The organism is Citrobacter sp. RHBSTW-00671 (genome assembly GCF_014103415.1).
Taxonomy (GTDB): Bacteria; Pseudomonadota; Gammaproteobacteria; order Enterobacterales; family Enterobacteriaceae; genus Citrobacter.
In genome coordinates this window covers 1-53,832 of record NZ_JABXPR010000006.1, presented here as the reverse complement: position 1 = coordinate 53,832, position 53,832 = coordinate 1, and the positions used below count along the sequence as shown (strand labels likewise).

Annotated in this window: 71 protein-coding genes and 4 pseudogenes (1 of these 75 only partly in view); 18 read left to right on the top strand and 57 right to left on the bottom strand. The window is 52.3% G+C overall.

Going from position 1 to position 53,832, the window contains the following annotated elements:
• The 7 genes in view from HV261_RS27875 to mobA are tightly spaced (at most 24 nt apart) and all read right to left on the bottom strand, a layout consistent with a single transcriptional unit that may run on beyond the window.
• A protein-coding gene (locus tag HV261_RS27875) for an LPD7 domain-containing protein (RefSeq protein WP_277205677.1) crosses the window boundary here: on the bottom strand, positions 1-1,358 show its 5' end (the start). 1,948 nt of this gene lie to the left of the window's left edge; only the first 1,358 of its 3,306 coding nucleotides appear in the window; the start codon lies at positions 1,356-1,358; its stop codon lies beyond the left edge, outside the window.
• Positions 1,359-1,382: 24 nt separating this feature from the next.
• Entirely contained in the window at positions 1,383-1,643 is a 261-nt protein-coding gene (gene icmT, locus HV261_RS27020) for an IcmT/TraK family protein (RefSeq protein ID WP_004187310.1), read from the bottom strand.
• Positions 1,633-2,796, bottom strand: a complete 1,164-nt coding sequence (traJ, locus tag HV261_RS27015; protein ID WP_004206926.1) for a plasmid transfer ATPase TraJ — start codon at positions 2,794-2,796, stop codon at positions 1,633-1,635. Before traJ ends, icmT begins: the two co-directional genes overlap by 11 nt.
• A 10-nt stretch (positions 2,797-2,806) precedes the next feature.
• The gene (locus tag HV261_RS27010; RefSeq protein WP_004187315.1) at positions 2,807-3,586 is read right to left on the bottom strand and encodes a type IV secretory system conjugative DNA transfer family protein; all 780 of its coding nucleotides are present in this window, start codon (positions 3,584-3,586) and stop codon (positions 2,807-2,809) included.
• The gene (locus HV261_RS27005) at positions 3,583-4,083 is read right to left on the bottom strand and encodes a DotD/TraH family lipoprotein (RefSeq protein WP_004206925.1); all 501 of its coding nucleotides are present in this window, start codon (positions 4,081-4,083) and stop codon (positions 3,583-3,585) included. The genes HV261_RS27010 and HV261_RS27005 overlap by 4 nt, the downstream gene beginning before the upstream one ends.
• A 13-nt stretch (positions 4,084-4,096) precedes the next feature.
• Positions 4,097-6,076, bottom strand: coding sequence for a TraI/MobA(P) family conjugative relaxase (gene traI, locus HV261_RS27000; protein WP_004206924.1), 1,980 nt, complete (start codon positions 6,074-6,076; stop codon positions 4,097-4,099).
• Complete coding sequence (gene mobA / locus HV261_RS26995) at positions 6,063-6,380, bottom strand: plasmid mobilization protein MobA (RefSeq protein WP_004206923.1); 318 nt, start codon at positions 6,378-6,380, stop codon at positions 6,063-6,065. The genes traI and mobA overlap by 14 nt, the downstream gene beginning before the upstream one ends.
• Before the next feature lie 245 nt (positions 6,381-6,625).
• On the opposite strand from mobA, the gene HV261_RS26990 reads away from it, so the two are divergent.
• The gene (locus HV261_RS26990) at positions 6,626-7,021 is read left to right on the top strand and encodes a hypothetical protein (RefSeq protein WP_019725163.1); all 396 of its coding nucleotides are present in this window, start codon (positions 6,626-6,628) and stop codon (positions 7,019-7,021) included.
• Between the two features lie 501 nt (positions 7,022-7,522).
• Here HV261_RS26990 and HV261_RS26985 read toward each other — a convergent pair.
• The 25 genes from HV261_RS26985 to HV261_RS26865 form a co-directional block, all read right to left on the bottom strand.
• Positions 7,523-8,059, bottom strand: a complete 537-nt coding sequence (locus tag HV261_RS26985) for a hypothetical protein (RefSeq protein ID WP_004187332.1) — start codon at positions 8,057-8,059, stop codon at positions 7,523-7,525.
• Positions 8,060-8,191: 132 nt separating this feature from the next.
• Positions 8,192-8,503, bottom strand: coding sequence for a DUF5983 family protein (locus HV261_RS26980; protein WP_004187333.1), 312 nt, complete (start codon positions 8,501-8,503; stop codon positions 8,192-8,194).
• 55 nt (positions 8,504-8,558) lie between these two features.
• The gene (locus HV261_RS26975; protein ID WP_004187334.1) at positions 8,559-8,993 is read right to left on the bottom strand and encodes a single-stranded DNA-binding protein; all 435 of its coding nucleotides are present in this window, start codon (positions 8,991-8,993) and stop codon (positions 8,559-8,561) included.
• 71 nt (positions 8,994-9,064) lie between these two features.
• Entirely contained in the window at positions 9,065-9,286 is a 222-nt protein-coding gene (locus HV261_RS26970) for a hypothetical protein (protein ID WP_004187336.1), read from the bottom strand.
• 154 nt (positions 9,287-9,440) lie between these two features.
• Positions 9,441-9,725: a hypothetical protein gene (locus tag HV261_RS26965; protein ID WP_004187337.1), complete on the bottom strand. Its 285-nt coding sequence runs from the start codon at positions 9,723-9,725 to the stop codon at positions 9,441-9,443.
• Positions 9,726-9,768: 43 nt separating this feature from the next.
• Positions 9,769-10,209, bottom strand: a complete 441-nt coding sequence (locus tag HV261_RS26960) for an antirestriction protein (protein WP_004187338.1) — start codon at positions 10,207-10,209, stop codon at positions 9,769-9,771.
• Between the two features lie 200 nt (positions 10,210-10,409).
• On the bottom strand, positions 10,410-10,715 hold the full coding sequence (locus HV261_RS26955) for a hypothetical protein (RefSeq protein ID WP_004187339.1): 306 nt from the start codon (positions 10,713-10,715) through the stop codon (positions 10,410-10,412).
• Positions 10,716-10,776: 61 nt separating this feature from the next.
• Positions 10,777-11,187: a DUF1380 family protein gene (locus tag HV261_RS26950; protein ID WP_004187342.1), complete on the bottom strand. Its 411-nt coding sequence runs from the start codon at positions 11,185-11,187 to the stop codon at positions 10,777-10,779.
• 84 nt (positions 11,188-11,271) lie between these two features.
• Positions 11,272-11,508 (bottom strand): hypothetical protein, encoded by a 237-nt coding sequence (locus tag HV261_RS26945; protein ID WP_011154457.1) that lies wholly within the window; start codon positions 11,506-11,508, stop codon positions 11,272-11,274.
• Between the two features lie 297 nt (positions 11,509-11,805).
• Positions 11,806-12,036, bottom strand: coding sequence for an Hha/YmoA family nucleoid-associated regulatory protein (locus HV261_RS26940; RefSeq protein WP_004187345.1), 231 nt, complete (start codon positions 12,034-12,036; stop codon positions 11,806-11,808).
• Between the two features lie 97 nt (positions 12,037-12,133).
• Entirely contained in the window at positions 12,134-12,472 is a 339-nt protein-coding gene (locus HV261_RS26935; RefSeq protein WP_004187354.1) for a hypothetical protein, read from the bottom strand.
• Positions 12,473-12,661: 189 nt separating this feature from the next.
• The gene (locus HV261_RS26930) at positions 12,662-13,522 is read right to left on the bottom strand and encodes a DUF4942 domain-containing protein (protein WP_004206911.1); all 861 of its coding nucleotides are present in this window, start codon (positions 13,520-13,522) and stop codon (positions 12,662-12,664) included.
• Between the two features lie 72 nt (positions 13,523-13,594).
• Complete coding sequence (locus HV261_RS26925) at positions 13,595-13,774, bottom strand: hypothetical protein (protein ID WP_004187364.1); 180 nt, start codon at positions 13,772-13,774, stop codon at positions 13,595-13,597.
• 118 nt (positions 13,775-13,892) lie between these two features.
• Positions 13,893-14,303, bottom strand: coding sequence for a hypothetical protein (locus HV261_RS26920; protein ID WP_004206907.1), 411 nt, complete (start codon positions 14,301-14,303; stop codon positions 13,893-13,895).
• Between the two features lie 28 nt (positions 14,304-14,331).
• A complete protein-coding gene (locus HV261_RS26915) occupies positions 14,332-14,811 on the bottom strand; it encodes a helix-turn-helix domain-containing protein (RefSeq protein ID WP_004187375.1) in 480 nt (159 codons plus the stop codon).
• Positions 14,804-15,310 carry a hypothetical protein gene (locus HV261_RS27870; RefSeq protein ID WP_004187377.1) on the bottom strand — a complete coding sequence of 169 codons (507 nt, stop codon included), beginning with the start codon at positions 15,308-15,310 and terminating at the stop codon, positions 14,804-14,806. The genes HV261_RS26915 and HV261_RS27870 overlap by 8 nt, the downstream gene beginning before the upstream one ends.
• Positions 15,311-15,427: 117 nt before the next feature.
• Positions 15,428-15,991, bottom strand: a complete 564-nt coding sequence (locus HV261_RS26905) for a phospholipase D family nuclease (protein ID WP_004187378.1) — start codon at positions 15,989-15,991, stop codon at positions 15,428-15,430.
• Positions 15,992-16,000: 9 nt separating this feature from the next.
• A complete protein-coding gene (locus HV261_RS26900) occupies positions 16,001-16,444 on the bottom strand; it encodes a plasmid partitioning/stability family protein (protein WP_004187380.1) in 444 nt (147 codons plus the stop codon).
• 2 nt (positions 16,445-16,446) lie between these two features.
• Positions 16,447-17,421 carry a plasmid segregation protein ParM gene (parM, locus tag HV261_RS26895; RefSeq protein ID WP_004187382.1) on the bottom strand — a complete coding sequence of 325 codons (975 nt, stop codon included), beginning with the start codon at positions 17,419-17,421 and terminating at the stop codon, positions 16,447-16,449.
• A gap of 240 nt (positions 17,422-17,661) precedes the next feature.
• A complete protein-coding gene (locus tag HV261_RS26890) occupies positions 17,662-18,402 on the bottom strand; it encodes a tyrosine-type recombinase/integrase (RefSeq protein WP_004187383.1) in 741 nt (246 codons plus the stop codon).
• Positions 18,403-18,420: 18 nt separating this feature from the next.
• On the bottom strand, positions 18,421-18,624 hold the full coding sequence (locus tag HV261_RS26885) for a hypothetical protein (RefSeq protein WP_223216382.1): 204 nt from the start codon (positions 18,622-18,624) through the stop codon (positions 18,421-18,423).
• A gap of 41 nt (positions 18,625-18,665) precedes the next feature.
• Complete coding sequence (locus HV261_RS26880; RefSeq protein WP_004187390.1) at positions 18,666-19,151, bottom strand: hypothetical protein; 486 nt, start codon at positions 19,149-19,151, stop codon at positions 18,666-18,668.
• A complete protein-coding gene (locus HV261_RS26875) occupies positions 19,148-19,735 on the bottom strand; it encodes a restriction endonuclease (protein WP_004187392.1) in 588 nt (195 codons plus the stop codon). The genes HV261_RS26880 and HV261_RS26875 overlap by 4 nt, the downstream gene beginning before the upstream one ends.
• On the bottom strand, positions 19,728-19,976 hold the full coding sequence (locus tag HV261_RS26870) for a helix-turn-helix domain-containing protein (protein WP_004187394.1): 249 nt from the start codon (positions 19,974-19,976) through the stop codon (positions 19,728-19,730). The genes HV261_RS26875 and HV261_RS26870 overlap by 8 nt, the downstream gene beginning before the upstream one ends.
• The gene (locus HV261_RS26865) at positions 19,973-20,434 is read right to left on the bottom strand and encodes a hypothetical protein (RefSeq protein ID WP_117094272.1); all 462 of its coding nucleotides are present in this window, start codon (positions 20,432-20,434) and stop codon (positions 19,973-19,975) included. The genes HV261_RS26870 and HV261_RS26865 overlap by 4 nt, the downstream gene beginning before the upstream one ends.
• Before the next feature lie 140 nt (positions 20,435-20,574).
• On the opposite strand from HV261_RS26865, the gene HV261_RS26860 reads away from it, so the two are divergent.
• A complete protein-coding gene (locus HV261_RS26860; protein ID WP_004187400.1) occupies positions 20,575-21,120 on the top strand; it encodes a hypothetical protein in 546 nt (181 codons plus the stop codon).
• Positions 21,121-21,425: 305 nt separating this feature from the next.
• Here the strand turns inward: HV261_RS26860 and HV261_RS26855 are convergent, their stop codons facing one another.
• Genes HV261_RS26855 through HV261_RS26845 form a run of 3 tightly spaced genes read right to left on the bottom strand, consistent with a single transcriptional unit; the run spans position 21,426 to position 22,537 of the window.
• Positions 21,426-22,010 carry a hypothetical protein gene (locus HV261_RS26855; protein WP_004187403.1) on the bottom strand — a complete coding sequence of 195 codons (585 nt, stop codon included), beginning with the start codon at positions 22,008-22,010 and terminating at the stop codon, positions 21,426-21,428.
• The gene (locus HV261_RS26850) at positions 22,010-22,189 is read right to left on the bottom strand and encodes a hypothetical protein (protein ID WP_122019363.1); all 180 of its coding nucleotides are present in this window, start codon (positions 22,187-22,189) and stop codon (positions 22,010-22,012) included. The genes HV261_RS26855 and HV261_RS26850 overlap by 1 nt, the downstream gene beginning before the upstream one ends.
• Positions 22,190-22,192: 3 nt before the next feature.
• Positions 22,193-22,537, bottom strand: a complete 345-nt coding sequence (locus HV261_RS26845; protein WP_004187406.1) for a hypothetical protein — start codon at positions 22,535-22,537, stop codon at positions 22,193-22,195.
• A gap of 526 nt (positions 22,538-23,063) precedes the next feature.
• Here HV261_RS26845 and HV261_RS26840 point away from each other — a divergent pair.
• Genes HV261_RS26840 through HV261_RS26820 form a run of 5 tightly spaced genes read left to right on the top strand, consistent with a single transcriptional unit; the run spans position 23,064 to position 25,783 of the window.
• Positions 23,064-24,338, top strand: coding sequence for a type II toxin-antitoxin system RelB/DinJ family antitoxin (locus tag HV261_RS26840; protein ID WP_047731887.1), 1,275 nt, complete (start codon positions 23,064-23,066; stop codon positions 24,336-24,338).
• 17 nt (positions 24,339-24,355) lie between these two features.
• Entirely contained in the window at positions 24,356-24,628 is a 273-nt protein-coding gene (locus HV261_RS26835; protein WP_021526647.1) for a helix-turn-helix domain-containing protein, read from the top strand.
• Entirely contained in the window at positions 24,625-25,308 is a 684-nt protein-coding gene (locus HV261_RS26830) for a hypothetical protein (RefSeq protein WP_004206893.1), read from the top strand. Before HV261_RS26835 ends, HV261_RS26830 begins: the two co-directional genes overlap by 4 nt.
• A gap of 44 nt (positions 25,309-25,352) precedes the next feature.
• Positions 25,353-25,571, top strand: a complete 219-nt coding sequence (locus HV261_RS26825; protein ID WP_004187411.1) for a hypothetical protein — start codon at positions 25,353-25,355, stop codon at positions 25,569-25,571.
• A gap of 2 nt (positions 25,572-25,573) precedes the next feature.
• A complete protein-coding gene (locus tag HV261_RS26820) occupies positions 25,574-25,783 on the top strand; it encodes a DUF7706 family protein (RefSeq protein WP_004187413.1) in 210 nt (69 codons plus the stop codon).
• 122 nt (positions 25,784-25,905) lie between these two features.
• Here the strand turns inward: HV261_RS26820 and HV261_RS26815 are convergent, their stop codons facing one another.
• The 6 genes and pseudogenes from HV261_RS26815 to HV261_RS26790 all read right to left on the bottom strand — a co-directional run bounded on the left by HV261_RS26815 (position 25,906) and on the right by HV261_RS26790 (position 29,394).
• Positions 25,906-27,171, bottom strand: coding sequence for a translesion error-prone DNA polymerase V subunit UmuC (locus HV261_RS26815; protein ID WP_024190314.1), 1,266 nt, complete (start codon positions 27,169-27,171; stop codon positions 25,906-25,908).
• Complete coding sequence (locus tag HV261_RS26810; RefSeq protein WP_004187425.1) at positions 27,159-27,593, bottom strand: LexA family protein; 435 nt, start codon at positions 27,591-27,593, stop codon at positions 27,159-27,161. The genes HV261_RS26815 and HV261_RS26810 overlap by 13 nt, the downstream gene beginning before the upstream one ends.
• Before the next feature lie 92 nt (positions 27,594-27,685).
• Positions 27,686-28,018 carry a type II toxin-antitoxin system toxin endoribonuclease PemK-mt gene (gene pemK-mt, locus HV261_RS26805; RefSeq protein WP_004187427.1) on the bottom strand — a complete coding sequence of 111 codons (333 nt, stop codon included), beginning with the start codon at positions 28,016-28,018 and terminating at the stop codon, positions 27,686-27,688.
• A gap of 1 nt (position 28,019) precedes the next feature.
• Positions 28,020-28,277 carry a type II toxin-antitoxin system antitoxin PemI gene (gene pemI, locus HV261_RS26800; protein WP_004187429.1) on the bottom strand — a complete coding sequence of 86 codons (258 nt, stop codon included), beginning with the start codon at positions 28,275-28,277 and terminating at the stop codon, positions 28,020-28,022.
• Between the two features lie 91 nt (positions 28,278-28,368).
• Positions 28,369-28,755 (bottom strand): annotated as a pseudogene (locus tag HV261_RS26795) (CPBP family intramembrane glutamic endopeptidase); the annotation flags it as partial.
• 33 nt (positions 28,756-28,788) lie between these two features.
• Positions 28,789-29,394 (bottom strand): recombinase family protein, encoded by a 606-nt coding sequence (locus HV261_RS26790; RefSeq protein WP_000509966.1) that lies wholly within the window; start codon positions 29,392-29,394, stop codon positions 28,789-28,791.
• Between the two features lie 94 nt (positions 29,395-29,488).
• Here HV261_RS26790 and HV261_RS26785 point away from each other — a divergent pair, with 94 nt between their 5' ends.
• The gene (locus HV261_RS26785) at positions 29,489-32,386 is read left to right on the top strand and encodes a Tn3-like element Tn5403 family transposase (protein ID WP_023307208.1); all 2,898 of its coding nucleotides are present in this window, start codon (positions 29,489-29,491) and stop codon (positions 32,384-32,386) included.
• A 234-nt stretch (positions 32,387-32,620) separates the two neighbouring features.
• Here the strand turns inward: HV261_RS26785 and HV261_RS26780 are convergent, their stop codons facing one another.
• The 11 genes from HV261_RS26780 to HV261_RS26730 form a co-directional block, all read right to left on the bottom strand.
• Positions 32,621-32,944 (bottom strand): hypothetical protein, encoded by a 324-nt coding sequence (locus HV261_RS26780; protein ID WP_326929185.1) that lies wholly within the window; start codon positions 32,942-32,944, stop codon positions 32,621-32,623.
• Positions 32,945-33,065: 121 nt separating this feature from the next.
• Positions 33,066-33,680, bottom strand: coding sequence for an ATP-binding cassette domain-containing protein (locus HV261_RS26775; protein ID WP_016239123.1), 615 nt, complete (start codon positions 33,678-33,680; stop codon positions 33,066-33,068).
• The gene (locus HV261_RS26770; RefSeq protein ID WP_016239122.1) at positions 33,680-34,444 is read right to left on the bottom strand and encodes an ATP-binding cassette domain-containing protein; all 765 of its coding nucleotides are present in this window, start codon (positions 34,442-34,444) and stop codon (positions 33,680-33,682) included. Before HV261_RS26770 ends, HV261_RS26775 begins: the two co-directional genes overlap by 1 nt.
• A complete protein-coding gene (locus HV261_RS26765; RefSeq protein ID WP_021565144.1) occupies positions 34,437-35,249 on the bottom strand; it encodes an alpha-D-ribose 1-methylphosphonate 5-phosphate C-P-lyase PhnJ in 813 nt (270 codons plus the stop codon). The genes HV261_RS26770 and HV261_RS26765 overlap by 8 nt, the downstream gene beginning before the upstream one ends.
• Entirely contained in the window at positions 35,246-36,259 is a 1,014-nt protein-coding gene (locus HV261_RS26760; protein WP_202039889.1) for a carbon-phosphorus lyase complex subunit PhnI, read from the bottom strand. The genes HV261_RS26765 and HV261_RS26760 overlap by 4 nt, the downstream gene beginning before the upstream one ends.
• On the bottom strand, positions 36,259-36,816 hold the full coding sequence (phnH, locus tag HV261_RS26755; RefSeq protein ID WP_016239119.1) for a phosphonate C-P lyase system protein PhnH: 558 nt from the start codon (positions 36,814-36,816) through the stop codon (positions 36,259-36,261). The genes HV261_RS26760 and phnH overlap by 1 nt, the downstream gene beginning before the upstream one ends.
• Positions 36,817-36,820: 4 nt before the next feature.
• The gene (gene phnG, locus HV261_RS26750) at positions 36,821-37,246 is read right to left on the bottom strand and encodes a phosphonate C-P lyase system protein PhnG (RefSeq protein WP_021565143.1); all 426 of its coding nucleotides are present in this window, start codon (positions 37,244-37,246) and stop codon (positions 36,821-36,823) included.
• 12 nt (positions 37,247-37,258) lie between these two features.
• Complete coding sequence (locus tag HV261_RS26745) at positions 37,259-37,774, bottom strand: hypothetical protein (RefSeq protein WP_019282989.1); 516 nt, start codon at positions 37,772-37,774, stop codon at positions 37,259-37,261.
• Positions 37,767-38,591, bottom strand: a complete 825-nt coding sequence (locus HV261_RS26740; protein WP_016239116.1) for an ABC transporter ATP-binding protein — start codon at positions 38,589-38,591, stop codon at positions 37,767-37,769. Before HV261_RS26740 ends, HV261_RS26745 begins: the two co-directional genes overlap by 8 nt.
• Before the next feature lie 2 nt (positions 38,592-38,593).
• On the bottom strand, positions 38,594-39,613 hold the full coding sequence (locus HV261_RS26735; RefSeq protein ID WP_019282988.1) for a FecCD family ABC transporter permease: 1,020 nt from the start codon (positions 39,611-39,613) through the stop codon (positions 38,594-38,596).
• Positions 39,614-39,648: 35 nt separating this feature from the next.
• Positions 39,649-40,743, bottom strand: coding sequence for an ABC transporter substrate-binding protein (locus tag HV261_RS26730; RefSeq protein ID WP_099065564.1), 1,095 nt, complete (start codon positions 40,741-40,743; stop codon positions 39,649-39,651).
• A gap of 85 nt (positions 40,744-40,828) precedes the next feature.
• On the opposite strand from HV261_RS26730, the gene HV261_RS26725 reads away from it, so the two are divergent.
• Positions 40,829-41,734: a LysR family transcriptional regulator gene (locus HV261_RS26725; protein ID WP_086961197.1), complete on the top strand. Its 906-nt coding sequence runs from the start codon at positions 40,829-40,831 to the stop codon at positions 41,732-41,734.
• Between the two features lie 294 nt (positions 41,735-42,028).
• Positions 42,029-42,265: pseudogene (locus tag HV261_RS26720) on the top strand (IS1 family transposase); the annotation flags it as partial.
• Positions 42,266-42,481: 216 nt separating this feature from the next.
• Here HV261_RS26720 and HV261_RS26715 read toward each other — a convergent pair.
• Positions 42,482-42,850, bottom strand: coding sequence for a hypothetical protein (locus HV261_RS26715; protein ID WP_063942106.1), 369 nt, complete (start codon positions 42,848-42,850; stop codon positions 42,482-42,484).
• Between the two features lie 316 nt (positions 42,851-43,166).
• Here HV261_RS26715 and HV261_RS26710 point away from each other — a divergent pair, with 316 nt between their 5' ends.
• Positions 43,167-43,892, top strand: a complete 726-nt coding sequence (locus HV261_RS26710) for a carbonic anhydrase (RefSeq protein ID WP_023234134.1) — start codon at positions 43,167-43,169, stop codon at positions 43,890-43,892.
• Between the two features lie 279 nt (positions 43,893-44,171).
• Here the strand turns inward: HV261_RS26710 and HV261_RS26705 are convergent.
• Positions 44,172-44,561 (bottom strand): annotated as a pseudogene (locus HV261_RS26705) (DDE-type integrase/transposase/recombinase); the annotation flags it as partial.
• 62 nt (positions 44,562-44,623) lie between these two features.
• Here HV261_RS26705 and HV261_RS26700 point away from each other — a divergent pair.
• Positions 44,624-45,328: an IS6-like element IS26 family transposase gene (locus HV261_RS26700; protein WP_001067855.1), complete on the top strand. Its 705-nt coding sequence runs from the start codon at positions 44,624-44,626 to the stop codon at positions 45,326-45,328.
• A 53-nt stretch (positions 45,329-45,381) separates the two neighbouring features.
• Positions 45,382-45,768, top strand: a pseudogene (locus HV261_RS26695) (recombinase family protein); the annotation flags it as partial.
• Here HV261_RS26695 and HV261_RS26690 read toward each other — a convergent pair.
• Positions 45,765-46,073 (bottom strand): histidine phosphatase family protein, encoded by a 309-nt coding sequence (locus tag HV261_RS26690; protein WP_202039888.1) that lies wholly within the window; start codon positions 46,071-46,073, stop codon positions 45,765-45,767. The pseudogene HV261_RS26695 and the gene HV261_RS26690 overlap by 4 nt on opposite strands.
• A gap of 112 nt (positions 46,074-46,185) precedes the next feature.
• Between HV261_RS26690 and HV261_RS26685 the strand changes: the two genes are divergently transcribed.
• The 5 genes from HV261_RS26685 to HV261_RS26665 all read left to right on the top strand — a co-directional run bounded on the left by HV261_RS26685 (position 46,186) and on the right by HV261_RS26665 (position 51,404).
• On the top strand, positions 46,186-46,536 hold the full coding sequence (locus tag HV261_RS26685) for a DUF1496 domain-containing protein (RefSeq protein WP_021526648.1): 351 nt from the start codon (positions 46,186-46,188) through the stop codon (positions 46,534-46,536).
• Positions 46,537-46,640: 104 nt separating this feature from the next.
• Positions 46,641-47,036: a lytic transglycosylase domain-containing protein gene (locus HV261_RS26680; RefSeq protein ID WP_004187436.1), complete on the top strand. Its 396-nt coding sequence runs from the start codon at positions 46,641-46,643 to the stop codon at positions 47,034-47,036.
• A complete protein-coding gene (locus tag HV261_RS26675; RefSeq protein ID WP_015059988.1) occupies positions 47,036-48,343 on the top strand; it encodes a secretion/conjugation apparatus DotM-related subunit in 1,308 nt (435 codons plus the stop codon). The genes HV261_RS26680 and HV261_RS26675 overlap by 1 nt, the downstream gene beginning before the upstream one ends.
• 10 nt (positions 48,344-48,353) lie before the next feature.
• Complete coding sequence (locus HV261_RS26670) at positions 48,354-49,304, top strand: DsbC family protein (protein WP_004206886.1); 951 nt, start codon at positions 48,354-48,356, stop codon at positions 49,302-49,304.
• A gap of 12 nt (positions 49,305-49,316) precedes the next feature.
• On the top strand, positions 49,317-51,404 hold the full coding sequence (locus HV261_RS26665) for a P-loop NTPase family protein (RefSeq protein WP_004206885.1): 2,088 nt from the start codon (positions 49,317-49,319) through the stop codon (positions 51,402-51,404).
• A 50-nt stretch (positions 51,405-51,454) separates the two neighbouring features.
• Here the strand turns inward: HV261_RS26665 and dqlB are convergent, their stop codons facing one another.
• Entirely contained in the window at positions 51,455-51,550 is a 96-nt protein-coding gene (gene dqlB, locus HV261_RS27865; protein WP_004206884.1) for a DinQ-like type I toxin DqlB, read from the bottom strand.
• A gap of 1,226 nt (positions 51,551-52,776) precedes the next feature.
• A complete protein-coding gene (gene repA / locus HV261_RS26660) occupies positions 52,777-53,832 on the bottom strand; it encodes a plasmid replication initiator RepA (RefSeq protein ID WP_021526650.1) in 1,056 nt (351 codons plus the stop codon).

Below are 53,832 nucleotides of genomic sequence, written 5' to 3'. Positions count from 1 at the left end.
GCTGCGGGAGCGCTGGCCACCGGCGCGGCTTCCTCCGGTTCGGCAGCTGCAGGGGCGCTGGCCACCGGCGCGGCTTCCACCGGTTCAGCAGCTGCAGGGGCGCTGGCCACCGGCGCGGCATTTTCAGGGGCTGCAACGGCAGCGCTGTCAGTCGAGCTGTGATTAACGTCAGTAATGTTCGGGTTATCAGTCGGCATAGTGTCTACCCTGTTTATTTGATTAATGGCTCCTTCTACCTGCAATCTGACTTGCTCCAGCCCTTCAGAGACATGCAAATCGTTGTAGTCTGTAAGCCCTTCTTTCGGGTTGCTAAAGGCAGGGACCAGAACATGGCCGGCAGTCAGCTCTGCAGCTTCTGTCGCTTTTTCTAGTCCAACGTTCTCGTCTTTATAAATGTCATTGTCAGCAAGGAAGTAATGAGTGCTGTTTGGAAAGGCGTCTTTCAGGCGGCCAGCAACTTCCACCATGTTGCCGGCATTAACCGTCATGATCACAGGCTGATTGATGGCTTCGCTGATACTGGCTGCTGTCGCATATCCCTCGGCATAAAGCAGGTTGTCACCATCCTTCAGTTGGCCACCCACAACGAAAAAACTCCCCCATGCCTGGCCGTCTTTTTCAAGGTGTTTACTACCGTCGGACCAGATGCGCTCAAGGGTCCTGAACTCGCCATCAGCATTAAACAGGGGGATCACAACGTTGCCCCGCTCATCAGCTTTAAGGCCGTTAGCGGCAATGACCTGTTTGTTTTTCAGGTATGCCAGATCTCCCGTGGCATCCGGAAGCCGGTTATATTCTTCCATCAACCGGTTAGCGGTCTGATCAAACTTATCCGCTTGCGCTGCAGCTCTTTGTTCACGCCTTGCCGCAGCATCAGCACGGAGCATGGCCATTTGTTCAGGGTTAGGGGCTGCGCCGGTAGATACCCATTTCTGAATTTCACCACCGTTCTTATAGTCCCTGTACCACCCTGCAGGCCGGCCATCCAGGAAAGCGGCATACACCCCCTTTCTTGAACCAGCTTTACCGTCCACTGTATCGACATAATGCTTCTGGCCATCGAACTCTATGGGGTCTTTGATAATGGCACCGCGCTCTTCAAGCCACGCCGTAAATTCATCTTCAATGGCCTGAATATCCAGGGGCGGTTCTTCGATCACCTTATTGGGGTCAAAAATCCACTCTTTCAGCCGGCTCAGGTTGGCCCCCGGCTGTGCATACCACACCTTTTCTTCCTTCACGTAGTCCAGAGCATTACTGCCATCAGCCAGTTTGCCGGCCGCACGTATTGCACGTTGGAGATCGTCAAAGGGAATACTCAGACGGGTTCTTTCAGTTGCAATTTCAGGTTTCGCCATACTGTCTACCCCTGTAGTTATGTGTTATCGCTGAGAGCGCCGGTACCACCACGGCCGCCCGGTAAGTTTTTTCCCGCGGATAACCCGGAGAATGACCTGGTACAGCACCGGTAACGTGTAGCCCATCATGGCCAGCAGAAAGTAAAAGAGAACCACACAGGTGCAGATAACAAAGGTTTTTACTGACGGGAACGGAAACCAGATGAAGTACACAAGAAACGAGATAACAGGCACACCAAAAACCGTCAGTGGCCGGCCGGCATAACGCCATTTGTTAATGTCCATACTTGCCCTCTTTTAACGCCAGATAGTCCATATATCCTGCGACCTCGATGACTTCCGCTTCGTCGATCAAACCTTCCTGGTGCATTACCCAGGCGTTCTGAATCAGACTGCGGTTTTCAGCGATCAACAGGTCGTCGATGTAGCGGCCCCACTTGCTGTAATCAACGTCATAGAGTTTGCGGCGCAGGCTGTTATCAATGACGAGATATTCACGGACAGCCTTGCGCCGGCCATCTTTTGTTTTAAGCAAGCGTTGCACGATGATGTACGAAAGGATACTCAGCAGGTCAAAGGCGGCAGCTTCACGCATTTCCGGCGGATAGTTCTGCAATGATCGGGAAATGGCCTCTCCGACCGTTTTGACGTGCAGTGTTCCGAGACAAAAATGGCCTGATTTACCTGCCAGCACAGCAGCTTCAAATGACAGGCGGTTAAGGAGCTCACCAACCCCCATAATCTTCGGAGAACGACGTAACCCGGAGAGAGTGATAAAATTGTGGAAGGAATCTATATCACGCCCAATCTGTGACTGTGCCGGCGCCGGCGCAATCCAGTCTCTACTTCCCAGGCGATATTCGATGGGATCTTCAACCGTGATGATTTTCCGGTCCTGGTACGTTTCACCGCAATACTGGAAGATGCTGGCCATCAGGGTTGACTTACCCGATCCCGTTTCACCGCAAATCAGTCCGAGGCCGGAAGCCGGCAACAGAGAATTAAACAGCTCAGGCTCAATGCCCATTTGTTTAAGCTGAGGAATAAACTCATTCAGAACACGGAGTGTCAGAGACATTGCCGCTTCTGTTTTATAAATATCGGCCTGAGTGAAGTTCGCACGGAACCGGCGCGTTTCGCCGCGGCCGAGTCCAATCGTGCCCGCTTCATCACCTCGTAGCTGGATAGCGGTATTAACAACCGCAGCGCTTTTCAGTATCCCTTTGATCTCCTGCCCGAACACCTTATCAACGGTGCGTTCCAGCTCCAGGGTGTCGATTGGGTAATCTGTCATGGGCAGCTGGCGCCCATGACGTTCTACCCAGATCTTATCCCCACCCTGCAACAAGATATCGGACACTTCATTGTTAGAGCAGTGTACGAGAAAACGTTCCAGCGTCTGTGGCGTCAGCGTTGGACCAAAATTGAATGCTTCCATCTACTGCCCCTCAACGTATGGTCGGTTTCCAGCTGCGTTTGTTGATGTCAAACTCAGCTTGCTGCTTCATACGTTTCGTTTTATCACCCAGCATGAGACGGTTTTTATCCCCTGTAACTGTTTGCTGCTGCTGTGTGATAACTGGAGCCTTTATCATGCCCTGCTGCAGTAGCGTGCTGTAGCGCAACATGCCGGTGTAATCCCGTGTGAGGCGATTGAAATTAGCAGTGAATATCTCATCAGCTTTTTGGCGGCCGTCAGACCAGCCCAGCGCGACAGCCTTTTTCCAGATATCACGTTGTTTGCCGTCTTTCGGCATCGCCGCCGGTTCAGGCAATTCGATCCGCTGCGCCATCAATCCGGTCAGAAGATAGCTTTTCCAGGTCGGTGGGTTACTGACAAAGCGTGCCGGCACAACAATGTCGTAGGCACGGTTGGCCGTTCGGATTTGCTCATTGGTAATGTGTGCAACGTCTTTAGCTTCAGCAATGACCGGTGGCAGGTAGCCTTCAGAAGAGATCAGCGGCTGGAACGAATACATGTAATCAAGGTTGCTGCGCTGATTTTCCAGCGCGGCGCGAATTTCTTTAGCGCGTTCTGCCTTACCGCCGCGAAATCCTATGGTGTGCGCTGCGTCGTTTAGCATACTGCCAGTAACATCGGCCTCATCGTCACTTTGGCTTGGCGGGTCCATGTAGTAATCCAGGCCTTTAACATCGGAGTCGTCCGCGCGTGCAACGTTCGCAGCAAGCAGCGGTAACGTCAAAAGCACGATCAGTTTAAGTTTCATGGGCGGGTCCCTCTGAGGAATGAACCTTTCTTCGATGGTGTGAGGTAAAGCAGCTGCAGTTCACCGGGTTTCTGGTTGATGGTGGCACGGTACTGCGTTTGTTGTCGGATCAGGGTCAGCAACTGTTCAAACGTAACCTTCGAACCACCAACATCGATATTGAGTGGAAGCGGTAACTTGATCCCCTGACTGGTGAATTGAAGGCCACGCTGTTTAGCCAGTTGCTCCAGTAATTCGTAAGCATCACCCTGCCAGCTCACACGAACATACTGACTGTTTGCATTGATAATGGTAGGGAATTTGTAACGGGTCCTGTTAATGGCTCCAGCCTGGTAAAGCTCATCCTGTGCGAGTTTTATCTTAATGGCTTGCTCACGCAATTCCTGATCTACCAGCTGCTGTGCAGAGATTTGTTTTTCCTTTTCGCTTTGAGAGGCACAACCGGCAAGAGCTAACAAAGAAACGGCCGCGAGGACCGTTTGCATTTTGATTTTCATTTCTTACTCCATTTTACTTCGGATTGAATTTGTCGTCGCTTTCACTTCTTAATTGCATTTCATTTTTACTATTATTTTGCTCACGAATCAAACGATGTTTCTCGTTTTGAGCATACGCCTGCTGAGCGGCATCTGTGAAGGTAATGCCCTGCGCGACAGGGTGATTGTGGTTCACAGCTGCATCGACGATACGATTACAGCACAGTTCCTTAAACTCGCCGTCACCATCAACACGAACAGATTTGGCTTTACCAGCAATCGTTAATGCAATTGCAAGGTCAGCCGTTTTCTCTTTGTCGATTCCATTACTTTCTGTCAGCACAATGTGACCACGATCAGCCGCTACTGGTTTACCGTCGCGCTCAAAGATAACAGTACCGTCTTTCAAAAGCCGTGGCTTGACACCATGACGTGCTGAGGCCATTACGGCCACATCATCACGATCATGACTGGTGATGGCGTTAAAGGTACGGTTGAACCCGATCTGCTCAACCAGCTGCTGTTTATACTTCTCCTTCTTCCTGGAGGAATAGGCAAAGCCCCTCATTTGGCTGAGCGCTGCCTTATCACCCTTCAGTGCTTCCTGTTCGACCCACTCTCGGTAAGAAAGCCGTGGGTTAGCCGCCCTGAAACCGTTGCGTTCTTCACGCAAGCTAAGACGCAGATTGGCAACCGCCTGCAGGCGTTTGAACTCTGCCAGGTTGTACATCAGCTTTCTGGTATGAGGATCTGAAACAGAATGCCGGACGTTATTTTTCACCAACCGGGTATGTTGGGCAATTTTCCGGTATTCATCGGCGATGCGATCTTTATCCGGAGAATATATCGGTAAATTGTTCCGGTAGGCGCGATAGCGACCCTTGAGAAGCATTCTTTCTTCTGCGCGCTCAATTTTACGCTGCAGACGTTTATTGGCATCTCGACGATAAGCACCAGGGGTATATGCAGTTTTAAATACCGATACTTTGGCCGGTTCAATATGTGAAGGCTGGTATTCACCAAAGCGCTCTTCCATCGACTTCAGGGTATATTGTGCCTTGTTAAATACCAGACTCGCCTTAACAGCCGTCTTCTGGTTTTGATGTTCGTGGGTAATTACGTAGCCCTTTTTCCCCTGTGCTTTTTCGACACGAAGACCGATGCCTGCAAATGTCTTATGCACATCATCCCAGCTTTTGGCTTCACGAAGCCCAGCTGAAACATGGATCAAGTTTTGACGACTACCGCCTACCTGTTCATCACCAACGATATAGCGATAGAGCGTTTCAACACCCTCTTTATTCTCCATCTTGTTGATGCGATCGAGTGAGCGCCAGTTGCCTCGCTCTTTCTTGCTGTGAGGGTTCCGGACAATCTGTTGACGGTCATTAACCACATATGCACCGTTTGAATGGGACCAACCATTCTTCAATTCCAGTAAGCGGCACGCCTGGTGAAGTGTGTCTTTGGTAAAGCTCGATGAGGCTGCTTTATATGTCTGGGGATTGATGCGGTTGACAGCAACATGCACATGCAGGTTATCTGTATCCCGGTGGATGGCAGCAACATACTGGTGATCGGACATGCCCATCGATGCCAGTGTAAACTTCACTGAATCGAAAACCTGATCATCATTCGGCTTTTCATAGTCAGGCCATGAGAGAACATAGTGCATAACTGGATCTTTACAGCGTGTGCTTTGCTGAGAAACTGAATTCATTTCCTGTGCTGCACCATCGAGCGAGAAGGTATTGTACTGGCAGGTAACATCACCAACCACAACTCGCTGTACACCTGGCTCAACATCCACCGGTGTGCTGATCACTTTCTGCTTACGGGTCAGGTAATTGTTTAACCCTTCGAACATATCCGATTTAACAGCTAAAGCAGTCTCAGGAGTAGGCTGAACTGTATCAGTCAACTCCTGAGACGGCTTGTCTGCCATGTACTTAATCAGCTGACCAAAGCTGGACTTTTTGTCCCTTCGGCCCTCAATGATTTTAGGTATCACCATCCATCTCCTGTTGCAGTTTCTGTGCGGCCTTTTTGACCTCGATCAGAATCTCTGAATACTCCTTGCTATGAACCCCGGCACCTTCGTTAAACAGATGTTTTTGAAGGGCTGTTATCTTTACAAGAGCGGCAAGTGCATTGTAATTACCTTTCGATTGAATGCGCTTTCCAAGCCCAGATTTGATAAGATATTGACTAAGACTAAGCCCTGCTTCATGGGCCTTATTGGACAATGCATCTTTAATTTCTGCTGTGCAGCGGAAATGGATTTGTGCATCTGTTTTTCGTGACTCACTACGACTCATCTAATAGCTAACCTCGTTAGGGGGTGTCGGGGCTTGCCCTGACCAAGACGTTTTTGCGTCACTGCCGGCGTGCCGGCGGTGTACCAAAAACACATCTTGTCCCGTACTTAAATACCTCATTGAATTCTACCATCGGCGAGGTTTGAAAGCCAGCAGCGAAGGGCCTGGCAGGCAGAGCAATTGAATCGTGCCGGGCATCATGTAAAATCACCCGAATAGCCTGGGTCGATTTTCTCCGGTTCGGCATGGCGATTTTGACATTATTGGGAGGGCATATGCCTGCAAAAAAGAAAGCATTTTATAGCAGTGAGGACATCGGAAAATTCAAAAGCATTCTCGACGACTTGCCTGATGTGACGTCGGAAAGGCTTGAGAAAAAGCACGTACTCGACGAGCTTAAGTCTGACATTAAGAAGCTGAAAGATTCGAAAGGATATGAAGATAAAGAGATACTGAAATTCCTCAACGATGCGGGTTTTTCAGACGTTACATTACGTGATATCAAGGACATTACTGCCGGACGAGTTGGAAAAAAAAGAACCAGCAACAGCCGAAAAAAAATCACTGGAGTTGACGAAGAGCAGCGCACACAAAATAGCTCTACCGCTCAGAATCCTGACGCTTCAGGTCCGCAGTATTAACCTTCACCTTTCACATATAGCATCCCACATTATGATATAGCTCCCGGCCTGTCAGGCCGGGCATGGGTGCTGCCTGTTCGTGTAATTGTGCGTGCATACTTGTCACCGTTCCGGTGACAAGGGCACTCATTGGCCGGAAAAAAATTTTCCGGTTCCGCTGCGATGCAGCGCTCAATGGTGCGCACGTTCAGGGCCACGATCCGCCCTTGATCCCGATAAATTTACAGGGAAAGGAGTCCGGGCAAGGATATTAAAAAGGGGCGCATACAGCGCCCCTGAGACAGTTACAGATTACATTGCGGCTTCTTTAATCCGCCGGAACACTGCCAACCAGAAACGGAAGTGATCCCATTGCGCTGCGTTCATCGGATGCGACTTTGTTTGCACTCCGTTTGCGACATCTTCAGCATAGTGTATAATCCACAATGGCATTTTGAACCTCACAATTTAAATTGCCTACCCAGCCGGATTGTTGGCGCAATCCGGCACCTTTTCTGGATTTCAATGATTCATCACCTCCTTCACATCCAGAACCAAAAAGTTATCGTTAGCGTGACGCTGCCCTACGATGAAAACAGCATCAAAGCGACTTACTGCAACTACGTTTAGTTTGCCTGTAACCTCCTTTCCGTTGATGTTGATGGTTTCATAGAGCACCTCGTATTCCTTCGCAGAATCGGAATACTTCTGCTCTTTCCAGTTTTCTATCTGTGCGATCAGCTCCGGGGCCAGCTGCTGACGAACACGGTTTAGTTCATAGTCACGATTGAGAATCAGGCGGTAATCTTTAATTAGCTGGTTGATAACCTTGTTCTCATCCCACTCGGATAGCAGTGGGCACTGTTCGCACTGTATAACACCATCTTCAATCAGTTTTTCTCTGATGCCATTAACTACCTGTACAGCACTTAATTCACTGTCGTAGTTCTTTTTAATTTCTTCGCTTCCCGGATATACCATAGCGACATCATTAAAATGGCTTACGATTAATTCTGACACAATAAGGGTATAAACCTCATAAGGGTATAAGGCCGCCATAATATTCTCTCCACGTTATTTACAGAGCGTTTTAATCAATATCCACTTTTAAACTTCACGATTATTATACGTCTAATGAGCCATTGCAGGCAAGAAAAAAATGCCCCTTTTCGAGGCAAATTTTTAACCGGTTTACCACTCCCAAACGGTCAGTTCTGGCACCTGTTCCGCATCCCGGTCAAACCAAATCCAGTCGAACCCGGCACCATTTAACGCGGCTATATTATCCAAAGCACTTGCACTGATCCCCGCCCTGGTTAATTCCACTCGCCATTGTTCAGTAGCAGAAATACGCAATATCCACCCATAGCGATTTTTCTCGATCCAGAACAAACCTTGACCGGACAAGTCATCGTTACAGACCTTGTCCAGTAGTTCCGCGTCTTCTTTTTTTACATGGCCGGTACTGACGACCGCCACCCGATATTGTTCACTGATATTCATACTCCCCCCTATGGATTGGCGGCCCGCGTCCTGCGGGCCGTTCTAACTCAAATACTCACTGCGGGTAATCATTCATATCCGGGAACGGCGGTTCATCATGATTTTCAATGCCTCCCTGGCCTTCTGCACTGGTGTTACGTGGCCCAGCTCCTGGCAGCATCTGCATTTCGCCGTTATTATCGATCACAATTTCCTTATTGCTGCGCATTTTGCCGTCTGTCCCTTGCCATTTGTTATTACGAATGCGCCCGACAAAATACAGCATCATACCCTTTTTGAAGTACTTCCCAGCTGCTTCGGCTTTCTTTCCAAAAATGACAATATCATGCCATTCCGTTTCTTTTTGCTCCTTCCCTTCGTTGTCGCTGTAGCTGATTTCTGTAGCCAGCGTCAGGCTCGCAATGGCCGTTCCGTTTGGGGTGTAACGCACTTCTGCATCTTTGCCAGCACGCCCCATCAGAATCACTTTGTTTTCGCCACGTTTCCACATAATACACCTCATATATTTGATGTTTATCAGTAAAAAATGGGAGGATTAAGGGGGATTTCTCCCCCTCTTTTTCAGTAAAACTTCACGTTCGATTTCAGGGCTTTTTCAAAGTCTTTTACAAAGGAATTTGCAAAAGTGTAATCACGATGAATAAGCTGTTTTGTTTTAGGATTTCGCCACTCAACCTGCACTGATTCGGCTGAGTATTCGATCACCTCGATTTGATTTTTCACACCGAGATAATCAGCAATTGCCATTACGGCATTCACTTTTTTTTGGTCTGCTTCTTTCATTTCAACTCCTTCGCCAGTCGGGGCGCTACCGCGAAAGACTCAACTGCCTTTCGATGTAATAATTATACGTCTAATGAGCCATTTTATCAACTCATCAGACGTATTTTTTTTATTTAATTTTGTTCAAATATGAACATCAAATGATGCCAGACATCTAACCTAATGGCTTGAATTTGGCCTTGTTGTAGGTGATCCGGTAGTCTTTGCACTTCCCGTTCTGCCGCAGGAACTCCAGCGAGACAACGTTAGCAGCGGCAAAATTGATGCACATAATGCTTTCCAGCGCCTCGAACAGGTCGGCTCCATTGGCAAGCGGAAACCACAGATCGTTGTCGCTACCGCTTAATTTTTCATGCAGACAGAAATGCACAGCACGCACGCCGCCAAATTCCGTAACCAGCACCGTATTGCTGGCGCGAATATCAGTTAGTGTTAACATTTTTCCCCCTGTCAGTATTGGCCCCCTCACGGGGGCCGCCGTTTCAGTCAATCGCGCGGTAAATCAAACCGGCTTCGGCGTGCTGGTCGGCATATAATTTGAGCTTTTCCTGCTGGGTGATCAGCATGTCGCAGATGTGCTGATAGCCTTCATCATGTGCGTGCCAGATCATGTGGTTCAGGGTGAACAGGGTCAGCACGATACCGGTAGCTTCTGCGGACAGTTCCCCTTCGAACCAGTTACCGCTAACCGATACCGTGAAGCGCTCTGCGCTCAGTGGGTACATGAAGCCGCTACCGCAAGACAGTTCGACGAACTCCCAGGAACCGCCTTGATAATCGGCGCAGAGAGAGCGTGCGAGGTTGTAGACACCGGCCTCACCTGTGAGATACCAGGCGCCGAACAGACGTGGCAGAAAGGCCATGCGGCGGTTATTGGGGATAATGCGTGCAGTGATGGCGGGTTGATTCAGTTCAGTAGACATTTTCTGTACTCCTGCGCCAGTCGGGGCGCTACCGTCGAAAGACCGGATTGCCTTTCGATGTGATTATTATACGTCTAATGAGCCATATTAATCAAGCAAAAAATTCCCGCCTGCCTGAATATTTTCAGGCGGGAGAACTCTTTCCCCTGTCCATTTTTGGGGGCAGGATCACGCCTGCCCCCTTCTGATTCACATGATTACTATGACTTTGTTTCAGCGTTAAAGTGTACGGCGGCGATCCTGACCAACGGGATCACCGCGCTTTCTTCATCGAGCACACGAAAATTTATCGCTTCCCCCAGGTGCATCAGGTTAGCGATAAAATCAACGATGATTTCGGAAACCGGGTGTCCGTCGCAGTCCTGCTCATTCAGGCGCGCAAACAGCGCCAGCGCCTTAGCGGCCTTGATTGCCCGCTCTTCGTTTTCTTCGTCCATACTGCCGAAACACCATTGCCCCTTTTCAATCAGGGCCAGCGTGTCGTAATAGGCTTCATTCTGGGACATGTTTTTTCCTCCTGCGCCAGTCGGGGCGCTACCGTGAAAGTTCGCTGCGTTACTGCGTGAATTAGCCGTTAATCACCTTCGTGATGCACTCCAGCGCCTCAGACTCCTGCGGATAAAGTCGGCGTGCAGCTCCTTCACCAGACTGGATTTCTTCCAGCCGGATAAACTGCGCCGCCAGCGCCACGACTTTTTGCAGCGCCTCGGCATTGACCTCTATTTTTCGATCGCGGGCGGCATCTTCGCGCACCTGCTTTGCCAGGCTCCAGACGGTATCTTTTCCGACGCCATAACGGCTGTGTGAACTGCATTCCGCGATTTCTGCCAGAACGGCTTCGGCCTCATCGTCAGTGAGGTTCATATCACTGGTGCAGTCATGGACATCTTCAGCAGTCCAGATCAGCAGGCTGATCCGCTGCTGTGGATCAAAACTATCGAGAAGCCTTGCGCAAATTTCATTTACGTTACCGTGCATTGTAAAACTCCTGCGCCAGTCGGGGCGCTGCCGCGAAAGACCGGATGCCTTTCGATGTGATAATTATACGTCTAATGAGCCATATTAATCAAGCGATTTTTCACGCTCATAGCTGCTACAGGCAACGCTGTAGCCGTTTGCATCCAGTTCTGAAGGCCAGTCGTCACGCCCGCAACCTGACAGCAGGCAGGCGCTGAGGTGCCCAGGGCGATAGTCGAGATGCTGGCATGAGGCGCAAAGGTCATCATCTGAGATTGAGCGGCCTGCACAGATAGGCGGCGCTCCATCAGTGGGAATTTCTCGAATATGCAGCGTTGTCACTTTTTTTACTCCTGCGCCAGTCGGGGCGCTGCCGGTTAGGGATGCAGGGGGCTGTCGCCCCCTGCGGCGGTTCAGTCCTTACCTTTATCCTTCATGACTTTAATCAGCCCGGTAATGGCTGTAATGAGGGCGGCCACGGCCGTGATAATCTGAGGGAGGTTATGGAGGATTTCAGAAGAGGTCATAATGCACCTGTAAGGCTGTTTAGGAAGGTACTGATTTGAATCAGTAAAAACATTATACGTCTAATGAGCCATATATGCAAGCAAAAAAACGCCCCGTGTAGGGGCGCTGTGATTATTTTACATACTGCCAGACATGCGGCGGGATCTTATCCCAGATGCGTCCCGATGCCAGCTCTGCGCGGCGATGGTCGGCGGCAGCCTCAAAAGCCTCGGTGTCCTCCGGCGGCACCTGTCCACGATCCCGCATGGATTCGTACATTTTTTCCAGTGTGTCCGGGTTACGACTGCGCCGAAAACGGAGAAGGTAAAAACGCCTCCGCGCCTGATAAACTGTTTCCGCCATGTATCTGCGTCCTGAGCGCCTTGTTATTTCGCATAGTATTCACGTTTTGGTTGAATAAGTCTTCGACTATACGCCCCTTGCGGGGCGTAGCAGGCGGTCAGCCCCAGGTGCTGTAAAAATGGCTTTCGTTAGGATCGGTCTTATAAGCCTGTTCGTACTCGTCAATGCTGACAGACGGATGCTCATGGTTTTCACAGATGCGACGGGTCACGGGTTCGCCTTTAAAGTCGTTCAATACCGGCTTTAACTCGCCAGACATTGCACTGTCTGCTTTCACCTGCTGCGCAGCGATGCGGCGCAGTACGGCGGTTTTCTTACCGCGCAGGGCGATCACCTGATAAAAACAGGTATTTGTCTGCTCATAACCCCAGCTGGAAACAAAAACATCACCAAGAGAAACGGAGCCGTTACGGAACTGAAGGGATTGAATAGCCATATTTATTACTCCTGCGCCAGTCGGGGCGCTACCGCGAAAAGCCTCATTGCCTTTCGATGTGATTATTATACGTCTAATGAGCCATATTAATCAAGCAATAAATACATGCCCGGCATGATTTTTTCAGGCCGGGGAATACTTCCTTTCCCTGTTTATATTTCAGGCCGCAAATGCGGCCTGCCGTCTGCATTACACGCGAGGGGGTAACATTCCGGGATAGTGACTGGCAACCAGATTATTGATCTTCTCAACCAGCTCCGGGCGTTTAAACGTAATGTGCGCGCTGCCCTTTTTGTAATATCGCACGCTGAAGTAATCACACTCGAACACCTTACCGTTGAACTGGTTTTCACTGAAAAAGGCATCCAGTTTGGCACCGTCAGAAACGCGGTAATCAGGCACGTTACGCCCGTCCAGCACGTAGAACGGCCGCGCCAGATCGTCAATTTTGGTGTGCCCGTCTGAGCTGAAGCGCACCCAGCCACTGCGCCAGACATCGAGCAACGGCGCGATGATGATACGCTTGCCAAACATGCAGGGGTTATTGGTTTTATAATCCCACGACAGGGATTTAAAGATATCAATCAGCCCTTGCGTGAAAGTATCGGCCTTGCTTGCGTTCAGGTGCCGGAACGTACTCATAACGTTCTCCAGCGTTATCGGCGGCATTTCCTCGCCTGCCACCTGCCGATCCCATTCCTGACGTTGTTTGTTGCTCATCAGCGTATACATGCCGGTTTCCGACATCAGCCGATCCCAGATTTTTCCGTCGATAACGCGGGAAATAGCCGTTTCGGCCTGGTCTGGTCTGGTGTCGCTCCATTTGATCGCGCTCTCTACGGCTTTGTCGTAGTCATACAGGTACTGACAGCCTCCGGCCTGCTGCATCAGATCGCGCGCTTTTCGCAGCTTGTCTATGCCGTCGAGATAGACGCGAATACCTTCATTCCGCAACGAGATAATGCGCTCAATAGCTATGGACGGGATCACTTCACCGCCATGCTGGCAGGACATCAGATCGACCGACGGGAGAGTTTTTTCAGATGACATTTCAGACTCCTGCGCCATGCGGGGCGCTACCGTAAGGGGTGAACAGGGCTGGCAATGCCAGCCCATCAATGATTATTTGCAGCGCTGAAGCAGTTTACTGACCTGCTCGGCCAGCGCATACGTGGACGCATACGGGCCACTTAAACGACGGTTAGGGATTTCGTTGAGGGCATACAGGCACGCCTTCAGCAGCGCATCTTTCTGCGTTTCCAGTTCAGCTTTAAGCTGGGAGGGGGTCAGTGCTTTACTCATAATTTGTTACTCCTGCGCCAGTCGGGGCGCTACCGCGAAAAGCCTTATTGCCTTTCGATGTGATCATTATACGTCTAATGAGCCATATAAATCAAGTTAATTTTGTTATTTCCCTGGTTTAAGGAGACTCTTTCCCCTGTAAATTTTGCATCACAAGCGCACCGTTCGGGCGCTGCAGGCGAATAATATCGTTCTGGCGAGCGTCTTTTTCCCGGATGATCCGCCAGGTTTCGGTGACGGCGCCGGCTGGCTGATACAGTCTGACCTTCACCTCGGAACGCTCTGCAGACAGCACAATGCAGCCTTTCTCATCTTGTGCAGCTGCGTGCCGGGCTTCATCTTTTTCCCGCGGACAGTCATCAAATCCTGATATTCGGACCGGGTGGCCATCGATATCAACCTGATAGCCGGGCGAAATCACGGGCACGGGCTGTGGCACATTCGGGAAATAATCAGCCAGATCACACCCTGTCAGGGCTACGGGCACAAGGCAGGCATACAGCATTAACATTCGGCGTGTGGTGATCATAAAGGGTCCTCTCTGGTCGCCGCGGGCCTTATTTCGCCTTCTCAACCAGCTGCAGTGACGGATGCTCACCGGCCAGAAGTAACAGGAAATTGAATTCCCCGGTCTTGAGCTTTACGCCGCGCTGAGCAGCCTTTTCTTTGGTCTGCCATGACGCCGGTTTATAGCCAAACAGCGCTGCAATTTCAGCGTGCTTCAGCCCCAGCGCCAGACGCAGGCGGCGAACGTCTTCGGCCGTGGCGGGATCTTTGACCATATCATCAGGACTGAATGCCCTGTTCAGGCGGTAATCAGGATGCACGCCGGCGATCAGCATCAGCATGTTATATTCGCCTGGGCGAAGACTGGTCTTGTTGTACTGGCTGAGATCGTCGCTGATAGCTTCCTTACGCTGCCAGGCGCGCAGTTCGTACCCCATGACAGCCCCTAATGCGGTTTCAGTCATGCCCATTTTTTCCCGGAGCGTCTTCACTGTTTCCGGCTGCGGAACGACGCTAACCATCTTAATCATTACCCTTCTCCCAGAAGTCTGAATTCAGAAAAATTTTCACCTGGCGCGTGCGGGGATAGTCCTGGTGCTTCAGCCCCTCCCGCGTGTCAGACAGGTACTGCGTTTCCTGCTGCACCTTGTTGATTTTGCCATTCCATTTGCGGGCCAGCGCCCGGTAACTCCCGTTCTCCAGCTGATAAACTTCAAACGTATACTTGTTCGGACCGCTCCAGCCTTCGTTGTAATAGACCTGTTTCATAGGATCTGCCTGATCGATGCGCCCCGTAAACATGACATCCCGGCTGCATTGCCTGAACCAGTAACCGCGGGGCATAGCCGGTGGCCGGTCGCTTATTTCCCGTCTGGATAGCGTGCCGAAAGGCTGTGAGCGCAGGTGACAACCTGATCTCAGGTCAATCTGGCATGGCGTGTTGTGCAGGGACCAGCGCCGCTGCCGCAGACAATGGCTCAGGGTGATCACAGGAACGACACGGGAAACGAACAGGGGGAATGATTGCATGGTTTTACTCCTTCGCCAGTCGGGGCGCTACCGAAAAATGAGCCTTGATAATACGACGAATGAGCCATATAAATCAAGTTAAAAATCAGGCGGCAGAGTTTCTGCCGCTGCTGTAGGTCAGTACCGTGGAGCCACGTCCTTTCCTTCGCCCCATAAACGGGAAAACTCGTTCACGTAGGCTTCAGTTACTGCAGGCGCGCCGCTGATCAGCACCACATTTTCCGCATTACGACTGTCTGCGCTGGCGCTGAAGTTAAACGAGCCGGTCAATACGGCGCGGCGGTCAAAGACCATGAATTTATCATGCATGGCCTCGTAGTTATCGTTGATCCGCACCGCCACGCGGTTATTGGCCAGAAAGTTCACTTCGGTGTACCGGTTGTCGTTCGCTTTGCGATCGGCCACCACCACCACCGATACGCCCCGTTTTTTTGCGGCACGCAACGCGCCGGCAACAGGACGACTGGTCAGGCTGTACGCGGCAACCAGAATCTCATGCTGCGCGTGGTCGATTGAATCCAGAACCAGATTTAATGCGGTCCCGCCGGGTGAAAACCCGGTTTTCACTTCAGTCGCAGCTTGCGCCTGGACATCGCCGGCAATATTGCCGGCCGCTGTTACCGGGTTTGCTGCCACGGCGCCGGCGATGAGGGTCAGGGTTAACAGCACATATTTTTTCACGCAGCCCCCTTAATCATCATCCGGGAACAGATGCTGGACGTTCTTACGGGTTTCTTCCAGATTCTTATCCTCCGGTGCTGCCGGTTCGGGAGCCACGGCGGGACTGTTTTCCGGCGCAGCGCCGCCTGCCGGCGACACCGTATTGCTGCCACCGCCGGTGGCCTGCAGAAACGCCTCAACCAGACGCGCCATTTCTCCTGTATCCTGCTGCGGCAGCGTACTGCTGATGATCCGCTGAATATCCTGCATCGTGGTGCTCTCCGTCAGGAATTCAGCGATCAGGAACGGCAGGCGTTCGTCCTGCTTCATCAACGCGGCACCACAGAGCATCATGGCGCGCATCGCGCGGCCACGCTCTTTCTGAGGCAGTTTCTCAAGAAAGCCGTCGGCTACCCGGTCCGCCGCATTGCGCTCCGGGTAGATATAAAACGAGCACTTACGGTTATCAGTCATACTCAGCCCTTCATTGCCACCATACCCAGAACCAGATCGAATTGCGGGTTATCACTGACGAAGAAACGATCGTCACTCACCCCCGTGGCCTGCTTCACTGCGCCGGCGACCAGGCTGGCACCGCCACCGACAACCATGACGTGCGTGAAGCCGGCAAAGCGGCCAACTGAATCGGTGACACGGTGCGTCAGGGCTTTTTCCCGCTCATGCAGTACCTTCATCACCTGGGCCCGCTGGTCAGCATTCTGGAGGTAACGGGAAAGAAACGTTTCGTCATTTCGCGCCTGGATCAGACGGTCGGCAAAATACGAACTGGTACGGGTGCTCACACTGGTATCCAGTGCATGTTTTACGGCTTCGGTGATGATGGATACGCCGGTTTTAGGATCGCAATGCGTCTTGGTGAATCCGGACATTTTGCTGCGAACGTGCGCGATATCCAGCGTGGTTCCACCGATATCCACAATCAGCAGGGAGTCCAGATCGTCCAGATCCTTCAGCACACTGAAGCCTGCAGGGACCGACTCTGGCAGTACGCTGACTTTACGCACGGTAAAGCTCTCACGCCCCTGAACGGCCACCGCGCGCTTCACGTTCGCTTTTTTCCGCTCGATGTTGGCCATATTAGGCTGATCGTTTTCATCCAGGTACTCGCCCAGCGGCAGCGTCACCACAACATCAACCGGCTGCGGTTCAATGCCAGACTGCATCAGGGCATGGTGGATAGCGACGACATTCACATCACTGTACTGATAGCGTGTTTCCGTGGTGCGCACGGCATCCGGGCTCAGCTGGTCAAAGCTGTACTTTTCCCCGTCAATTTCATAGTTGGCGGAAGCCGGCACCGATGAATCTGTCAGCAATGTCATGGACCATTCGGGCTTGAAGCTGTTCGGACTGATCAACGTTTTCACTGCGCCTTCTTCCATCCAGGCCAGTTTGATGTTGGTGGAACCGTCATCAACAAAAATACGCATTTTGAACCTCACATTATTTAGAAAAAAACCGTAGAAATCAGGAAAAATACAGCTTTCAAATGGATTATTACGCATCTCTGCTGACGTGTAAAGACAAAAAGATGCACCAATATAGAAAAATACAGAAAAATACCGAATAAAAATCAACAAAAGACGGTCAGACCGTCCTGAAAACGGTCTGACATAGAAAGAAAAGGGATTTATTTAGATTTATACGGAAATATCAGGGAGGGATACAGATTATTCCGGGAGCGTTAAATGACTGTCTGGCAGGCTGAATCGGACGCCATACTGACGACCAACATCGAGCGCAAACACGCGCGTGTAGGTTTCTGTGGTTTCCAGCCGGGAATGCCCGGCATAAGCCTGTACAACTTTCAGCGGAACCCCATGCTGGATCAGGTGCATACAGAAGCTGTGACGGAACGTGTGGCAGGTAACAGGGATACTAAAAGTGACAGAGTCACGTTTTGCGAGGTCCAGTGCCTTCCTGATCCAGTTACGCGGCGTGTTATCACTCTGCACCGGCCAGAGCAGCTGCTGTTTACCAATACGCAGGGTGGTCAGAAATTCACGCACCTTCCTGACATATTGAGGATCGGTCAGAGGAACAAGACGGAACACCTCTTCATCCTTGCCCGGCCTGCCGCGGCCACGCTGACGCTGTTTAAGCGTCTTCAGCCGGACAAACGGCCGGGAACCGTCAAGCTGAAAGCTGGCGCCGGTCAGCGCCAGCGCCTCATTAATACGCGCGCCCGTGTTCCAGAGGGTATCGAAAAGGACCTGCTGGCGCAGGTCTGGCACATACCGCAGAAACACCGACACCTCCGGGGCCAGCAGGTATTTGGGTAAATCAGCCTGGCTGGCCATCTCCCGCAGCGCCAGCGCATCGGCATAATCGAAGTAGGCATATGTCACGCGCCCGGTCCCGATGGCGTCGCTACGTGAATTCTGGGAAATTTGCAGGGGGAAAGTGTTCAATTTTTTAAAATCCGCTAATCAGCCGTCAGGCGACTGAATTTTATGAAATTTCTCGCTGAATTCGACCGCATCCTGCATATCAAACGTCATACTGCGGGTGGAGGCGGTCGAGCTCCAGCTTTTCCCGCCTTCGATTCTGTAAGGGGGTAGGGTCAGTCCGCGTAAAGGCTTGTCATGCCGGGCTGCAAAAACCAGCTGCCCGGCAGATACTTTTAACATCATAGCAAACATATCCGCGCTGATTCGGCGGCCTTTCAATCCACTCATAACAACCTGTAACTGAATCCTGTACCACGACTTTTGTTGTAAATCTGCTGACCAGACTGACCTTCATCTTCACTGAATACCACCATACGGCGGCCGTTAGTCAGTGAATCCATTTTACGCTGTGCGCCATTATCGTCATAACGCACAGGCAGGCACGCACCTTTATGGCTGTTTTCACTCTCGACGCGGAACACCCTTACCCTGACGGCGTTCTTCCGCACCTGGTCAGGATCTTCACCACTGACCACGCCCGTCAGTTTCTGAAGCGTATCTGCCGGACTGCTGTACTCAGCCTGGCTGAGATAGCGGCCGTTCGGGGTTAACCAGAAATCCTGGCTGTCACTGACACGGTAGGTTTCGCCGTGGCTGGCGATGCCTGAGACGTTACAGAAGCGGTCATAATCGGTGGGCTGTCCGGGGAGCATGGCGCACCCTGTCAGCAGCAGTGCCGGCAGGGCGGCGACGTATCCTTTGAATTTCATGTTGTCTCCTGTTCAGGATGAACCATTTCGGTCGGTGGCCGGTATCCCGGATACGGGATAAACGGCGCATCGGTGGCAATAAGGTCTAGCAGCTTCTGGCCACTGACCAGGATCATGCGGCTGTCTCCGCGAATGAGCGATTTGGTGCCTTCGCGCGTTTTGCCGGTATGGCAGAAAAAACCGCGGGCACCGGTGGCGTTCAGCAGGTCGCTGAAGTCACGGACGTGGCCAACGGCAATATAGCTGGTATAGCGTTTGGCCTGGATAAGCCAGGTCTGGCCATCAATCTTCACACGGCCATCAATCCCGCCGTCACCGGTATACCGGCGGTTACGGATCACTTCAAAGCCCCGGCGTTCAAAGCCTTCAAGCAGCAGCTCTTCGAACACAAACGGGTCAATCTTGCGCAGATAGGCAATTTTCTGCCCGAAATGCGGAAACGTATTAATTTTATCGATCACACGTACCGCGCTGGCCTGTTTCCGTTCGTGCCGGCGCCGGCGTCGCCGTGTACCCTGCCAGAGGCCATACAGCAGGATACCCGCAAGGATAAAAGAGCCGACAACATGGATGGACTCATTCATTATCGATCCTCAGCACTTCATACTTCAGCTGCCGCAGCAGCCTGTCTTTGCTCATGGTTTTCAGGGTGGGCCATTCCGCTTTCAGCGTCAGCGCGACGGTGGCAAGTTGTATGGTCCGGGGTACTGTCTCACCGTCCTCATATTTTACCAGGCTGGTACGGCTGATACCGAGCTCAGCCGCGGCGCGTTCCTGGGTCCAGTTCAGGCCCCGTCGCCACAGGATCAAGTCAAAGCCGGTCAATCCGCCGCACTCCCATGCTCAGTGCTGGGCTTCGTGCCGGCGGGTACGGCCTCTTTCCCCTGTGCCTTTTTTTCCGCCGGGGCCGGGTAGGCCGAGGCCAGTTGTGCCCGGAAATCACGCCACGCTGACAGCCAGAGCGCATCAGATACCTGGTCAGACGACAGATTAAGGACCGCATTGCGGTCACGCCAGTGGCTAAATGTCTGAGCCGGAAGGCCGGCACGCCGGCGCAACTGCTGCTCGTCGAAATAGGCACACTGAACCAGGAGGTGTCTGACGTTCTGCGGGACAACTTCATCTCTGGCCCCTTCCGGCACAGCCAGCATCCCGGCGCTGCATATACCCTGAATGCCCGCCTCGGTATAAATCTGCTGCAGATTGGTATCATCAACCTGCGCAGCGCCGGCGGTGTGCGCCACAACCAGCATGATGCCGGCAATAAGTGGTTTCTTTATCATGCGTACTCAGCTCCTGGCCGAATCCTGGTGGACTGGCCTGTTATAATCTGCCTGTATTTATAGCCTGAAAATGTTCATATTTGAACATTTTTTATGTATATTATTTCCGCAAATTCGCCATAAACACAACAGGAGACGCGATGGATATCAACTACTACGATAAACATCAGGAAGAATTTGAGGCGGTCACGCTGGCGCTGAAAGCCAATCTGGAAGAAGTTTGGGGCAGCAGCCTGAAAAATCAGGGGGAAAGCCTGGATGATCAGGTGACGTATATGAAGCTATTTGAAGAGCTGCAATACAACCTCAATCCGTACTACTTCAAGGAGAACACCTCAGCAAAAGAGATGGATGAAGATAAAGTAGCGGCCTTTGTGGCCAGAACCCGCGACTATAAGCACGGCATTACCATTAAATCCTGGCCGGGACGCCCGCAGAAATGGCTGAAAGGCCGAATCAAACCTCTTCATCCTGTGGAAGGCACAAACCTGTGCTGGATCGACACGTCCAACATTGTGCATATCGGTGCCGATAGGCAGTTTGACGATCAATATTACCTCACCGTGACCACACAGAACGGTCAGAGTTACCGCGTGAATGATGTCCTTCTGCCTGGACGCCTTCTGGATGCCGCTCATGAAGCCCTGTTCAGGGCGCTGGATTCAAGCACTGGCGGTAATTTCTGATACGGAGTTGCACCACGTTTATCGGGTACTTATACTGACAGTGATTAACAAATTAATTTTCCGTTTACTCCGACAGAAAGTTAAGTAGTAAAAACGTCTAGTAATTAAAAGGAGCCCTTCCTCACCAGTTGGGCTCCTTTTGTATATCCTTATTCATTTCATCAAATGTCGGTCCGAGAACTGTCCGCGGCCAGTTTCTGAATTGCACTGATCTCATCTCCGGTCAGCTCAGCACGACTGTCCAGCTGCTGCACGTTTTTGCTCCGGACCTCCCAGAAGTAGTACAAAAAGAATGCCTCGCATGTTCATGACTCTTCTCCCTGTTCGTTTTCACCTGCCCGGTATGCCCGCTGCCCCTTATAACCCAGCAGGGATTCGCACATCAGGTCAGTGATGCGTGCAATAGCGAGATCCGCATTGTCAGCACGCAGGGAAATCACGGCCGTTTCGCCACGGTTCGCGGCATTCCAGACGCCAGGCAGCAGCGTCTGGAACCGGGCCCGGTCATCCCCCTCCGACAGCAGGGCCGTTTCCGGTAGCCGTTCGCGGATCACCGCTTCACTGGCCTGCCGCAGGATATCGTCACGACTCCAGATGCACAGCGTTGCCGGTCCGCTGCGCATGAGGATAGTAGCAGCGTCAGCCATACTCAGTGTGTCCAGCTTCAGCATCTCCATGCCCGGCCGACGCAGCACAAATCCTATGGGCCGGCGGTACTTGCCCAGCTGCAGCAGATCGTCGTCTGTAAGCAGCTCCAGGCCACGCTGCAGAACCAGATGAAGCACGTCCGCTTCTTTGACCGGGCGGATCAGGTTTTGCCTGGCATTTGCCCGGACGGTCAGAACTTCAATACGATGCCAGAGCTCGTCATTAATATGCTTGGTGGCCATCAATCCTCTCCTTTACGGGCACGAATATAAATCAGCGTCACAACCACAACCGCGCCTATGGCCCAGCTAATCGCGGAGTAACCCTCCGGCATGTAGATCATGACCAGCATTGCCAGCAGTAAATATATAACGGCAGAAATCACCCCCTGACGCATCATAACCCCCTCTCTGTTAAACATTGTTCACTGGCCACCGGAATGCTCCCCGCCGACATAAAACCGTTTTCCATCCGCCGCTTTGCCCAGGCATACGGTTTGACCTGTGCTTAGCTGGCCGGCATCCATCATGAACGGCGCGCCCGGACCGCGAAAAACGTCCGTATCGAGGGCGGCAGGTTCGCCGGCAGCGACCGGCCGGACCATGCCCATATCGTAGCTGTCCGGCAGGTTATCCGGCAGGCAGGCCTGCGTGTAGTCGTCCGCGACCTTCTGCGCCTCTTCCTGCGTGGGGTAACGACCCAGCACGCCGGTGATCTCTTTCTTCAGTCCGAAGCCGTAGCCGCGAACCTTGTACGCTTCATATTCCATACCATTCACTCCGCTTGCCGTTGTTTACTGAATAACCACACTCTAATAAATTAGGTTTCATTCGTATATTATAAATATTTAGATTTAGCACTAAAAGCTAATTCAACAAAGCGACACACCTGTAATCATCACGCGGCGTGACGACCGCACGATTTACCCCGCATGATGATTCGCCCCCTTATCTTTTCACCCTGTGACTTTTACGCCTGCAACCACCGGAAAATACCTTTTGGCCGGCGCCGCCATTGCGGAAAAAACGCAAATACCGCAAAAAGCGAAATCAACAGGGAGAGGAAGGCAGGGGAGCGGTCGCACGACTGACGGCACGTACACCATATCTTGTGCCGTTTCCAGCTGAGGGAGCCACTACATATAGCGTTATCCACAGAAACGGTGGATAAGTGGCGGCGCTGCGGAGAATACCGCTAAACCGCAACGGTGAAAAAATGTGGTCCCGCGCGCAAAAGTGCGGTACAAATGGCTGTACATTATGTAAAGCCAAATGACTGTACAAAAAGGAAGGAGCATGACCGGTTTTTTTGAACGTAAAAAGCGGGCCAAAAACGCCCAGCTGACCGTGCGTCTCGATGAGCAGCTGAAGAAACGCGCCGAACTGCGTCTGGAGGCAATGGGCATGACCGCCACGGAAGCAGTGGAGCAGCTTTACCGCTTCATCGCCGATCACGGCCGGATGCCCGTCACGGAGCGTATCGTCACATTTGACATCCAGTCACAGCGCGGCCGCGCCATCGCCCTCAATCCCGCCGACGCTGTGACCGAAAACACCCGGCGGTTTCTGCAGTCGCTGGGAGCTGTGGAAGTGGTCTGCTGCGATCCCGCTGCATTTGAACAGGCGGTACTGGAGTACTTCAGCCTGTATGTGGCCGACCAGGCTGCCTGTTTACTGGCCGGTGTACTGAACGTCACGTTCATGGTTAATGCCGCCAGTCGCGTGAAAGATGACTGGCATGACAGGCTGCTGTCCCTGTTACAGCGCGACTTTGATTTCAGCGAAGAACAGTCAGTGACGTTCATTAACAGCATCGTGGACAGCGAACATGTCGATCCTGCCATCGTCAGTCGAAATAATACGGCCTGGCGGAGCGGAAAAAGCACCGGGTCCGGCGCCGGCGCTGAACAGGCCTTACTGGATAACACCAACGTCAGGGTCTTCTATCCCTCCGGGGAAGCGCCCGTCTCCGGCGAGATCGGCGCCGCCGTCCTGCAGCGTTTCCTGACGTTCCTGGCGGAGCGGGGCGTCAGCTGCAGCGATCCGCAGAGACTGACCGAAAGCGCCGGCCGTGCATGGGGCGTGCGTGAAAATATGATCGGGAATATGCCCCCTGGCATACAGCAGGCCATAAACGATGGCGTCATTTTTGAGGCCAGCGCTGACACGCCGGACTTTTCCCCTGAGCTGGCGGCGGCGTTTGGCTTCACACAGGCCCAGGCAGAAGCGGTGCTGAAACCCGCCCTGACCGCCAGGGATCTCCCCGGTTTCCTGCAGCGCTTTCTGGCGTTCCTGGCCGACCGGGGTATCAGCTGCAGCAATCCCCGGCGGTTTACTGAAAAGGTCACGGAATACGCCAGCCATGAGGGACCGCACCGGCTTATTGCAATGTTGATGTCGCGCATCAGGGATGAGGGGGTCAGTTTTGTCTTTCACAATGAATCCCCGGACGAACTGCCGCGCCTGGCCGCGTCACTGCCCGGCGAACTGGCCGATACCTTCGGGTTTACGGGATGGCAGGCAACAACAATACTGCGTCAAATCCAGCCGGCACGGCCGGGGCAGGATTAGGGCCGGGAGCATACGCGATGAAAACGACCTGTCATGCGGCCGGCATCACGGCGGCGCCGCTTTCCCCGCAGGAGTGGCGGGCGCTGCTCAGGGCGAAAGGCTGGAAGCAGAAGGAGCTGGCCCGCCGCTGGAATGTGTCAGAAACCTGGATCAGTAAGCTGGCCAATAACCCCGAACGGGGCACGCACTGGAACGATGCCTGCCGGGGTCTGCCCGATATTCGTGCCCGGCGGCCCGGCGAACCGCGCGCGGCAGGCACAGACGCACCAGAGCCGGGAGGCCCTGAATGAACAGACGTCTTCACCTCATCACCACCTGTACCCGGCGCAAGGCGGGCAGCGTGGAGGATACCGTTTTTCCGGGCGACACTTCCCTTGATGACGCCTTTGACGGCTGGTACAGGCTGATCGCCCAGGCTGCCCGCCGTCCTGGCAGGGTGCTGGAAACGGGAGAGCTTTACCGGGGCGCACACTGGCTGCGTGCCCGCGGTATCGCGGCGCGGTGGCCGGGCATCGAGCTGTGGGCCATGTCGGCCGGTCTGGGGCTGCGCCACCATACCGATCCGGCGGTCGCGTATGAGGCAACGTTTCACGCCATGCCCTTCGCGCCGGCGACCGTCTGGGGCTCACTGACGGCACGGCCCCCGCTGGCTGGCCGCTGCGCCTCCCTGGCTGAGCTGATGCAACGCTGCCCGGACGAGCGCTTTGTGATCGCCGGTTCACCCGTGTATATCAGCGCGGCTGAGCAGGATATTCTGGCCGGCGTGCCGGCACTGCATGATGCGGCCACTCAGCTGATTATCGTGACCTCACAGGGCTATCGTGGTCCGCTGCAGCCGTTTCTGAAAAGAAGCCGCGCGGACATGATGGCGACCCTGAAATCGAACATGACGTGCCTGAATATTGCCTGCGCCGGCGCCCTGATTGACGCCATGATGCAGGCAGACGCCCGGCAGGCGGCGACCATTTAATACAGACAGAGACTGGCGCTACCGTCGCCAGAAGGGGGTTTTACATGTTCAGCATCATTTATCACGCCGGCGCAGCCGTCCTTTTCCTGGTCATGAGCCTGGCGGCCGGCGCCGGCCTCCTGCTTCATAGCCATGAATATACGACAGGTCATTTCTGGAACATGACGGGGCTGTGCATTGTGTCAACTCTCGTCTGGATCTGGGCTGTAGCTCAGGCAAAAGAAGCCTGGTACATTTCACGAAACATCAAAAAAGGACTCTGACCATGAAAGATGAAATTCGCCACGAAAAACCCGTTGAAGTGAATATACAACTGACACACAGAGAAGCGCAGGCTCTGGCGCAACTGGTTAAGCGTCTGGGATTCAGTGACTGCCGCGGCCTGGCGACGTCAGATATTGAGGCATATCTGATGATGGATGGAATCAACCAGATCATGAAAGCACTGGCTGAAGAGGGCTATGCACCACGATAAGGGCCGGGACTATCTGGAATTAGCCGGAAATACAACCCTATCACGCGGGCAGTAAGGAGAGGTTTTAATGTTCCCGACACCAGGGAAAACAAGCCGCCGTCAAGAGCGGCTGCACATCGCTGTTATCGCATAAACGCCGCGGGAATATCCTTCCACTGCGTGGTGTAGGCCGGGGACAACATTTCACGGCGCATGGCATATTCCGGATCAATACCTTCTCCGGCGAAGAAGATCCTTGACCTTCCTTCCCTGTTTATTTTGTCGATGGTGGCCATCAGTTTTTCGCTGCCCGGCCGCACAGCAGCCGGCGAAAACAGATCCAGCTGGGTTTCATATCCCTGCAGATCGCTGAGCATCACGCCGGCTTTTGCATACCGCACGCCCTCACGCCAGATACGCGACAGTCCCAGCTGCGCCGCGGCGATGATGTCGCGGGTATCCTGGCTTGGCACGGGAAGCACTTCCGTAGCCTGGTTACTGTAGGGCACACCGCCGGCGTCATAAGCACTGCTGCGGATAAAGACCGTTACCACCTTCGCCAGGCGGTTTTCCTGGCGCAACTTTTCCCCTGCCCGTGTGGCATATTTAGTCACCGCCTGCTGCATCTGCGCCAGTTGCGTGACCCGTGCTCCAAACGAACGGGATACAACAAGCTGCTGTTTCGCGCCGGTTCCTTCCTCCAGGGCAAAGCAGGCCTCGCCACGCAGCTCACGAATGGTCCTTTCCAGCGTCACACCGTACAACCGGCGTGCAAGACGGATATCCATCTCTGCGAGCGCCAGCGCCGTTTTGATCCCCATTGCCGCCAGCCCTTTTTCGGTACGATGGCCAACGCCCCACACATCGCCGGCCGCCACCAGGCTCATCAGCTTTTTCAGTCTTACAGGATCACTGAGCGCCACAACCCCCCCGGTAGCAGGCCACGTCTTTGCGGCATGGTTGCACAGCTTGGCCAGCGTCTTCGTTGGCGCGACGCCGACTCCACAGGTGAGCGTTGTCTGGCGCAGCACTTCAGCCCGCAAAAGCTGGCCAAACGCCTGCGGCGTCATCACTCCCTCCATATGAGAGGCATCCGCAAAGAGCTCATCAATTGAGTAAACAAATGTCCGCGGCGCCAGACTCTCCACCACGGTTGCAAATCTGGCGGAGAATGAGGCGTAAAGGGTGTAGTTGGAACTGAATACGGCAACGTTATGCTGTTCCAGCAGGCGGCGGCAGCGGAAATAGGGCTCCCCGCGGCGCACGCCAAGCGCTTTCGCCGCGCGATTGACCGCAACAAGCGCCCCGTCGTTGTTGCTGAGAACGACCACAGGGCGACCTCGTAAATCAGGGCGGAACGCTTCTTCGCAGCTGCAGTACATCGAATTGACATCGATTAAGGCGTACACGGGCGGTGTCTCATGACAGTGAACGTAACCACACCCCATATCTGCAGCGCCTCTGGATCAAACCTGATTGGCGGAAAAGCCGGATTCAGCGGCATCAGGCAGGGGTAAGGGCGGAGCTGCAGCTGCTTGACCGTAAATTCATTATCGATGCTGGCAATCACGATGCTGCCGTGCCGGGGCTCTTCTGCCCGATCGACGACCAGCACATCGCCATCATGAATGCGGGCATCACGCATAGAATCGCCGGACACACGCAAGAAGTACGTTGCGGCCGGACGCCGCACGCAGTAATCATGCAGGTTAAGTTCATTGGCCTCATAGCCTGCGGCCGGGCTGGGAAAGCCGGCCGCAACGGGCTCGGCAAAAAAAGGGAGTGCGTCACCTTCCACTGAAGGCCGGGGATAAACGAGATCCAGCGCCATAATTTAGCCTCCAACAACTGTTTATACATACAGTATATTGCAGGCTTCAGGAAACAGGCAATGCCGGCATATTTCATGCCGGCACGCTGGGGTCAGGTCAGGATGGTGGCCAGACGGCCAAGAACGTCGTCCATGATAGTCTCTGGCACCCGTTCGAGTCGTTTGCCGCCGCGGGCTTTCATATCGATCGTCCGGGGTTGATCGCAACGCACAACGCCGGTGGTACGTATGCCGGCGCCGTCAAGCGACACAGCAAAGCCTGCTGTGCGGGCAAAATTACCTCCGCTGGTCACGGGCACAACAACAGGCAGGCGGGTCACGCGGTTAAAAGCAGCCGGCGTGACAATCAGTACCGGCCGCGTTCCCTGCTGCTCATGACCTGCGGTAGGGTCAAGCGAGACAAGCCAGATTTCCCCTCTTTCCATGTCAGATTTCCTCCTGACCAGCCGCCGGCGCATCCAGCCATTCACGTTCTTCTGCCGAGATTTCAGCGTTCGGATCGCACTGTGCCAACAGCTCAGCCAGTGAATACTGCGGGCGTCTGTGCGGCTCCACAATCAGCCGGCCATTATCAATGACCATGCCAACTTCATTATCTGTACCCAGCGACAGCGCATTCAGCAGTGCCGGTGGGACGGTCAGCATGACTGAGCCGCCAACCTTCTTCAGTCGAGTGGTATGCATTTTTCCCTCCATAAAAGTTATATTTAAATATAACATTCACTAAAAAAACATACCAGCCTTTAACGCACAATGTTTAATAAAAATATAACTTTCAGCCCAACAGTAAACCCAGCGCGGTAGCTTCCATATGCAGCAATACCGGCAGCAGCAGGCCGCCACTTCTGATCCGGGCAGCTGATGTAATCAGCCCCACCAGGAACATTTCTGCCAGGGTCAGCAGGTTCTGATACTGCATATGCACGGCGGCAAACAGCAAAGACGTTATCAGCGCGCCCAGCCACATCGTCCAGTTGTACCTCGAACGGAAGACGTTCAGCATGACACCACGGAACAGGATTTCCTCATTCAGCGGGGCAAGGATAAAGACGGCCAGCAACGTCAGGATCACATCGGGTATGGACTTATCGGCAAAAAGTTTCGTCATAAATGGCTCAGCGGGCAGGTCCAGCACTTTACCCAGCAGAAATTCACCGACATAGGGGTCGGTTCCGGCTGAGGGCGAAATGACACCCTAAGCGTTAGCTCTGTGTCGTTGCACGATGTCAGCGACGGTATTCTTGCTGATACCGAGCTCGCGTGCGATCCAGCGATAGCTGCGTCCCTCGGCCCTCATCGCAACCACCTTAGGCAAAAGTCGGTCTGATTTTGGTCGCACTCCGGCCTGACGACCAAGCCTCTTACCACGTGCCTTCGCAACAGCAAGGCCTGACTTGACCCGCTCGCTGATGAGATCCCGCTCAAACTCCGCAATGCCGGAAAGAAACGTCGCCAGCATTCGTCCATACGGCGACGAAAGATCGAACGCCATTCCATTCATGGCTATCACGGAAACCTTCCAGTTCTCCAGTTCACGTAGCGTATTGAGCAGATCGAGCGTCGAGCGCCCCCACCGGGAAAGCTCAGTGACCAGGATTGCATCAATTTGTCTGGACTGGGCAAGCGCCAGGACTTTCTTTCGCTCGGCCCGGTCGAGTTTAGTTCCTGAACCTGTTTCCTTAAATATTCCCACCACGTCGTAGCCGGCACGGCCGGCGAAGGCTCGCAGATCAAATTCCTGGCGTTCACAAGACTGATCCGCTGTTGAAACCCGGCAGTAAATGGCGGCACGATGTCCCAATTGAACCCTCCTGGATTTTTGTATCGGAACGCCCTGATTTATATGGGCTGGCTGTTGTCCAAAACAGACTATACTTCAAAAGGGACGAATTTGTATGTCACGACGCCATATTTTCACCGAACGGCAGCGAGCAGCGCTGTTCGATCTGCCCACGGACGAACTGTCGCTACTGAAGTTCTACACGCTGGGCGATGATGACCTGGAAAACATTAGGCAGCGCCGCAGACCGGAAAACAGGATTGGCTTTGCCCTGCAACTTTGTGCCTTACGATATCCGGGCCGTGCACTGGCTCCTGGTGAGATGATCCCGCGTGAAGTCCTTTCCTTCGTCGGTGCTCAGCTTGGAGTTCCGGCTGATGCGCTTCTCACTTATGCCACACGGCGCCAAACCCGTCAGCAGCACATGGACACGCTGCGCGAAATTTACGGCTACAAGACCTTCACGGGCCGTGGTGCCCGTGATCTGCGGGAGTGGACTTTCGGCCAGGCCGAAGATGCCAGATCAAACGAGGATCTTGCTCATCGTTTTATTGTGCGGTGTCGGGAAACTTCCACCATTCTGCCCGCAGTATCGACAATCGAGCGCTTGTGCGCGGATGCTCTGGTCGCCGCTGAGCGGCGGATTGAAACGCGGATTGCGGAAAATTTAACAGCGGATGTTCGCGATCACCTGGACAAACTTCTGAGTGAAATGCTCGCCGGCAATATCAGTCGTTTCATCTGGCTTCGCAACTTCGAGGTTGGTAACAACTCGGCTGCTGCTAACCGTTTGCTCGACAGGCTCGAATTTCTGCGTACCCTGAATATCAATCATAGTGCTTTGGCCAGCATACCTGCCCATCGCATTGCCCGGCTGCGTCGGCAGGGTGAACGCTACTTCACCGACGGTTTGCGTGACATCACTTCGGACCGCCGCTGGGCGATCCTTGCCGTCTGTGTTGTGGAGTGGGAAGCGGCGATTGCTGATGCCATAGTCGAAACCCATGACAGGATCGTAGGAAAAACCTGGCGGGAAGCGAAGCGCCAGCATGACGAAACAATTTCCGGCTCTAAAGCCACACTCACGGATACGATCCGTACCTTCACCGCGCTGGGAGCTTCGTTGCTTGAGGCCCGCAGTGACGGAACCCCGCTGGAGATGGCTGTCGCCAGTTCGGTTGCATGGGACCGGCTCGCTCAACTGGTAGCGACAGGGACTCAACTCAGCAACACGCTAGCCGATGAGCCTCTTGCATATGTCGGGCAGGGATACCATCGCTTTCGTCGTTATGCGCCCCGCATGTTGCGCTGTCTGAAGCTCGAAGCCGCGCCGGTCGCCGGACCATTGGTAGCAGCAGCTTTGTCGATCGGAGAGATGAAAGGTGTTGCATCGCCAGAAAGGCGTTTCCTGCGGCCCAGCTCCAAATGGAACCGTCATTTACGAGCTCAGGAAAAAGGAGATACCCGTCTTTGGGAAGTGGCGGTACTCTTTCACCTCCGGGATGCTTTTCGTTCCGGAGATGTCTGGCTCGCTCATTCGCGCCGCTATGGTGACCTCAAGCAGGTACTGGTGCCGATGATCGCGGCGCAGGAAAATGCAAAACTGGCCGTGCCTTCCAACCCACAGGATTGGCTGGCAGACAGAAAGGCGCGACTCACGATCGCTCTTAAGCGGCTGGCCCGGGCTGCCCGTAACGGCACTATTCCGCACGGTAGCATAGAAGATGGAACGTTGCGGATCGACAGGTTGACAGCAGACGTGCCGGATGGTGCCGAGGCACTCATACTGGATCTGTATCGCCGAATGCCGTCCGTTCGGATTACCGACATGCTGCTTGAAGTTGATGCAGCCCTTGGTTTCACAGATGCGTTTACCCATCTGAGAACCGGGGCTCCATGTCGCGACCGGATCGGTCTGCTCAACGTCCTGCTCGCTGAAGGGCTCAATCTGGGCCTGCGTAAGATGGCGGAAGCTACAAACACGCATGATTACTGGCAGCTCTCACGCCTTGCCCGCTGGCATGTTGAAAGCGAAGCCATGAACCAGGCATTGGCAATTGTGGTGGCCGCGCAGGGTAAACTGCCGATGTCACGCGTCTGGGGGATGGGCACGTCAGCATCGAGCGATGGTCAGTTTTTCCCGACAGCGCGGCATGGCGAAGTCATGAACATGGTCAATGCCAAATATGGTTCTGTTCCCGGCCTCAAAGCGTATACTCACGTAAGCGACCAGTTCGCGCCATTCGCTTGTCAGTCGATCCCGGCGACCGTGAGCGAGGCACCGTATATTCTCGATGGACTACTGATGAACGAGGTCGGTCGCCATGTTCGCGAACAGTATGCCGATACAGCAGGATTCACCGACCATTTGTTCGGAGCCAGTAGCCTGCTCGGCTACAATCTCGTTCTGCGAATCAGGGATCTGCCATCGAAGCGGTTGTACGTATTTAATCCCGATACGACCCCCAGGGAGTTACGCAAGTTGGTAGGTGGAAAAGCCCGGGAGGATCTTATCGTTGCGAACTGGCCTGATATTTTCCGTTGTGCCGCGACGATGACCGCTGGCAAAATCAGGCCCAGCCAACTCCTGCGCAAGCTCGCTTCTTACCCACGACAAAACAACCTTGCAGTTGCGCTTCGTGAAGTTGGTCGTATTGAACGGACCCTTTTCATTATTGAGTGGATCCTGGATACGGACATGCAGCGGCGTGCTCAGATCGGTCTTAACAAGGGAGAGGCCCACCATGCGCTCAAAAATGCGCTCCGTATCGGGAGGCAGGGGGAAATTCGCGATCGCACGACAGAGGGGCAGCACTACCGAATCGCTGGGCTCAATTTATTGACTGCGGTGATCATTTACTGGAATACCGTCCATCTTGGTCATGCCGTCACGGAGCGGCGGAACGAAGGGTTGGATGTTCCCCCTGAATTTCTTCCCCACATATCCCCATTGGGCTGGGCGCACATTCTACTGACTGGCGAATATCTTTGGCCCAAGGAACCGAAAGCTTAGGGTGTCATTTCGCCCTCAGCCGGAACCGACCCCTGTATTCAACAACGTGAAAAATTAAACTGAGTAGTAACTGAACTGTAACTCGTTGATGGTAAAGGGTTAGACCCCCGTGAGAAGTATCTGCATATCCTACTGGATATCACTATCCGATTAACGAAGGAGGATCTCACGAGCGTCTTTCATCAGGGTCCGAATCAATAGCGATTCAGCGTGACCGTTTATAGTAGTGCAGTCTCATCCCTTGCCTTTCATTGATGAACAGCCAGAAATTAAAAACCGGCGTTGACTGTTTGGGGAAGCCCTTATAGTAGGATAATTTCCTTTTTCCAAGCGGACCCGAAATAGACGTCCGCCTTGCTTGCTTTCACCGGTAGTTAACTCAAAACCACTTTCTAGCTGTACGACTGCTGCCGTGCCATTACCCAATGACTCAGTGACTTTTAAGCCCCATCGATTTCCGGATTGGCCACCGCTGAGTAGCCCAGTGGATTTGGATGAGTAAGGAGAACCGTCCCACATGCCACTAATACGTTGATGAGTAATTCCAGCATCCAACACACCATACAGTGTGACTGAGGTATCGGCATGAACGAAGTTTAGGCAACCTACACTCAACGCAGATCCCAATAAAATTTTTTCATTATGAGTACTTTTCCAGGTTAAATTAAATGTAGACGGTTTAACCGTCTAAAGAGATTGACTGATCCACCCAACTGGCACTCGTATGACTGGTGTAAATAACCAGTTTCTGAGCGGCTTTAGCCTGTAATAAAAGCGTGCTCACCTGATGACTACGCTCTGGATCCAATCCTGTACAGGGCTCATCTAAAAGTAAGATTGGAGGAGAAGAAAAATAAGCGTGAAGCAACATAAAACGCTGTAGTTCACCACCAGAGACATCACAGGCATAGCGAGAGAGTAAGCTAGGAGAGAGGTCCAGCAGTCTTAGTCCGTCGAGTACTGTCTTTGTGGGGACTAGAGCAAACCAATCCACAAGTTTTTCGCGAGGTAGTACGGTAGGATGTTGCCCTACGTACGACATTAATCGTGAGCGTAGAAATGCAAAGTGGGCGGGTGTCATTGTGCTTGGTGTGAACTGCTGATCGTGGGTTCGTATGCACAAGTGTGCCGTTCCTAAGCTTCGACTTCCCCAAATTCGTGAGAGCAAAGTCGATTTTCCTGAGCCTGACGCTCCCCAGATCTGTACGATCTGCCCTGTTTGTGCCGTTATGCGAAGTGGCCCATGATGTATGCCATTGCCTTCATACTGCAAAATCACAGTTGGTTTATTCATTAAATCATTGCCTTAACAAGAGCTTGGGCGATGAGATGCTCAGGCTCAGTAAGCAAACGATCCATAATGGATTCGCTGACGATGCGGCCTTGATCCATCACGATGGCCCGATCAGCAATGAGTCGAGCTAGACGTAAGTCATGAGTCACAAACACCATGGCAGTCTGTGTTTGGTTTCTCAAATTAGAGAGCACATCTAAAAAATCTGCTTGAGCGACTGAGTCGAGACCAGCAGTGGGTTCATCTAAAAATAAAATGCTCGGCTGATGGATCATGGCCGCAGCGATTTGTACGCGTTGGCGCATCCCTCCCGAAAAGTTCTTCACTGGCTCATGTAATCGTTCTGGACATAAACCAAGTCGCTGGCCCCATTTTTGTGCTTGTTTGAGTGCATCAACCGCACGGTTGTCACCTAAATCAAAAAGACGACGTACGATATTAGTGGCGGCACTTTGTCTCAGGTTTAGGGTTGTGCTGGCATCCTGAGCCACATAGCCACACGCCCGCCGACGTAAAAGGTTAGTTTGATAAAGACTGGTACGTAGTAAATCCTGGCCTAAAAGGGAAAGAGCCTGACAGTTGTTAGATAGCTGTCGTCCAGCAAGTATATTCAGAAGACTTGATTTTCCAGCACCTGAGGGGCCGACTAAAGCGAGAACCTCGGAAGGATAAAGCTTGAGGTGACAATCCGACAAAATACGGTGCCCAGCTATTTCAAGTGAGATAGCCTGTGCTGTCAGCACGGGATCTGGCAAGCTAAACATGAGCGCGCTCCTTGCATGCTTCGGAGTCGGAACATACCCAATGGGGGGTGTTTGACGTACCAATATTATCCAAATAATGAATAGATGAGCCGCAGATACAACATGCTGTATCGACTTTTTTCAGGCTAGCAGGCAGGTCAACAAAAGCTAAGTTTGCTAAGGGTGTATAGGCAGGCAATGCATAAATTCGTCGCTCGCGTGCGGCGCCAAAAATCTGAATAGCAGGCATCATCGCCATGCGGGGGTTATCCATAGCAGGAATAGGCGACGGTGACATTAAGACCCCATCATTAACAATCACAGGGTGGTCGTATCCTAAGCACGCATCATCTTGTTGCAACCATGTTTCAAATAGAGCGCTTAACACGACACCGTAATCATGATGTGCGTGCCGTGTCAGTGCTTCGGCCGCATCATTAATAAATCCACGTAGAGGGTCAGGTCGAGGAACTTGGTACACCACAATTTGCTCTTCCCGCAACGGGCTTTCAGGGACTCGCTGACGCGTTTGAATGAGAGTAGCCTTTGAGCTTGTTGTCGTAATTGATATGTTTGCCGTTTTAGTAAAAAAATCCGCGATATTCAGGGCATTAACGGTATCATCCGAACCATGATCGACTACCTTTAACGTGTCATTCGGTTCTAATAAGGCAGCGGTAATAGCCATGCCTCCTACCCCCCAACCATAGGCAATGGGTAGCTCAGGAGCTGAGAAAGGTATTTGACGTCCAGGTAGACAGAGTGCTTTTAGGGTTTTACGACGTATTTCTTGTTTGGACGGTAGATCAAGGTAGGCATAATTCATATTTCCTCCTTAGCCTGAACTCGGCGTAAACGCGCTAAATCAGCATCAAAGTCAGAGTAATGAGGTAATTTCAAATGGCTGACATAGCCGGATGCAGCGACTCCGTCGGTATGCATGAGTGCATCACTGGTAGCACCCTCAATTTTAAAGTGCTGATCTACGATTGCCATGGCGACGGCTTTACGCTCGTTAGCTCCAAAAGCAATACCAAAACCCGCTTCTAAATGTGGAGATGAGCTAAAATTTGGAGCCACAGTAGTGCAGGCAGTTAACTCAACCTCACCAATGGATACGGTTAAATTGAGGTCTTCCAGCTCTACGAATATTTCAACGCTCCCTCTCATTAATTGCGCTACATAGGGATGACTCGTTGAGGCTTTACGCAAACTCTCGTAAGCTAATCCAGTTAAGTAGCCTTCTTCGCCACGAGCGAGATGAGCGAGACGCTCGCAAGGATCAGGTAAAGAAGGCAAAACAGTTCGCGTAATGTCTATCGGAGCTTTAGATATTTCGGTGCGGATAAGATCTGCGTACAGTGGCTCAGAGCTAGAGGGCGATGAGGGAGCTGTTATCACTGATTTAGGTAACTCGCACTGAGGGCGAGAGTGTTCTAAATCCATATTCAGTAAGCGGTGGGTGTAGTCGTAAGTGGCGCCTAAAATTTGCCCTCCAGCCAACTCTTTTTGCGTGGCGGAAATGTGGCGACTGTAATGCATTGTTTTTAGATCTATGTTTTGGCTTGAGCCAAAATTGGCTAATTGCGCGCGATGAGCACGTACGAGAAATACCGCTTCGGCAATGTCTCCCTGAGCTTGCTTAAAGGCAATAGTAGCAAAACGTCGATCGTATAAGCCCCCCTCACTCATGATCCGATCAAGAGCTAACGACATTTGTGCCATGATTTGATTAATTTCAATCTCGGGGATTGTGTCGTCGCCTCGGCGACTCCGTTCTACGGCTATACGGGAAGCAGCAATTGCTTGTTCACCACCCTTTACTGGTACGTACATTAAATGATCTCCAAAGTTAAGTGACGTGGTAATACAACCAGCTGCGTGTCAGCGCATAGTAGTAGGTCCACTCCACGCGGGTAATCGGCACGAAAAGCAATATGATCAATGACTACATTTTGATGTAACCCTGAAAAATATAAAGTGTGTGGTTTGTTGAGTCCTGCACCGGTGGCTCGTATAGCAAGCCCCCCGTTTGTAGGTGATATGGCGGCTATTTCCATGACAAGGGTTGCCCCACTTTCAGGCGACTCACGGCTTCCTGCTGGAATATGTTGTAAGTGATGCCGTTGAGAACCTGCAAAAACCCATTCGGGAGTTTGGCTCAAGGTTGCGCCTGTATTCAAAATACGGCTTGTTAATTCCTTATTTTCCACCTCAATAGCTACCGTCGTTTGGCTGTCTAGAAGGCAGTCAACGATGCAATGAATAGCACGCTCTTCTAGTTGCTGTATGCGCATTGGGTAACCAAAGGCATGCAGTAGTCGCCGATAAGTACGCGTCTGCCGATGTAACTCATCGTCATGTCTGTGCTCAGATCGTAAAGGTATTTTCATGATTCTAAGTTTTTTGTGTGGTGTAGAAACGTACAGAAGTAGCAGCCGTCAGCTGCTCCCTCTCAGCCTTTTTTAGCTCTAACTGTTGGCGTATAGGGTGCAGCACCAGCTCACGTTGGTGGGAGGGGGCCGTTTGTAGAAAGGCGTCTAGATAGGCCGCTAACTCCGCTTTGCGTAGATCGGAGCCCAAATGTACTGCGTAACCTTGAATTTTCCCAATAGCGATTACGCAGCGAGTACAAGAAGCCTCACCAAACTGAAATGACACTGAGGCCTTACAAGCTTGTGTATTGAGCTGCACCAACCCCGTTTCAGGGCCAGCGAGTTTTTGTATAGGCACACCCGGATTGTAAGTAGCCCAGATATTTTCCAGATAATCTCGGTTAGCTCGGGCAAGTAGCCCGAGCCAAGTTTGACGTTCTTGATTCATGGCTATGACTTATTACGATAATACGGTAGCGTTGTAAATATCTTCTGCGGGCTGGACTAACAAGCGTTCTCCCATTTCGAGCTTCATTTCAGCCAAAATGATCTCTTCTTCTGGTGAGCGGTCTTTCTTGCGTGCTAACTGAATGAACTCGGGGCGTACGTGTCCGGGACGGATGGTGATTTCAACAGCGGTGCCACGGTACTCGAAACGGAAGTAATAACGACCACCGGGGGACTCTTCTTCTTCGAGCCCTACTGAGTTATCAACAATGTAGCGACCCTCAGTAAGACCGCGGGTAACAAACTCAATCGCATCTCTACCCCCTGGGCCTCCAAAGGCTGTGACACAGCGAATTTCACGTCGTTCAGGCAAACGACCATTATCTAGCAAGGGCCAGGCTCGCTGCATAACTTTTAGCCCGTGGGCTACACCACCCGGATAACCGGCACCGTGGTATTTTAATAACTCATCAAAGTGGACTGTAAATTCATGTCCATTTTCCAGATAGGAGATTGTATCGTTACTCATTGTATTTACCTTTGTTTAGAGGATAAGAAATGGGCATATCTTGATCCGGTTCACGTATTCCAAAAACCGGGCAGATTGTGCTTTGAAAATGTTCTCCCGTTTGCACCATTAGACGGCGTAGTCTGACGTTGTATAAACGGGATAACTCAGACTCGGTTAACAGCTCATCAGCTGGACCAAATTTAATCTGATCGTTGGTGTGCATCAGCAGTACTTTGTCTGCGAGATGCAGAGCGTGTTGCGGATGGTGAGTGGTAAAAACGACCGAATGGCTACGTACTCGGCGTAACTCGAATAAGACGTTAAGCAATAAGTCCTGATTAGCTAAATCTAAAGCTGAAGCCGGCTCATCAAGTATGAGTACCTCAGCACCAGTAGCTAAAGCACGAGCAAGCAACACTAATTGGCGCTCGCCGCCGGATAGAGAGCCATATAAACGATAAGCAAAATGCCCTCCGCCTACTTTTTCCAATGCTTCAAGAGCTAGCTTACGATCCCGCTGTGAAGGAAGGCTGAACATGGGAAGCAAGGCGGCTCGTGCCATGAGTACCACATCGAGGCAACAATGGTTTTCACTACCGTATTGGTATTGAGGTACATAGCCGATGAGGTGGGGTACCTGCCGTTGTCCTTGATCTAAACGTTGTGAGCCTAATAGAGCTTTTAGCAACGTAGTCTTACCGCGTCCGTTTGGGCCCAAAATGGCCAACGTTTCGCCCTTTTGTACGTTAAAACTTAAATCCTGAAAAATCACACGTTCACTAAAACGTACGCACGCTCCAGTTAAACTGAGATGAGAGGTAAAGACGGTTTGCATGATTAAGCCCTTTCACGTCGACGAGTGCATAGTAAGTACACAAAGACGGGGGCGCCAACTAGAGCTGTGAGTACGCCTAAAGGAATCTCTGCAGCAGTTAAACTACGAGCCAACGTATCAGTCAAAATCATGAAAGTGGCACCCAGCATAAGACTCGTGAAATAGAGCCGGCGGTGATCTTCGCCTACTAACATACGAGCAAAGTGTGGGATTACGAGTCCTACCCACCCCACTACGCCCGATGCGGTTACGCAGGCGCCGATAATGATAGAAATCAACGCGAAGACGACCATCCGGGAGCGTGCAACATGGATGCCAAACGACTTAGCTTCGTCGTCACCCATAGCGAGTACAGCAATGCGATAGCGCATTCTATTCAGTAGGTAAATGCTGGCAATGAGTATAGGAGCAGTTTGTGCAAATTTTTCCCAACTCGCCGTTGCAAAGCTTCCCATCAGCCAAAAGACGATGGCAGGTAAACTCGTTTCTGGATCCGCGGCATATTGAACTAACGAAATACCTGCTGCAAATAAAGCATCAATAACAATTCCAGCAAGCACAATAGTCATCAAAGTACGACCCGCCATATTTGAAATCAGCACTACTAAAAACAGAGCAGCAAATGCTGATACAAACGTAGCCCCCATCAGTAGCGGCCCCCCTACTCCAGCCAAAATTGCCAGTGATCCTCCTAATGCTGAACCTGAGGATAAACCTAGCACTTTAGGTGAAACGAGAGGGTTACGAAATAAGGTTTGTAAGGCTACCCCGCAGATGGCAAGCCCAGCCCCACATACTCCTGCCAATAATATGCGCGGCAAGCGTACATTCAAGATCACCAACGCATCCATATGCTGTGAGTTATCACCTCGTAAGGCTGCATATAGGATGGCTACAATCTCATCTAGCGCTACGCTGTATCGACCTACTGATAGCCCGATTAGCACAGTCGCTATAAGCAGTAGGGACAAAAGAGGCCAATGACTAGCACGCCAAGTGCTCAGGGTAACTGGCTCAACCATTTCTGAGGACGAGTGAATCGATCGCGTATATTTGTTCATTGTTTACGAAACACTTGATAACCGTGACTGTCGCCGTTCATATCAATACGCAGAATTCGATCTATCTGCTCATCCGATAGGTCAAAGTTATAAAGTAATTTGAAGCCTTCTTTTAATTCGTGACGTAGGTCAAAAGAGAAAATATCGGGATGAGTAAGATTGGCCAGCCACATCCATGTGTAGGGGCTTTCATGGGAAGCACTATCCCAGATATATCCACCTTGAGGTGTCTTATAAACGCGTTTTTGTACGGCGGCATTTAAGCGAGAAAGTAATGGGTCGTCGTATATCGCTTCTAATCCAGCATCCGTCTCTGCTGCGGAAAGTAAGATAATATCTGGGTTCCATTCAAGAATCTGTTCCACGCTAACAGTGCTTTGTACGCCAGCTCCTTGAGCTACATTTTTAGCGCCAACCAGCTCGATGAAGGTTTGTTGATAACTTTTCTCACCAGTAGCAGTCAACTTGGATTTGGCAGAGCGCAAATGCAAAATGCTTGGTGTTGCATGAAAGCCTACTTGTTTTAAACCAGTAGTAATTTCACTTTGTACACGGTCACGCCAATCAATAAGCTTTGACAGTTTTTCAGTATTACCCGTGATATCAGCCACCATTTTCATATTGGCTCGGGCCAGCTCTTCTGTACCCGCATTGCCACCGCCTACCATTAGAGCAACGGGCAAACCTGCATTGCGAAGTGGAGCTACGATATCATCGCCGCGCTCACCCCACTGGATGACTAAATCCGGTTTAAGTTCTGCGATGGCCTCTACGTTGGGCATCCAACCACCGTTTTCCGACAAAATGTCACTGGAGATATCAACAGCTTCAGGAAACATAACGCTCATCATACCGCTCTCAAAGGCTCGTTTAGAGCCCTCATTCATACCCACTAACAGCTCGGTAGAACCATCTATTGCGATGAAGGTAGCTGCAGCTGGATTGGGCAGAGTAATGATACGTCTAGGAGGGGCTTCTAACTTAATTTCCTGTCCGGTTACATCAGTAAAGTTAAATTCTTGCGCTGACAAGTTACCTGATAACAAAGTTGTCGCTACTAGCACGGCAAAGCAACGGGGTATTGAGGTCATAACCCCTCCAATTGAGAATGAGATTGAATATGATTTTGATTAAAAATATTATAGCCAGTTTTTCATCAATTGGAATCGAATGTTTATGACGGTGCGTGAAGTAATTTCGAACAAGCTAGCAGCAGTGTCTGTGCGTGACTTGCTTTTAGTTGAGGCCGTCGCAATGAAACGTAGTTTTCGTTATGCGGCCATAGACATGGGTATTTCGACCTCGGGCTTGTCTTATCAAGTAAAAAAAGTAGAGGAAATTCTCGGACAGCCCATTTTTGAAAGGGGGAGTAAAATAACACCCACTGCCTTTGGAAAGGAAGTTTTAGACTTAATCGCCGTAATTTTAGAAGGCGTGACTCGGCTTGAGGGGTTACGTGATGATGGCTTAGCTCTTCCCTTTGGGCAAACCTTACGTATTGGAGTGATTTCCTCACTGGCACCGGATAACTTGTTACGGATTATCCAGATTTGTGCTCACCGTTCAGGTAAAACTAAAGTCGAGTTGGTTAGTGGCAAGCATCAAGGTCTGTTACGGCGTTTACAGAACCGTGAAATTGATTTGCTAATTAGTGCAGCACAGTCGGTTCCTGAGGGGATGGCATATACAAGCTTATTCAAGGAACACTTTGTCTTACTAGTGCGAGCCGATAAACTTCAGCCTGAACTCCATCCTCTTATGCTCTGTGAGCCTGGATTACTACCACTTAGCGAGGATGATTTTGTTCCATCGCTAATTACTGAAGGCTTAAGTAAATTATTAAGCTCCGGCTTGACTCGTACATATGGCCTTGGTGTTGAGCATCGAATGGCTTTAGTTGCCGCAGGTTATGGTCATGCATTATTGCCGTATGGCTGGGTAAGAGATGTACATTTACCGGATCATTTAGCAGTGATGGAGCTTCCTCCCGCTTTATCGGCAGAGCGTGAATTAGGTTGCTTTTGGCGTCACTCATACATGATGGGGAGTCAAATTTCTCAGGCTTTTAGTGAAGCATGGTAATGCATGTTTCTGATGCGGGAGTATTTAAGATTTTACTGAAAAAAGGCATTGTGCATCAAGGTGCGCTTACGCATTGATTTTGTGGTCTGCAAACATTCGGATCAGCCTTCGAGCGTCATCATGCTTGACGCTCGTTGTAACAGATAAGCAAGGAAAGGCAATTCCTGTCGCTTTGAAAGCACTCTTGATTTTTTTTCCAGTTGCGCTCGTCGGGAGGAATTCGACATAGCGCAAGTGCCGGTAATGGTGCCAACTTACTGATTTAGTGTATGATGGTGTTTTTGAGGTGCTCCAGTGGCTTCTGTTTCTATCAGCTGTCCCTCCTGTTCAGCTACTGAAGGCGTGGTGCGTAACGGTAAAAGCACTGCCGGACATCAGCGCTATCTCTGCTCTCACTGCCGTAAAACATGGCAGCTACAGTTCACTTACACCGCCTCTCAGCCCGGTACACACCAGAAAATTATTGATATGGCCATGAATGGCGTCGGATGTCGCGCCAGTGCACGCATTATGGGGTCCGCTTGGAAAACGGAAATTTTCCTACGTTAAGCGTTTTGAGCTTAACGAGTGATTTCGTTCCATTGAGCGCGACCCCCTGACCGTAAGGGATGTACGGAACGATCTGACTGTCCGTTAACAGTTTTGCTTACTTTCGTACATGTTATTGGCATGGTGTACGCAATCGTTCGGTTTCGGACGTTTAAGTCACATGCACGTTAACTGTCGGTATTCATCGCCTCACTAGTACTACTCTGCTAGTTCATCATGTTCTTCGAGAGCATATTCAAAATCGGCAACAAGCAAGAAATTTTCTATCCTATAAGCCTGATTTAACTTAATTCGTTGGTATCTTTCGTTCAATAATCGCCATGCTGTTTTCCGTAGTACCATCGGTACGGATTCATCTTTTAAAGTACGCATGAGCACAGAACAGGTTGTCAGAAAAGCAGCGTCCTTACGTTTTCGGTAATACGCATCAGTCGAACAAACCGCAATGATCTCGATTGATTCAGGGTGATGACAGATAGCATTAACCGTAGTTTTTTCATGTATCTGTGCCTTGAGTTCAGCCTGAATTTTTGATTGATGATACATAGCCTTGAGATAGCTAAACATGATTTCCCCATCAAACAGTAAGTCGTGTCAATTCCTAGAGTTAACACATTTCTGATCATGACTCACACGTTACGTTCAGTCGGTAGCCATCTGTGCAAAAAATGCGCTTAGCGTAGGATAATTTCCTTTTTCCAAGCGGACCCCATATAGTGCCATCGAAGGCTTAGGTCAGCTAACTGCATGCTGAATTAAAGGCATTTGCTATCACGATGCAGCCCCGGAGTCTTCAGGTGTGTTACATGTAATAACTGGAGCCGTTTTCGTCGCCGTGAAGGCACGAAATGGTCGTGCTTTTCAATCAAGATAAGGATGCATTATGAGAAAGTCCCTGTTGGTCGCCGCCCTGCTGCTCAGCCCCACCGCCTTCGCTGCCACGACGCACTGGGAATACAGCGGTGAAGCCGGTCCGGCGAAATGGGCCAGCCTGACCCCGGAATATGGCCAGTGTGCGGGCAGCAATCAGTCACCGGTCAACCTCACGGGCATGGTGGAGGCCAAACTAGCCCCGCTGCAGTTCCATTATCAAACTGGTGGCAAGACCCTGGTCAACAACGGTCACACTATACAGGTCAACTATGCCCCCGGCAGCACCCTAGAACTCGATGGCATGCGCTTTGAGCTCAAGCAGTTCCACTTCCACGCCCCCAGCGAAAACCTCATCGAGGGCAAATCCTATCCCCTGGAGGGACATCTGGTCCACGCCAACGACAGAGGGGAGCTGGCGGTGGTGGCGGTGATGTTCGAACCGGGTCGGGCCAATGCTGCCCTGAGCCTTGCCTGGCAGGTGCTGCCAGCCAAGGCGGGGGAGAGCCACGGGCTCAAGGAACCGGTCTCGGCAGAGCAACTGCTGCCCGCTAAGCGGGACTATTACCGCTTCAGCGGGTCGCTGACCACCCCGCCCTGTTCGGAAGGGGTGCGCTGGCTAGTGATGAAGGAGCCGGTGCAGGTGAGCCAGGCCCAGATCGACGCCTTCAAGGCGGTGATGCACCACCCCAACAACAGGCCTGTGCAGCCCCTCAATGGTCGCCTGGTGCTGCAATAAGGTTGTATGTCACCGACTTGTGCAATAGAAACAGGGCCAGCTGGCCCTCTTAGGGAAGGTGCGACCCACTTGTTCGCACCTTCCCTAACGAAGTGCGAAGCAACAGGTAACGCCAAGGCGCTCGCGGTGCTTACCCAGATATCGCCGGCAGCTTGGCGACACATTTTGCTGAACGGACACTATACCTTTCAGAGTGACAGCAAGGTGATTGACCTGGATACCCTTGTGGCAGGGGTGGAACTGGCGTGACGGAAATTTCGGCGGTTCCGGCTTACAACCCCTATATGCTGAACCGTTGTCCGTCAGCCACTGCACCGCTGTGTCGGGCAGCCTGTCGCCGAAGCGCTTTTCCACCGACCTCAGCATCACATCCTGCACGGTCGAACTGTCATAGCCTCCCGTGCTTGCTGCCCAGTCTATGGCCTCACGTTCGCAGCAGTCCAGCGCGAACGTTACCCGCAGTTTTTCGCCGTTGTCGCAGCCGAACTCGAAGCCATCTGAACACCAGCGCATATCGCTTTCTGCCACCGCTATCTTGCCCTTATGTTCACGCTTCGGTCGCTCTGGTTTGTCATGCAACAACAACAGGTTATGCTCGCTCATTATCCTGTAAAGCCGTTTGGCGTTCACAGGTGGCTGTCCCTCTGTGCGACGTTGCTTGCGCAGGAGGCACTGTTGCAAATAGTCGGTGGTGATAAACTTATCATCCCCTTTTGCTGATGGAGCTGCACATGAACCCATTCAAAGGCCGGCATTTTCAGCGTGACATCATTCTGTGGGCCGTACGCTGGTACTGCAAATACGGCATCAGTTACCGTGAGCTGCAGGAGATGCTGGCTGAACGCGGAGTGAATGTCGATCACTCCACGATTTACCGCTGGGTTCAGCGTTATGCGCCTGAAATGGAAAAACGGCTGCGCTGGTACTGGCGTAACCCTTCCGATCTTTGCCCGTGGCACATGGATGAAACCTACGTGAAGGTCAATGGCCGCTGGGCGTATCTGTACCGGGCCGTCGACAGCCGGGGCCGCACTGTCGATTTTTATCTCTCCTCCCGTCGTAACAGCAAAGCTGCATACCGGTTTCTGGGTAAAATCCTCAACAACGTGAAGAAGTGGCAGATCCCGCGATTCATCAACACGGATAAAGCGCCCGCCTATGGTCGCGCGCTTGCTCTGCTCAAACGCGAAGGCCGGTGCCCGTCTGACGTTGAACACCGACAGATTAAGTACCGGAACAACGTGATTGAATGCGATCATGGCAAACTGAAACGGATAATCGGCGCCACGCTGGGATTTAAATCCATGAAGACGGCTTACGCCACCATCAAAGGTATTGAGGTGATGCGTGCACTACGCAAAGGCCAGGCCTCAGCATTTTATTATGGTGATCCCCTGGGCGAAATGCGCCTGGTAAGCAGAGTTTTTGAAATGTAAGGCCTTTGAATAAGACAAAAGGCTGCCTCATCGCTAACTTTGCAACAGTGCCGCTTTCCCGGTGGGGGCGCTCGACGCTCGATCTGCTCAATACGCTACGTGAACTGGAGAACTGGAAGGTTTCCGTGATAGCCATGAATGGAATGGCGTTCGATCTTTCGTCGCCGTATGGACGAATGCTGGCGACGTTTCTTTCCGGCATTGCGGAGTTTGAGCGGGATCTCATCAGCGAGCGGGTCAAGTCAGGCCTTGCTGTTGCGAAGGCACGTGGTAAGAGGCTTGGTCGTCAGGCCGGAGTGCGACCAAAATCAGACCGACTTTTGCCTAAGGTGGTTGCGATGAGGGCCGAGGGACGCAGCTATCGCTGGATCGCACGCGAGCTCGGTATCAGCAAGAATACCGTCGCTGACATCGTGCAACGACACAGAGCTAACGCTTAGGGTGTCATTTCGCCCTCAGCCGGAACCGACCCCACATACACCACGGCCATCGCGCCAACCAGCCACAGTGCGCCAACGTTGCTCAGCTGGCCAACGACCGGTAGCGGAGCAACCCAGCGGCGGTATACCAGGAAAACACACAGCAGGTACACCAGTACAGCACCATGACTGAAGAACAGCGTATTTTTCCCCAGCCCATAGAGCAGAACAGCCTGCCCCATGACAAACATGGCCCCCCAGGCTATGGCCCAGGCTGCCAGCAGAACCAGCATAAACTGCAGATATTTATTACGTGACTGAATCATTTTATCCCCTGTTAATTTTTAAACAGAATCGGCTTGACACTCAGGCCGGTTTTCAGACCTAATTTAAATGATACAGAAAATGATTGCCGATTTTTTTAATGGAGAAAGTGAAATGAAATTCACCACGAAGATTGCTCTTATTCTGGCTGCATCCGTAATCAGTTGCAGTGCCTTTGCTCAGAGCGTATCCGCGCCGAAAACCGATTCTTTACTGAGCAGCATTCTGGGTGAGCAGGTACAGACAAACCAACATCTTGTACAACTGCTGGCAAAGGATCAGGATGCCGGTATTACACTGACCCCGGAACAAAAGAAAACCTCTTGCCTGTATGAAAGTCATTACTACAGCAGTGGCGCACCACTTACCGTCGGAAAAGAAACACTCCGCTGCACGCTGAGTGGCGAAATCCCGACATGGGAAAATGTGAACGAGGGCAATATTGTCTCTGTCGAAGGCAAATAAAATCCCTTTGACAGCCTCTCAATTATCCGCACCAAAATGATTTAAAAAAATCTCCTTTTGATGGTATATTTTTTACTCGAAATAGAAATCATTAGGAGATTGTTATGGTTGATGCCCCGCCCTCAATCCCGCTGCCAACCTGCATGGTTGAAGCAGCACAGATTTATCACATTCCTCTCCGTGGATTCCTCGCCTTGTGGCTGACTGAAGGCGGAAAACCGGGAATGAAAAATAAAAACAAAAACGGCACTTACGATTACGGCGCATTCCAGATAAACACCATCTGGGCGAATAAGCTGGCGTCCGATTTTGGAGTAAAAGCGGAGCAGCTGCAGCATGACTTCTGCGCCTCTGCAATGGCCAGTGCCTACATCCTCAAATACAACATCATTCTCGAAGGGGGGGATTTCTGGCAGGGTGTCGGCCGCTATCACTCCAACACGCCGGCGCGTAAGGCCTGGTATATCGGGAAGGTTTACCAAAATTCTCTGAGGTTCTGATGCAAAACCAGCCACAACGGAAAGGGGGAGGGGATGATGGCCTGATGATTATCGGGGCCCTTCTCATCATGATCACAGTGATGTGGTTTGGCTTTCGTGATTATGTGATTTACGGAGTCTGTCGCCTGCTTTACTGGATCTACGGTGTACTGCCGGACGCCATTACACCGGGTAATGCGGCCGAGCGCCGGGACATGCTGCTGTCGGCGGCGCGGTATAACCACCAGGTTTCGCTGTGGGACTTTATCAGCGTGATGAACGACACGGCCAGCGTGCTCTTTCCCCTGTTCATTTTAATCATCGGGTTGTTCGTCTGGGTTATCTCGCGCAATCCTTACTACCGTCTGACCCGTAAACTGACCATCCGGAACCTTCCCTGGGTGATGGTAAAAAACTATCCGGGGATAGCTCATATCCTCGCCCGGTTTGGCCACCTCGATCAGCTGCTGCTGAATGAAGATCCGGAAGAAGCACGCAGCGCGCAGTCACCCGTTGAGTTTGCCCAGGAACATAACCTGATTGATACCGCTAAGCGCCGCCTCCGTAAAAAAGCCGCACATAAAGTCTTCCTGTCACAGGTAAACTTGGCCCCCGAAGGGGCGGCCCTTTCCCTGGCGCCCTGGGAAAAAGCGCTCGCAGCCTCGTTTGTACATCTGCGGTTTATGGGCGACCGGCCAACGGCTAAATCCATTCTCGACGATCTCAACCGTTCCTGCCTGCGGACTAAAGACGGTTTCCCTGATTATTCGCTGGCCGCCGGGTTCTGGACCGTCGCCAGCCAGTGTGAAGCGTTCCGAGAATTTGCAAAGGGGCGCCGCAGCTCCCGTTCGCTACTCTACGCGCTGTTCGATGATGACCTGCAGCTGCCATCCGCTAATTTCCGGTGGCTTAAAGGTGTGGACCGCACGTTATGGTATGCACTTTCAAGCGCCGGCCGCGGGAAGTTCTTCATTGAGGGAGGTGGTGTTATTGCCTGGAGTCAGTGCGAAAGTTACCGGCTGACGCTCGATGAAGAAAAGGCGGCGAAATTCCCGCCGACCGTGCGGGCGGCCGTGCTGGGCCTTGAGCTGGATCTGCTCCATTACCGCCATATTGACCGCCGCGATCCCGCCATTCCGGTCGCTCACTGGCAGGAAGACGTTATACCGCCATTTGCATTTGAATCTGACGCTGAAGCGGAAGACGAGCCGGCTACGCCGCCTGCAGCTCCGCACGACACCCCGAACAACAGTCTGCGACTGACAGACGATGAACCGACGCCGGCTAAACCTCAGCCGGCAACCCGACCCGATCACCTGGAACTCTAAGCGAGGAAGTATGAAACTCACCGTAAAAACCGATCGCAACACACTTTATCTTTCCGCTGACGGAAACTACCAGGAACAAGCCCTGCACTCCTTCCCCCTGTCAGCCTGTCATTTTGGACTTGGCCATGATGCCGGCAGCGGCCACATCCTGACGCACAATACGTTTTCTGGTGAAGCGGTGCAGCTGTTCCGCTTTGAAAACGAATATCAGGCCATCGAGGCGCTGAACAATATCCGTAAAAAGCTGAAACAGCAGCGCGGACTCAATGCCGTGCGCCGGCTGTCTAACTTTATCTTCTGGCCAGTCGCCGCGCTGGGCTTTATCGTCTCCATCAACGGCGCGTTGATGAATATGCATCAGCCGGCACAGCCACTGCAGGCAAACTCGTATGCTCCCGCGCCGGGTCTGCAGCAGCCTGCCACTGCGCCGGAGCAGCTGCAGGTTCAGGCAGCACCTGAAGCCCCTAAAAAACTGGCTGATAACGACTTGCTGTCACTGAAAGATGCCGTCACCAGCGGACGCTTTACAATCTCGCTTTCAACCGGGCATAAACACACCCTGTATGTGTTTTCCGATCCGATGTGCCCGCACTGCCGCGCGCTGGAACCCCGACTGCAGGAACTGAGCAAACGCTATAACGTCGAGATTTTCCCCGTGTCCGTTTATGGCGACCTGCGCTCGATGGTCCGCGCCGCTCCTGTACTCGATACCGGGAAAGATACCCGACTGAAAAGCTGGGAAGACACGATTAACATGGGATACACCACCATGAACCCGAAAATTGACGATCCGAAAACAGCCCCGGATACCACCGGCGCCCGCCTGGTTGACGCGAACAATATGGCATTTGCGAAATTCGGGTTTATCGGTACCCCGTCCATCGTTGCCGATTCGGGTGATGTGATCCCGGTTTCCGTCGTCAAAGACGATGCCCGCCTGCAGCAGGCAATAGGAGAATAACCCGGAGCCGCTATGCAACAGGAATCTGTAGACAGTAAAAAAGTCCTCCGCCCAGATGGTTCGTTCATGGAGTGGTTCCTCACTCCGAACGTACAGTTTGGCCTGCTGGCCATACTGACCGTGCTGGGTCTGTTTCTCCCCTTTACCATGCTGCTGAGCATCCTCATCCTTCCGCCGCTGATGGTGGCATTCACGGATCGTAAATTCCGGCCACCGCTGCGAATGCCGAAAGACTGCGAAATGTTCGACGACACCCTGACCACGGAAACCCAGGCGGAATACCGTCTGGGGCCCATTCGCATCCCGCATAAGGTCCGGGAGCGAAAGAAAGCGAAGGGAATTTTATATGTCGGGTATGAGCGGGGACGCCTGTTCGGCCGCGAGCTGTGGCTGAACATGACGGACCTGCTGCGCCACATGGTATTTTTTGGTACCACCGGGTCGGGTAAAACCGAAACCTTCTATGGGTTTATCGTTAACTTCCTGCTGTGGTGCCGTGGCTACTGCCTCTCAGACGGTAAAGCAGATAACAAGCTGGCCTTCGCCACCTGGTCGCTGGCGCGCCGTTTCGGCCGTGAGGATGATTATTACGTTCTCAACCTGCTGACCGGCAGTATTGACAGGTTCGTGAACCTGGTGAAGCAGGAAAGCATCCCCGCGCAATCCAACTCAGTCAACCTCTTCAGCGTTGCCCCGCCGACCTTCATCATCCAGTTGATGGAATCCATGCTCCCCCAGGTGGGCGGGGATTCGGCACAGTGGCAGGATACGGCAAAAGCCATGATGTCGGCGCTGATCAATGCCCTGTGTTATAAGCGCGCCCGCGGCGAACTGCTTTTGTCACAGCGCACTATTCAGAAAAACATGTCGCTGCCGGCAATGGCCGCGCTGTACGTGGAGGCAAAGAAAAACGGCTGGCACAGCGAGGGTTACGCCGCGCTGGAAAGTTATCTGGAAAATACACCAGGCTTCCTGCTGGCCAACGCGGAATACCCGGAAACGTGGGAAGCCCGCGCCTTCGAACAGCATAACTACATGAGCCGTCAGTTCCTGAAGACGCTCTCCCTGTTCAATGAAACTTATGGCCATGTTTTTCCGGAAGACAGCGGCGATATCCGGATGGACGATATTTTCCACAATGACCGCATTCTCATCGTCATGATCCCGTCGCTGGAGCTGTCACGCGGTGAAGCGGCCACGCTTGGCCGTTTATATGTGACGCTGCAGCGAATGACCATCAGTAAGGACCTGGGCTACCAGCTGGAAGGGAAAAAAGAGGAAGTCCTGCTCACTCACGCGCTGAATAATCAGGCGCCATACGGGCTGATTTATGACGAGCTGGGCCAGTATTTCACCAGCGGTATGGATACGCTGAGTGCGCAGATGCGTTCACTGGAAAAAATGGGCGTATTTTCCTCCCAGGATCACCCGTCGCTCGCCCGCGGCGCGAACGGCGAGGTGGATTCGCTGATCGCCAACACCCGCGTGAAATATTTTGAGTCGATTGAAGACCGGAAAACCTTTGAAATACTGCGCGAAACCGTCGGCCAGGATTATTATTCTGAGCTCTCCGGGCAGGAAGCCGAACACGGCACGTTTTCCAAAACGGTCCGGGAAGGGGATCTGTACCAAATCCGTGAAAAGGACCGCGTGAACATTCGTGAGCTACGTAAGCAGACCGAAGGTCAGGGGGTAATTTCTTTCCAGGATGCCCTGGTACGCAGCGCCGCGTTTTACATTCCGGACAATGAGAAGTTTTCCAGCGAACTGCCGATGCGGATAAACCGCTTTATCGAGGTATTGCCGCCATCGCCGGCAACGCTGTACAGCATTTATCCGGAACGCAAGGATGATGAACTGGCGGAAACCAACCCGGATGCAATGCGATTCCCGCCGATCAAGCTGTTCGGCTACGACAAAGCGGCCAACAGCCTGCTGGAAAAAATTGAGGTCTTCTACGAGCTGCAGTGTGGCGCAATTTCACCGGAGGAAATGTCGGTGTGCCTGTTTGAACTGTTCGCTGAATGGCTTGATGGAACGGAAACGGACGACGTGCTTTACCACCAGGAAGACGATCTGTTCCCGATGATCGAGATGTAACCCTGTTAAAAGGCGGGGAGTGGTCCCCCCGCCTTTAGTTACGTTTCCGGTCAGTCAAAATACTGCCGGATCAGCTCCAGGACCGCTATCACAGCGTTAGACACTGCAACAACTGCCCGCAGAACGACGATTAACAAGTTAATCATCCGTTAGCTCCATACAGAGCAGGAACACCGCTGATCGCCCTTACACTGCCTGTCACAGCGGCTACCTCACGTCAATTGTTTTGGCCGTTCCCACTCCAGCCAGGGCATTGAAACAGCACCACCTGTTTTTCAACCAGGACTTTAATCCGTTCATGCCGCATAAGCGGGGGGCTGGAGAAGAACGTCAACAGATTGACCCGCGCAGTATACCCTATTCCCGGTGGTTTGCATTTACTGCACTCATGGCGTAATATTTAACCGTCAATTGTTTTGGTTGTTCCCGCCTCCATCCGGGGCAAAACATAAAAACCCGATCTCACCAGTCGGGTTTTTTTGTGCCTCCATTCTGGCAGAAATCGCATTTCCTCAAATAAGCGCCTGAAACGCTCTCTGTGGCCTTCACTGCAAAAAGAGCAACATTCCCCTGTCTTCACCCTGTTTAACGCGCCTGCGAGCGGCTGACGTGGATAACCGCGGCTAAATCGATCCTCTTTTCCCTGTTAATTTTAAAACTCACAGCTGAAACTGGCGTTGATTGCCTGAAAGGCATTGCACGATATGGCAGGCGATTTACCTGCCAGACTGCCCTGCAGGTGACGCTGTGGCCACATTACCCCCTGGCTACTGCGAGCGGGCGGTGTGACGTTAGCGGCACACCGCCCGCGTGGGTAGTAGCGTTGACGTCAGGGGTGCGTGTCGCAGCCCTGCCGTCTTACGGGGGTGTTCTTAGTTACATCATCCATCATGCTTTTTTCTGCCGAGCCGTTGGCTCGGCGGGGAAAAGCACGGTGGGGCAAAGAAGAATCTGCCCTGGAGGTTTCTGCTGGACACCCTGCCCGGCATTTGCCGGGTGCTAACCTGGGAGCATAGCGACCATTCTGGCCGTCGTGCCGCGTAGCGGCGCTGAAAGGCCAGGCATATTCCCATAATCCACAGAAAATTGCGCCTGAATAACAGTGATCTCTTTTATTGAATAAACATCTTTTTAAAGAAGTTAAGAGTGTATTGCAGCTTGCTTTGACCACGATTGCAGGTCACTTTATTTCCTCCTTTGCGGATAACTGTGGATAGAGGTGATTTCACTGCCGGTTATCCACCGGCGGCGCCAGAAGGTCAAAAAATCACGATGGCCACACGTTAAAACTGGAGGAAATTTGAGCAGGTCGCGCCTGCTGGCCAGCACGAAAACCGCCAGGCGGCGGTTAGAAAATTACAGGGGGATAAAATCAGTGATAAGCAGGGGGGCCTGCTTCCCTCTCCAGCCCCAGATCGAGCTGATAAAGGTGGCTGAATACGCGCTGCGTGAACTGTTCAGGCGACAGCGCGTGCAGTTCGTCTTTCGGCAGCGTCCGCATCAGATGAACGGACATGGCATATACACGGTCGTCAAAGGGCTTTTCTGCCAGCGCTTTCAGCTTCTTCTCGCGCTTCCCCTTCAGGGCGGCTTCACGCCGGCGAACCAGCGTGGCGTGCATCATGTTCTCATACCAGCGCCGGCGCGCCGCTTTGACAGAGATTTCTTCCGCCTGGCCATGCTCATCGCGGGTTATCCATCCTGCCGCTTCAGCGGCGACCTGTTCGGCCTGCTCCGCATACAGTTTATCGAGATCAACGCCGATTATCTTCCAGAGCCGTTCCGTCAGCACGACATGCTTGGGGAACCACTTGCGGTTAAACGGGTCCCATGTGACACCTTCAGGCAGCGCCAGTAACCCGTACTCCATCATGTGCTGCAGCAGCCGGCAAACCCGCGGAACCGTCACCTTCCGGATCACGTTCCCTTCGCTGTCTTTTTCGCTGAGCTGCCACGCCATTTTGCTGAGGTTGATAGTGTCTATATGGGTTGCCCGGTCAACGGTGCTGACCATAAGCGGCACGATGGCATCAAGCAGATTCTCCCGCTCCGGGCGGAAGTCACGCTTCCGGCCGGCCTGCTCACGCAGCTGCACGAAGTACGGGTGGCGGCTGATCCGCATACGCAGACTTAACGCGCCGGTTTTACGATCGCGGCGAACAAGGCGGTTGTAGGCATGGCCAAGCTGGCCAGGGAGCTTTTTGAAGTTGTCCGGTCGGTACCAGCTGGGTTCCGGGCAGAGACACGCCGTTGAGTGCGTACCGCGACGACGGCGGGTTTTGCGCGCTGGTTCAGCACCTTCATTTAAAGGCAGCTGCTGGGGTGATTCTTTAGGGGATTGGCTTTCTAGCCAGGAGATGAACTCCGGCGAAAGACCTTCTACTGACTCAATGTCAGAAAGCTGTAGGTATGGATTCTTTTGATTCAC

Coding starts and splice junctions, on each gene's coding strand:
- HV261_RS26970 (WP_004187336.1), bottom strand. CDS start 9,286: ATGAAAGAAGCAGACCAAAAAAAAGTGAATGCCGTAATGGCAATTGCT.
- HV261_RS26950 (WP_004187342.1), bottom strand. CDS start 11,187: ATGCACGGTAACGTAAATGAAATTTGCGCAAGGCTTCTCGATAGTTTT.
- HV261_RS26710 (WP_023234134.1), top strand. CDS start 43,167: ATGAGAAAGTCCCTGTTGGTCGCCGCCCTGCTGCTCAGCCCCACCGCC.
- HV261_RS26920 (WP_004206907.1), bottom strand. CDS start 14,303: ATGATCACCACACGCCGAATGTTAATGCTGTATGCCTGCCTTGTGCCC.
- phnH (WP_016239119.1), bottom strand. CDS start 36,816: ATGAAAATACCTTTACGATCTGAGCACAGACATGACGATGAGTTACAT.
- HV261_RS26775 (WP_016239123.1), bottom strand. CDS start 33,680: ATGAATAAACCAACTGTGATTTTGCAGTATGAAGGCAATGGCATACAT.
- HV261_RS26760 (WP_202039889.1), bottom strand. CDS start 36,259: ATGTACGTACCAGTAAAGGGTGGTGAACAAGCAATTGCTGCTTCCCGT.
- parM (WP_004187382.1), bottom strand. CDS start 17,421: ATGCGTATTTTTGTTGATGACGGTTCCACCAACATCAAACTGGCCTGG.
- HV261_RS26960 (WP_004187338.1), bottom strand. CDS start 10,209: ATGTCTACTGAACTGAATCAACCCGCCATCACTGCACGCATTATCCCC.
- mobA (WP_004206923.1), bottom strand. CDS start 6,380: ATGAGTCGTAGTGAGTCACGAAAAACAGATGCACAAATCCATTTCCGC.
- HV261_RS26860 (WP_004187400.1), top strand. CDS start 20,575: ATGGATATCAACTACTACGATAAACATCAGGAAGAATTTGAGGCGGTC.
- HV261_RS26955 (WP_004187339.1), bottom strand. CDS start 10,715: ATGTCCCAGAATGAAGCCTATTACGACACGCTGGCCCTGATTGAAAAG.
- HV261_RS26830 (WP_004206893.1), top strand. CDS start 24,625: ATGAACAGACGTCTTCACCTCATCACCACCTGTACCCGGCGCAAGGCG.
- HV261_RS26940 (WP_004187345.1), bottom strand. CDS start 12,036: ATGGCGGAAACAGTTTATCAGGCGCGGAGGCGTTTTTACCTTCTCCGT.
- HV261_RS26850 (WP_122019363.1), bottom strand. CDS start 22,189: ATGTTTAACAGAGAGGGGGTTATGATGCGTCAGGGGGTGATTTCTGCC.
- HV261_RS26935 (WP_004187354.1), bottom strand. CDS start 12,472: ATGGCTATTCAATCCCTTCAGTTCCGTAACGGCTCCGTTTCTCTTGGT.
- HV261_RS26835 (WP_021526647.1), top strand. CDS start 24,356: ATGAAAACGACCTGTCATGCGGCCGGCATCACGGCGGCGCCGCTTTCC.
- HV261_RS26670 (WP_004206886.1), top strand. CDS start 48,354: ATGAAACTCACCGTAAAAACCGATCGCAACACACTTTATCTTTCCGCT.
- HV261_RS26810 (WP_004187425.1), bottom strand. CDS start 27,593: ATGGCGCTGGATCTCGTTTATCCCCGGCCTTCAGTGGAAGGTGACGCA.
- HV261_RS26730 (WP_099065564.1), bottom strand. CDS start 40,743: ATGACCTCAATACCCCGTTGCTTTGCCGTGCTAGTAGCGACAACTTTG.
- HV261_RS26820 (WP_004187413.1), top strand. CDS start 25,574: ATGAAAGATGAAATTCGCCACGAAAAACCCGTTGAAGTGAATATACAA.
- HV261_RS26680 (WP_004187436.1), top strand. CDS start 46,641: ATGGTTGATGCCCCGCCCTCAATCCCGCTGCCAACCTGCATGGTTGAA.
- HV261_RS26765 (WP_021565144.1), bottom strand. CDS start 35,249: ATGAATTATGCCTACCTTGATCTACCGTCCAAACAAGAAATACGTCGT.
- HV261_RS26685 (WP_021526648.1), top strand. CDS start 46,186: ATGAAATTCACCACGAAGATTGCTCTTATTCTGGCTGCATCCGTAATC.
- traI (WP_004206924.1), bottom strand. CDS start 6,076: ATGGTGATACCTAAAATCATTGAGGGCCGAAGGGACAAAAAGTCCAGC.
- HV261_RS26700 (WP_001067855.1), top strand. CDS start 44,624: ATGAACCCATTCAAAGGCCGGCATTTTCAGCGTGACATCATTCTGTGG.
- icmT (WP_004187310.1), bottom strand. CDS start 1,643: ATGGACATTAACAAATGGCGTTATGCCGGCCGGCCACTGACGGTTTTT.
- HV261_RS26915 (WP_004187375.1), bottom strand. CDS start 14,811: ATGATTAAGATGGTTAGCGTCGTTCCGCAGCCGGAAACAGTGAAGACG.
- HV261_RS27010 (WP_004187315.1), bottom strand. CDS start 3,586: ATGAAACTTAAACTGATCGTGCTTTTGACGTTACCGCTGCTTGCTGCG.
- HV261_RS26880 (WP_004187390.1), bottom strand. CDS start 19,151: ATGAAATTCAAAGGATACGTCGCCGCCCTGCCGGCACTGCTGCTGACA.
- dqlB (WP_004206884.1), bottom strand. CDS start 51,550: ATGATTAACTTGTTAATCGTCGTTCTGCGGGCAGTTGTTGCAGTGTCT.
- phnG (WP_021565143.1), bottom strand. CDS start 37,246: ATGAATCAAGAACGTCAAACTTGGCTCGGGCTACTTGCCCGAGCTAAC.
- HV261_RS26665 (WP_004206885.1), top strand. CDS start 49,317: ATGCAACAGGAATCTGTAGACAGTAAAAAAGTCCTCCGCCCAGATGGT.
- HV261_RS26980 (WP_004187333.1), bottom strand. CDS start 8,503: ATGAATATCAGTGAACAATATCGGGTGGCGGTCGTCAGTACCGGCCAT.
- HV261_RS26865 (WP_117094272.1), bottom strand. CDS start 20,434: ATGATAAAGAAACCACTTATTGCCGGCATCATGCTGGTTGTGGCGCAC.
- HV261_RS26785 (WP_023307208.1), top strand. CDS start 29,489: ATGTCACGACGCCATATTTTCACCGAACGGCAGCGAGCAGCGCTGTTC.
- HV261_RS26930 (WP_004206911.1), bottom strand. CDS start 13,522: ATGTCATCTGAAAAAACTCTCCCGTCGGTCGATCTGATGTCCTGCCAG.
- HV261_RS26975 (WP_004187334.1), bottom strand. CDS start 8,993: ATGTGGAAACGTGGCGAAAACAAAGTGATTCTGATGGGGCGTGCTGGC.
- HV261_RS26745 (WP_019282989.1), bottom strand. CDS start 37,774: ATGAGTAACGATACAATCTCCTATCTGGAAAATGGACATGAATTTACA.
- HV261_RS26875 (WP_004187392.1), bottom strand. CDS start 19,735: ATGAATGAGTCCATCCATGTTGTCGGCTCTTTTATCCTTGCGGGTATC.
- HV261_RS26990 (WP_019725163.1), top strand. CDS start 6,626: ATGGCGATTTTGACATTATTGGGAGGGCATATGCCTGCAAAAAAGAAA.
- HV261_RS26725 (WP_086961197.1), top strand. CDS start 40,829: ATGACGGTGCGTGAAGTAATTTCGAACAAGCTAGCAGCAGTGTCTGTG.
- pemK-mt (WP_004187427.1), bottom strand. CDS start 28,018: ATGGAAAGAGGGGAAATCTGGCTTGTCTCGCTTGACCCTACCGCAGGT.
- HV261_RS26825 (WP_004187411.1), top strand. CDS start 25,353: ATGTTCAGCATCATTTATCACGCCGGCGCAGCCGTCCTTTTCCTGGTC.
- HV261_RS26985 (WP_004187332.1), bottom strand. CDS start 8,059: ATGGCGGCCTTATACCCTTATGAGGTTTATACCCTTATTGTGTCAGAA.
- HV261_RS26740 (WP_016239116.1), bottom strand. CDS start 38,591: ATGCAAACCGTCTTTACCTCTCATCTCAGTTTAACTGGAGCGTGCGTA.
- HV261_RS26845 (WP_004187406.1), bottom strand. CDS start 22,537: ATGGAATATGAAGCGTACAAGGTTCGCGGCTACGGCTTCGGACTGAAG.
- HV261_RS26840 (WP_047731887.1), top strand. CDS start 23,064: ATGACCGGTTTTTTTGAACGTAAAAAGCGGGCCAAAAACGCCCAGCTG.
- HV261_RS26925 (WP_004187364.1), bottom strand. CDS start 13,774: ATGAGTAAAGCACTGACCCCCTCCCAGCTTAAAGCTGAACTGGAAACG.
- HV261_RS26965 (WP_004187337.1), bottom strand. CDS start 9,725: ATGTTAACACTAACTGATATTCGCGCCAGCAATACGGTGCTGGTTACG.
- HV261_RS26715 (WP_063942106.1), bottom strand. CDS start 42,850: ATGTTTAGCTATCTCAAGGCTATGTATCATCAATCAAAAATTCAGGCT.
- HV261_RS26675 (WP_015059988.1), top strand. CDS start 47,036: ATGCAAAACCAGCCACAACGGAAAGGGGGAGGGGATGATGGCCTGATG.
- traJ (WP_004206926.1), bottom strand. CDS start 2,796: ATGGAAGCATTCAATTTTGGTCCAACGCTGACGCCACAGACGCTGGAA.
- HV261_RS26770 (WP_016239122.1), bottom strand. CDS start 34,444: ATGTTTAGCTTGCCAGATCCCGTGCTGACAGCACAGGCTATCTCACTT.
- HV261_RS26690 (WP_202039888.1), bottom strand. CDS start 46,073: ATGATTCAGTCACGTAATAAATATCTGCAGTTTATGCTGGTTCTGCTG.
- HV261_RS27005 (WP_004206925.1), bottom strand. CDS start 4,083: ATGAAAATCAAAATGCAAACGGTCCTCGCGGCCGTTTCTTTGTTAGCT.
- HV261_RS26885 (WP_223216382.1), bottom strand. CDS start 18,624: ATGATGTTAAAAGTATCTGCCGGGCAGCTGGTTTTTGCAGCCCGGCAT.
- HV261_RS26900 (WP_004187380.1), bottom strand. CDS start 16,444: ATGACTGATAACCGTAAGTGCTCGTTTTATATCTACCCGGAGCGCAAT.
- HV261_RS26855 (WP_004187403.1), bottom strand. CDS start 22,010: ATGGCCACCAAGCATATTAATGACGAGCTCTGGCATCGTATTGAAGTT.
- HV261_RS26735 (WP_019282988.1), bottom strand. CDS start 39,613: ATGGTTGAGCCAGTTACCCTGAGCACTTGGCGTGCTAGTCATTGGCCT.
- HV261_RS27870 (WP_004187377.1), bottom strand. CDS start 15,310: ATGCAATCATTCCCCCTGTTCGTTTCCCGTGTCGTTCCTGTGATCACC.
- pemI (WP_004187429.1), bottom strand. CDS start 28,277: ATGCATACCACTCGACTGAAGAAGGTTGGCGGCTCAGTCATGCTGACC.